Below are 56,538 nucleotides of genomic sequence, written 5' to 3'. Positions count from 1 at the left end.
TGGGGCGAAGCACATTATCGGACCACCGGCGGCAAGCTCGAGCTGACCACCATTCCCGAAGCAGAGTGGAAAACGGTCGAAGACGAAGCGATGAAGTTCTGGGACGAGATCGCTGAAAAGAGTCCGCGTAGCGCCAAGATCGTCGACATTCTGAAGAACTATCAGGACACGATGCGCAAGGCCGGGGCGCCTTACCGGTACTGAAGGATCGGTTGCCAGTGGCATCGGGCTCCGTCGAAAGGCGGGGCCCGATCGCGTTGCGTAACGTCGCGACATGCAGGGCAAAAGGCAGATGTTTTGACAGCTAGTAAATAAATTTTATCATCCAGCCTGTCATGCGACAGCTATTGGAATCGGGAGGCAGGACGGATGGCGGAGACGAAAGACGGCAAGACGGGACCGGCAGGTGTTGCTGATCTCGGTTTCGATCCTGCGGCCCTCAAGGCCAGATATCGCGCCGAGCGCGACAAGCGCCTGCGCGACGATGCCAACGAGCAATATGTCGAGATCAAGGGCAAGTTCGCACACTATCTCGAAGACCCCTATGTCGAACCGGGCTTCGCGCGCGAACCGCTAAGCGACGAAGTAGACGTCGTCGTGATCGGCGGTGGCTTTGGAGGCCTGCTTGCCGGCGCGCGGCTGCGCGAGGCCGGCATCGAAAACATTCGCATGATCGAAAAGGGCGGCGACTTCGGCGGTACATGGTATTGGAACCGCTATCCGGGTGCGGCCTGCGACATCGAATCGTACATCTATCTGCCGCTTCTCGAGGAGATCGGCTATATGCCGGTCGAGAAATATTCGAAGGCGGCCGAGATCCTCGCTCACAGTCAGGCCATTGGTCGCCATTTTGATCTTTACCGCGATGCGCTGTTTCAGACGGAAGTGACCGGCCTCCACTGGAACGACGAAATCTCGCGCTGGATCATCCGCACCAACCGTGACGACGCCATCAAGGCACGCTTCGTGGTGACAGCAAGTGGTCCGCTGCATCGGCCGAAGCTGCCCGGCATTCCCGGCATCGAAAGTTTCAAGGGACATACCTTCCATACCAGTCGCTGGGACTACGCTTATACCGGTGGGGACTGCAATGGCGGGCTGGATCGCCTCAGGGACAAACGCGTCGGCATCATCGGCACCGGCGCGACCGCCGTGCAATGCGTGCCGCATCTTGGTGCATGGGCGAAGGAACTCTTCGTCTTTCAGCGCACGCCTTCATCCATCGACGTGCGCAACAACCGCCCGACCGATCCGGAATGGGTCGCCAGTCTTGAAGCGGGCTGGCAACAGCACCGGATGGACAATTTCAACACGCTGGTTTCAGGTGGATTCCAGGAAGAAGACCTGGTCAATGACGGTTGGACCGACATCATCGGCAATCTTCTTGTGATGGCGCGCAAGGGGGCTATGGGCGGTTCGCCCGCCGAGATGGCGGAAGTCGTTCAACTTGCGGATTTTCAGAAGATGGAGTCGATCCGCAAACGCGTCGAGACCGTGGTCCGGGATCCGGCAAAGGCGGAAGCGCTCAAGCCCTGGTACAACCAGTTCTGCAAACGGCCCTGCTTCCATGATGAATATCTCGCAACCTTCAATCGCCCGAACGTCCATCTGGTCGACACGCAGGGCAGGGGCGTGGAGCAGATCGGCGAGCATTCGGTCTTTGCGAACGGTGAGGAGTTTGAAGTCGATTGCCTGATCTACGCCACGGGCTTCGAGGTCGGCACGGGCTACACGCGTCGCGCCGGTTTCGAGATTTACGGCCGCGACGGCATCACGCTGACCGATAAATGGAAAGACGGGATTTCGTCGCTCCATGGCATGCATACGCATGGTTTTCCGAACTGCTTCATTGTGAGCAATGCGCAGGCTGGCTTCACGGCAAACTTTCCGCACATGCTCAATGAGCAGTCCAGACACCTCGCCTATATCGTGAAGGAGTGCATAGATCGTCAGGCGCGTGTGGTCGAGGCAACAAGGCCGGCTGAAGAAGCCTGGGTGGAGGAGATCGTCAAGGCATCGGCCTTCAACCGCCGGTACCTGGAGGAGTGCACGCCGGGCTATTATAACAACGAGGGCAAGCCTTCGGAACTCGCGATCCGCAATGGCTTCTATGGAGGCGGTTCCATCGCCTTTATCAGAATACTTGAGGACTGGCGCGCAACCGGCGACCTGCCGGGGCTCAAAATGCATTAGGGGCCAAGGGGGCATCCGGACATCCGTACGGGCAGCGGTCTCGCCGCGGAACATGAGCCCTGTGGGGTCCGCTGCCCGGGAACGTCAGGGTGTTGACGGCCGCGGCAGCGGCGACTAGGTTTCGCCGCGCGCAGCCAAGTAGCGCCGTGCCCGTGCCATATCTTGGAAATGGCTGAATTTTGGGCCGAATCGGCGTCTTGGGGGATCGTCTAACGGTAGGACAGCGGACTCTGACTCCGCCAGTCTAGGTTCGAATCCTAGTCCCCCAGCCACCGTCCGCTCGCTTTACCCATCCTCCCAAGCTGCTAGACTGCTCTCAACTGAAAGAACAGGGAACCCGGTCGGAAGCGCGGTGCGCGAAAGCGATGCCTCGCCGCTTCCCGGGTCTGAGAACCGTGCGCCCAGAAGATGACGGCGGTTCCGGTGGTATCGATTTGGCCGCCGCCGCCGAAAAGGGCCTGAATGCGCCGAGCCAGTCCCCAGGGGCAGGCGTTGCGCAGGGCACAGATTCAACCGCCGCCGGTCCGGAGGCGACGCTGAGCCGTGCCACAAGCGACGGGAATTCGGGGCGCGAAAAGCGGCCGAAGCGCCGCCGCCGTGGTCGCGGGGCAAGACGTGGCGCACCTTCAGGACAATCCGCGAATTCGAACAACCCGCCCGTCGCGCGTACCGCAGCAGATGTTCTTTATGCTGCGCTCGACCTGGGCACAAACAATTGCCGCTTGCTGATTGCGCGTCGCAACAGCGACGGCTTCAAGGTTGTCGACGCCTATTCGCGCATCGTCCGGCTCGGCGAGGGGCTTGCCCGCACGGGCGCGCTGAGCGAGGCCGCAATGACGCGCGCCATCGACGCGCTGAAGATATGTGCCGACAAGATGGCACGACGCGGTGTCAGCCGGACGAGAACCATTGCGACCGCTGCCTGCCGGACGGCATCCAACAGCGGCCACTTTGTTGCACGCGTCAAGAAGGAAACCGGCCTGTCGCTCGAAATTGTCTCGACGGAGGACGAGGCGCGCCTGGCGGTTGCCGGCTGCGCGCCGCTGCTCGATCCATGCTGTTCATCGGCGCTGGTCTTCGATATCGGTGGCGGTTCGACCGAGCTGATATGGGTTCGAATGCCCGATGGCGACAAGAGGGGCCGGCCGGTCATCGGAGACTGGACTTCCCTGCCTTGCGGTGTGGTCACGCTGGCCGAACACCACGGTGGCGTCGATGTTTCCTCCGATCTCTATGATCGGATGGTCGCCGAAGTCAGCGAACGTCTTGCGCCTTTTATAGAGAGTGTTCGGGCGCTGGACGACGAGGCGTCTGGGGATTTTCACTTGCTCGGTACATCCGGCACCGTCACCACAATCGCAGGCGTTCATCTTGGTCTCGATCGATATGATCGAACACGCGTCGACGGCCTCTGGATTTCGCCTGAAGACGTCCAGCGAGTGACCCAATCGCTGCTGGGCATGAGCTACAACAAGCGCGCTGCACACCCCTGCGTCGGCGGGGAACGTGCCGACCTCGTGCTCGCGGGTTGCGCCATATTCGAGGCGATCGCGCGCGCATGGCCTGCCGAGCGATTGCGTGTTGCCGATCGTGGCCTGCGCGAAGGCATATTGATGTCGTTGATCGAGAATGATGCCCGGCGCGGCCGCCGTCGCCGCCGCCGCCGTCGTCGCAATGCCAGGCGGGCGAATGAAGTAGCGGCGCAGCCCGTAGAGGTGAATTGAAATGGCTGCAAGCGGCAAGAGTGGCGGCAAGGGTGGCAAGAGTGCCGGCAGCGGTGCGCGTTCGCTGAAGGTGCGTGTCAAGACGGCGCGCAAGCGCAGCAATTCATCGACGCGCTGGTTGCAGCGCCAGTTGAACGATCCTTACGTCCACGCGGCAAAGCGCGAAGGCTATCGCTCGCGGGCTGCATACAAGCTCACGGAGATCGACGACAAGTACCGTTTCCTGAAGCCTGGCGGCCGCGTTGTCGATCTCGGTTGCGCCCCCGGCGGCTGGACCCAGGTCGCGGTGGCGCGGGTCAATGCCCAGGGCACGGCCGGCAATCGTCAGGGCCGCGTGATCGGCCTCGATTACCTGGAGATGGATCCCGTACCGGGCGCAACAATCCTGCAACTCGATTTTCTGAGCGAGGGTGCAGATGCCCGCGTCAAGGATTTGCTGGCCGGCGAGGCCGATGTCGTCTTGTCCGACATGGCGGCGCCCACCACCGGGCACAAGCAGACCGACCATATGCGTATCATGGCGCTTTGCGATGTCGCCGCCCATTTTGCGACCGAGGTGCTGGCGCCGGGAGGGACGTTCCTCGCCAAGGTTCTGCGGGGCGGGACCGAGAACGAACTGCTGACCCTCCTGAAACGTCATTTTCAGACAGTGCGCCATGTGAAACCCAAGGCAAGCAGGGCCGATTCGGCCGAGATGTATGTTCTGGCGCAGGGATTTAAGGGGCGTTCCGAAAGCGATTCGGAAGAAGTCGGCTAAGGCCTCGGTCCCGCTGTCACAAGCACCTTTGCATTCGCGGATATAGATGTTAAAAGCCTGCGCCAACACACGATAGGGTGTGTCCCCGCATCGGGGCCAAGGTAAGGGTTGGCAGTATGATCCGTGAAGCGCTGACGTTTGATGACGTTCTTCTACTCCCTGCCGCTTCCACGGTTCTCCCCAGTCAGGCTGAAACCAGAACGCGACTGACGAGGTCGATTGCCCTCGGCATTCCCATCGTATCTGCTGCAATGGACACTGTCACCGAGGCGCGCCTGGCTATTGCCTTGGCGCAAGCGGGCGGCATCGGTGTGCTTCATCGCAACATGGATTCGGAAGCGCAGGCCGAGCATGTGCGTCAGGTCAAGAAGTTCGAAAGTGGCATGGTCGTCAACCCGGTGACGATCGGCCCGGACGCGACGTTGGCCGATGCCTTTGCGCTGATGAAGCGCCACGGCATCACCGGCATTCCCGTCGTCGAGGAATCGGGGAAGCTTGCCGGCATCCTGACCAACCGCGACGTGCGTTTCGCATCCAATATGCGCGAACCGGTGCGCAATCTGATGACGAAGGAAGACCTTGTCACGGTAACCGACGGGGTCAGTCAGGACGAGGCGAAGCGCCTGCTGCACAAGCATCGTATCGAGAAGCTTCTGGTTGTCGATGAGGCCTATCGCTGCATCGGCCTCATCACCGTCAACGACATCGAAAAGGCGCAGCTTCACCCGAATGCGGCCAAGGACGATCAGGGCCGTTTGCGCGTTGCGGCAGCGACAACGGTTGGCGATGAAGGTTTTGCCCGCTCCGAAGCCCTGATTGCGGCAGGTGCGGACGTGATAGTGGTCGATACGGCCCATGGCCATTCGGCGCGCGTCTCCGAAGCGGTCGAGCGTATCAAGAAGCTTTCGAACGCGACGCAGGTGATCGCCGGAAACGTGGCGACGGCCGACGCTGCCCGTGCGTTGATCGATGCTGGCGCTGATGCGGTCAAGGTCGGTATCGGGCCCGGCTCGATCTGCACCACGCGCATTGTAGCCGGTGTCGGTGTGCCGCAATTGACTGCGATCATGGATGTGGCGGAAGCGGCACAGAAGACCGGTACGCCTGTCATTGCAGATGGCGGCATCAAGTTTTCCGGCGACTTGGCCAAGGCGATCGCGGCCGGCGCCGATTGCGCCATGCTGGGTTCGCTCTTTGCGGGCACCGAGGAAAGCCCCGGCGAAGTCTTTCTGTTCCAGGGGCGCTCCTACAAGTCCTATCGCGGCATGGGCTCGGTCGGTGCCATGGCGATTGGGTCGGCCGACAGGTATTTCCAGCAGGACGTGAAGGATTCGCTGAAGCTGGTGCCCGAAGGGATCGAGGGACAGGTGCCCTACAAGGGGCCGGTCGGCAACGTTATCCATCAGCTTGTCGGCGGTCTGCGCGCGGCGATGGGTTACACTGGCAACGCCACGATTGCCGACTTTCAGAAGAACGCCGAATTTGTCCGCATTTCCTCCGCGAGCTTGCGCGAAAGCCATGTGCACGATGTAACGATTACGCGCGAGGCACCCAACTATCCGGGTGGTGTCAGCTGATCGGGCATGGCGATACCGGGAGCCTGAAATGACGCCCGGGGCACGTCTGCAGTCGGCCATCGAAATTCTGACGGGCATTTTCGAGACGCGGCAACCGGCCGATCGGGTGTTCGATGCTTGGGCACGCTCGAGCCGCTTTGCCGGTTCCAAGGACCGCGCTGCGGTGAGCGACCTCGTATTCACCGTGCTGCGCCACCGCGCGCAATTGGCCGCGGCGACGGGCGCGGATGCGCCACGACTGCTGGCTTTTGCCGCCTTGGCCCTCTTGAAGGGGGAAGGCGCGACCGCTGCCGTCGCGCTGGCCGACGGCACGGGTCATGCACCGGCGCCCCTGACGATTGAAGAAACGTCGGCGCTGCAGCAGGCCGATCTTCCACTTGCCGATGCGCCCTCATGGATCCGTCTCAACTATCCAGAGTGGCTACATCCCGAATTTGAACTGGCGATGGGATCGGCGCTTGAGCCTGAAATGGCGGCGCTGATGGAGCGGGCGCCGACCGATCTGCGTGTCAATGCGCTGAAGGATACGCGCGACCGCGTCATGGCGCTGCTTGCCGAGGAGAAAGTTGTTACCGAACCGACGCCGCTCTCGCCCTGGGGTCTGCGGCTGACTGGACGTGCCAACATCCTTGGACTTGCCAGCTTCCGCGACGGCCTGATCGAGTTGCAGGATGAAGGTTCGCAATTGGCCTGTCTCGCCACCGGCGTAAGACCCGGCGAACAGGTGGTCGACCTCTGTGCTGGCGGCGGCGGCAAGTCGCTGGCGCTGGCGGCAATGATGCGCAATCGCGGACAGATTCACGCCTGCGATACCGACGGCCGGCGCTTGGGGAAGCTGATGCCGCGGGCCCAGCGGGCCGGCATCCGGAACATCCAGACCGTCACGCTTGGTGCCTATGCGGCTGAAGGCCCCGACGCGGATCTGGGTGATCTCGAAGCCCGCATGGATTGCGTTCTGGTCGACGCACCCTGCAGCGGCACGGGGGCCTGGCGCCGCAATCCCGATGCCCGCTGGCGGCTGACGCCAGAAATGCTGGCCGGATACCGGGCGGCGCAAACAGAGGTCCTGGCGCGCGCGGCGCGGATGGTCCGGCCGGGCGGACGTCTCGTCTATGTGACCTGCTCGCTGTTGCCTTCCGAGAATGAACATCAGGTCGCGGCTTTTTTGACGTCGCATGGCAGCTTTGTCGAGGTGCCATGGCGTTCGGTCTGGCCTGACGATGTCGTGCAGCCGCCGGAGACCGGCACGGAGGCCTATCTGCGCCTGACACCGGTCAAAACGCAAACGGATGGCTTTTTTGTCGCGATTCTGAGGCGGGAGGCCGGATGATGCTGCGCCGCAGTAGGTGGCTTGACGGATTTCGGGAAGGATGGTCTATCGATCCATCCCCGCCCCGAAAGCCCGGAAATATGGCTGCCGCTCGAACCCAGAATCCTTTTCGCATGGTTGGCCTGCCGATACTGGCACTTCTGATGGTGCTGCAGTCAGGTGCAGCGCGTGCCGTCGACCAGAATTCGGCGCAGGCGTCGATCTCGCTTTACGAAAGAGGTATCGAGACGGCGGCGCGCGACGACCTCGACGGGGCCAGATGGCTGTTTGAAAGGGCGATTGCGTCGAACCCCGCCAATGCACGTGCCTATGCTCAACTGGGCGTCGTTCACCAAACGAAGGGCGATCCGCGCCTTGCGCGCAAATATTACGGTATTGCGCTTGAGATCGACCCGGCCGACCTGGACGCATTGAGCCGTATCGCGCAGCTTGATCTCGCAGAAGGAAACCGCGAAGCGGCGGCAGAACGGCTGCGCATTCTCCGTTTCCATTGCGAAACTTGTCAACAGACGCAGGAACTTGCCCGTGCGCTGGAATCCGGGCCCGTGGCCCCATGAACCGTGAAGATGGACGATGACCGAAGACCGCATCCTCATAATCGATTTCGGTAGCCAGGTGACGCAGCTGATCGCGCGACGTGTTCGCGAGAGCGGCGTCTACTCGGAGATCGTTCCGTTCAACAAGGCCGATGGACTCGACAAGCTCTTTGCACCGAAGGCCGTGATCCTGTCGGGCGGCCCGGCCAGTGTCACCGGCATCGGCACGCCGCGCGCCCCCGAATGGGTCTTCACCGCGGGCGTTCCTGTTCTCGGCATCTGCTATGGCGAACAGACGATGTGCGCCCAACTGGGTGGCAAGGTCGAGGGCTCCGATGAGCGCGAATTCGGTCGCGCCGTCATCGAGATTCTCGAGGACAGCCCGCTTTTCGAAGGGCTGTTGCAGGCTGGCGAGCAGGAGCCGGTCTGGATGAGTCATGGCGACCGGGTCGTCGAACTGCCGCCGGGATTCAAGACCATTGCGGTCAGCCGTAACGCGCCATTTGCCGCCATCGCCGACGAAAGTCGGAACTTCTATGGCGTGCAGTTCCATCCCGAAGTCGTACACACGCCGCGCGGTGCCGCGATGCTGAAGAACTTCACGCACAGGATCGCCGGCTGCAAGGGCGGCTGGACCATGGCGGCCTTCAAGGAAACCGAGATCGCCAAGGTCCGCGCCCAGGTCGGCAAGGGCAAGGTAATCTGCGGGCTTTCGGGTGGCGTCGATTCATCCGTGGTCGCAGTGCTACTGCACGAGGCGATCGGCGACCAGTTGCAATGCGTCTTCGTCGACACCGGCATGATGCGCGCCGGCGAGGCCGATCAGGTCGTCAATCTCTTCCGTCACCACTACAACATCCCGCTGGTCAACCGCGACGCGACGGACCTTTTCCTCGGCAAGCTCGAAGGCGTCTCCGACCCCGAGAAAAAGCGCAAGATCATCGGCGCGACCTTCATCGACGTCTTCGAAGAAGAGGCGAAAAAGATCGGCGGCGCCGACTTCCTGGCGCAAGGCACGCTCTATCCGGACGTGATCGAAAGCGTCTCCTTCGCCGGCGGTCCCTCCGTCACAATCAAGAGCCATCACAATGTCGGCGGCCTGCCCGAGCGCATGAACATGCAGCTCGTCGAGCCCCTGCGCGAACTCTTCAAGGACGAGGTGCGCATTCTCGGCCGCGAACTCGGCCTGCCGGAAGAATTTGTCGGCCGCCATCCGTTCCCGGGGCCCGGCCTCGCAATCCGCGTGCCCGGCGAGATCACCCGCGAAAAGCTCGACATCCTGCGCAAGGCCGACGTGATCTATCTTGATGAGATTCGCAGGGCTGGCCTCTACGACACGATCTGGCAGGCATTCGCGGTGCTGTTGCCGGTTCGCACCGTCGGCGTCATGGGCGATGAACGTACCTACGACTATGTCTGTGCGCTGCGGGCCGTCACATCCATCGACGGCATGACGGCCGATTATTATCCCTTCAGCCACGATTTCCTGGGCCATGTCTCGACCCGCATCATCAACGAAGTCCGCGGCATCAACCGCGTCGTCTACGACGTCACCTCGAAGCCGCCGGGAACGATCGAATGGGAGTGATCCCGCTCATCCCCTGACGAGAATCTCGCCGATCTGCACCGCGTTGAGTGCAGCGCCTTTCAGCAACTGGTCGCCGGCGACGAACATGGCGATCGAGTGCCCGCTCGGATCGGAAATGTCCTGTCTTATGCGGCCGACCAGAATGTCGTCCTGGCCGGATGCATCCTTCGGCATCGGGAAATAGTTTCCGGCCACGTCGTCGACGATCTTGATGCCCGGCGCGACGGAAAGAATCTCGCGCACCTGAGCCGGCGTGATCGGCTTCTCGCATTCGAAGTCGAGCGCTTCCGAATGCGCCCGCAGCACCGGCACGCGCACGCAGGTCGCCGTTACGCGAATGTCGTTGTCGTCGAAGATCTTCTTGGTCTCCTTCACCATCTTCATTTCTTCCTCGTTGTAGCCCGTCTCCGGGTCGACCTTCGAGTTATGGCTGAAGACGTTGAAAGGGTAGGGATGCGGAATGATCTTCTGCTCGAATGGCTCGCCCGCAAGGAAGGCGCGCGTCGCTTGTTCGAGTTCTTCCATCGCCGCGGCGCCGGCGCCCGATGCCGCCTGGTAGGTCGCAGCAACGATGCGCTTGACGCGATTGACCTTGTGGATCGGCCAGAGCGGAGTGATCGCGATGATCGTCGAGCAGTTCGGATTGGCGATGATGCCCTTGTGGACCAACGCTGCCGCCGGGTTGATCTCGGGGATCACCAGCGGCACATCGGGGTCCATGCGGAAGGCCGACGAATTGTCGATCATCACCGCGCCGGCATCCTTCACCGCCTTGGCAAACTGCTTCGAAATGCCACCGCCCGCCGAGAAGAAGGCGATGTCGACGCCCTTGAAGCTCGCCTCCGTCAATTCCTCGACGAGGATGTCCTTGCCCCGGAAGCGCATGGTTTTCCCGGCCGAGCGTGCCGAGGCGAGCAGCTTCAGCTCCTTGACCGGGAAGTTGCGTTCCTCGAGGCAGCGGATCATCTCGACGCCGACGGCGCCGGTCGCGCCCGCAATGGCGACGACGGGGTTCGAAATCATGAGTCTCGGGCTCCAGCTCGGGCCGAAAGCGGCCCGGAATTTGCGCCGTGCCTATAACAGCGGCGGCCGTCCCGGACAAGAGCCCGGCCGCGCCTCAGCGGAATCCGTCGACGATTTCCGAAACCCGGCGGAAGAAATGCAGGCCCTGGGCGATCTCCTCGTCCGACATGTGGTCGATAATCCGCTGCACATAGGCCTCACCGCCGGCGATCATCTTTTTCATGTGCGCTTCGCCTTTCGGCGTCAGGATCACGATCTTTTCGCGCCCCGATTTGGGGTCTTCGACCAGCCGCACCAGCTCCAGCGGCGGCTGGGCCATGACCCGGAGTGCCTTGGTGATGGCGGCGCCTGAAATCTCGAACCAGCTCTCCAGCGACCGTTCGATGGCCTTGCGGTTCATTTGCCGTCCGTCCTGACCCTCCGAATGGATCAGCCACAGCATCGCCACCTGATGGCGGCTGAGCTGCCCGGCCCGCAGGGCGTCCTCGACGCCGATTCCGGCCTTGTAGTGAATGGGGTAGTAGTATTCGAGAAACCGCAGGGCCGCCGCCGGAATGCCGCCCGCGCCCTTGCCTTTGCCCCCGCTCGTTCTTTTCGCCGTCACGCCGCCTCCTTCGGGGTGCGGTCGCCGGACCGCGATTCCCGCCGGGATTGTAGGGCGGCCGGCATGGCCCGCCACCGATTAAACGATTTACAAACGAAACAATTTATGAAAATAACAATATCGACGGATCACGATTGAAACCGGGGAGGGATGCGATGCCGGAAAATGGTCAGGCACGGACGGACGAGGATGTGGCGGGGCTGGTCGCGGCGCTGCCGACAGGCGACACGATTGCCGCGCCTTATGCGCTTTACGACAGGCTGCGCCCCCACGCGCCGGTCCATGGCTATCGCGACTACCCGCCGGGCACCGTGCCGGACGCCGACGAGGCGGTCACGGCCTGGGTGCTGCTCGACTACGACCATGTCTCGTCGGCCGCTCGCGACCACCGGGTGTTTTCCTCGCGGGACCCGCTTCAGGAACAATCCTCGGCGCCGACCCTGATGCTGGTCAATCACGACAACCCCGAACACGATCGCCTGCGCGGCATCGTCAATCTGGCCTTCTCGCGTCCCCGCGTCGAGGCGCTCGAACCCTGGGTCCGCGACATCGTCGATGGCATGGTCGCGAGGCTGGGCGAGGGCGACGTCGAGGTGATGGAAGCGCTCGGCGCACGCATCCCGGCACGCATCATGGTTGGCCTGCTGGGTCTCCCCGAAAGCGTCGTCGACCGCTTCCGTCACTGGGCGACTGCCTTCATGCTCTCGGCCGACCTTTCGCCGGCCGAACGCGAGGCGAGCAACGGCGAACTGGTTGAATATTTTGTCGGAATCGTCAGCGAACACGACCGTGCATTGAAGGCCGGCGAGCCCTTGCCCGACAGCCTGATCGTCGCGCTGCTGCAAGCCGAGGCCGGTGGCGAGAAATTGACGCTCGATGAGGTGATCCGCTTCTGCATCACGCTGGTCGTCGCCGGTTCCGAAACCACGACCTTCCTGCTCGGCAACCTGCTGCACAATCTGGCGACAATGCCGGACATCCGCGCCCGCCTCGCCGCCGACCGCCGCCTTGTCGGTGCCTTCATCGACGAAAGCCTGCGCCACGGCGGCCCGCCGCAACGTCTCTTCCGCATCGCGACCGAGGACACGGAAGTCGGCGGCCGGCGCATTGCGAAGGGCGACTGGGTGGCGCTCTTTTTCGCTGCCGCCAACCACGATCCGAAAATGTTCCCCGATCCCGCGCGTTTCGACATCGACCGGCCCAATCTCAACAAGCAGCTTACCTTCGGTGTTGGTATTCATCACTGTCTCGGTTCGGCGCTTGCCCGCATGGAAGGGCAAGCGCTGGTCGAGACGATGCTGGATCGCATGGCGGATATCCGCCTCGGCAACGAGGCGCCGGTGCCGCAGCGTGCCAGCCTCCTCAATCACGGCTTCGACCGACTGACACTTCGCTTCACCTCCGCCCGCAGGGAGGCTGCCGAATGATTGCCTTGACCGAACGCAATATAGCCGCGACGCAATCCCTGTTCGCCGCTTTCGGCGCAAAGGATATTCCGTCCATTCTCGAATTCCTCCATCCCGACATCGTGATCGAGTTCTACGGTCCGCCGGTGATCCCTTATGCAGGTACATATCGTGGTCTCGACGAATGCCGGCGCTTCTTCGAGACGGTCCTCTCCTCGGTCGATATCAACCAGTTCGACGCCGAGGAGTTCATCGCCGAGCGCGACAAGGTCATCGTGACCGGTCATCTCAATCTGACGGCGCGGTCGACCGGCCGAACGATCGATTCCGATTTCGCCCACATCATCACCCTGCGCGACGAAAAATGGGTGCGGTTCCGGGATTTCATGAATACGGCCGTCGCGGTCGCCGCTTTCTCCTGACCGCCGGACCGGATAGGCTCTCCTGGCGGTTTGGCCGAGAGGGACCTGAAATGACAAATGGACGAATTCTGTTGCTGGCGGCGATTGTCGGGGCCGCGGCACCGGTATCTGCTTGGGCGGACGCCATCGGCGACAGCAATCTCTGCTATGCGCAGTTTGCAACCGGCGACAACAAGGCAGCAATCGACTATTGCAGCCGGGCGATTTCGTCCGGTGAACTTGGCGATCCCGACCTGATCGCAGCCCTGATCAATCGTGGTGTGGCCTACAAGAATGTTGGCGATCTGAACGCCGCCATCGCCGACTACACGCAGGCCCTGCGGATCGCCCCGCGTGACGCGTTGCTCTACCAGAACCGTGCCAACGCCTTGCGCGAAAGGGGCGACTTCGACGCGGCGCGGACTGATGTCGAGCAGGCGCTGGCGCTCGACCCCGACAGCGCCGGCGCCTGGTATGTCCGCGGCGCGATCAACGAGGCCGAAGGCGACAGGGACGCCGCGCGCGAGGACTATCGCGCGGCCCTCAACCTCGATCCCGAAAACGAGGTCTACAAGGAAAAATTTCTCGGACTCAATCGATGACGCATGTGAAGCTCGACGTCCTTGCGACGGTCCGCGAGGCCTATGGTGGCGCCTGGAATCATGCCGGCGAAATGCTGCGGCTGATCTGGTTGCCGGGACTTCTCTACCTGTCCCTGTCCTTCATTGGACGTCCGCTCGTCCTGGCGCTGGGTCTGTGGGTGCTGCTCGCCGTCTATCTGGCAGCCCTGCTTCTCTGGTCGATCATTGCGGTGGCGTGGCATCGCTTCATCCTGACGGGCGACATGCCGCCTGGCCGCATTCATCTGCGGTTCGGTCGCCGGGAATCGCGCTTTGCGATAATCTCGATTTCGCTGGGCCTGCTCCTGCTGCCGGGGTTCCTGGTGCTGGCAACAGGCATCGCGGCGTATTATCTGGACCAGTTGAGTATGCAGCAAGTGTCGACATATTTGATCGTTGGCCTGGCATTGGTCTGTATAGGAACATTCTTCTTCGTGCGCCTGGCGCTGTTGTTGCCGGCATCGTCGGTCGATGATCCTGTCAACGCACGCCTGATGCTGGAACTGACGCGAGGAAACTTCTGGCGTCTTGCCGCCGCCCTGGCCTGTGTCTTCCTGCCGATCTCACTGTTCCAGCTTCTGATCGGATGGCTTGTCGACTGGGCGCCGTCGCTGGCCGTCCCGATGAATCTGGTGGGCACACTGATCAATATCTTCTTCGCGATCGTCAATGTTGCGATCCTTTCCGTCGCCTATCGCGAGCTGATCGGCCCGGCGGGAACGCAGGCGCCGGATGCGCAGTCTTGACCGCACGTCATTTCCCATAGCCTTGGCCTCATTCTCTCCTTAAGGTGAGACTGGGGTTTTCAGGGGGGATTTGCGAGATGAGGAAGCTGCCGGTTTTTCGGTCGGTCGGCGAAGTCTTTGCCGGCGTCACCAGACACTACTTCCAGCTGCTTTTCGTCGCGTGGCCGGCAGTTGTCCTGCTTCTGGCCGGCACAGCAGCTTTTTACTGGGTGCTCTATCAGGCCGGACTTTACGGCCTGACCGGCATGGAGCAGACGGCAGGGGCACCCGAGGATGTTCTCGAACGCTATCGCGAAGCTTTCGCAGCCTATTCCATCGTGGCGATCTTGGCCGTGGTTCTGGCAATGGTGCTTGCACAGGCCATCGCCGCGGTGCGCTGGCATCGTTTCGTGCTGCTGGGTGAGGGGGCGTCGGTCCCTTTCCGTCGCGAGGATGTTCAATATGTCTGGACGACGCTGAAGATTTTGTTTTTCTGGTTTCTCTTCCTGATTGTTCTGTCGGCCGTGGTTGGCGTCATCGCGGCAATCGTCATATTTGCAGGGGCGGTGCTCTTCGGCGACAACGCACCGTCTCTTGCGGTACTCGGGCCGGCAGGCATCGTCCTTTTGCCATTGGTCGTCGTGCTCCATGTATTCATGCTGGGAATTGTCATGCGATTGATGCTGGCATTGCCGGATGCAGCACTTGGTGGGGGCAAGGGTGTTCTGGGAACATTCGCGGCGACAAGCGGCAACACCTGGCGGATCAGCGGCTTTGCATTGCTGATCTATCTGCCGGTCTTCATTCTGTTTGCCGTGGTTGAGGGCGTCACCGCTCTGGCTTTGACCTCTGCCGCCGACCTGATCGGTTCAATCGCCGCCATGGCTTCGGCATTCATTTCGCTGGCGCTCTATCTCTACTTCATGATGACGCAAGTCACCATGCTCTCCGTCGCCTATCGCGAAATCGTCGGCCTGCCGGGAGATGCGCCGCCAGCGGTCGTGGTGGAGCCGGCTCCGGCGGCCTGATTGCGCCGCTGCGCGCTTTTTTGTAGGGTCCGCCCAGAAGGATCAGGAAAGGTGCCGGGAGGCATCTAGGGGCTTGTTCTGTAAGCCCTTTTCGCCGCGGCATCCGGCCGCCGTCGTAATTCCCCTCGGGCGGCCCTATGTAGGGGCAGGGTTCGAGGCCACGCGTAAAGGGATGATCCGAATGTCCGTCCAGTCCGCCATCAAGCGCATCACCGTGCCGGAAATCCGCGCCCGCAAGGGCGCCCAGCCGATCGTTTCGCTGACCGCCTATCACGCCCACACGGCGCGCTACATCGACCCCTATGTCGACTTCCTGCTGGTGGGCGACAGTCTCGGCATGGTCATGTACGGCATGGAGACGACGCTGGGCGTCACCCTCGACATGATGATCGCGCATGGCGCGGCCGTGGTGCGCGGCACCGAACGTGCGCTGGTTGTGGTCGACATGCCCTTCGGCTCCTATGAAGAGAGCCCCGAAATTGCCTTCCGCAATGCCTGCCGCGTCATCAAGGAAACGGGCTGCACCGCCGTGAAGGTCGAAGGCGGCACCCGCATCGCCGAAACGATCCGCTATCTCAGCCTGCGCGGCATTCCGGTGATGGCCCATATCGGCCTGACGCCGCAGAACATCCAGGTGATGGGCGGCTTCAAGACGCAGGGGCGCGAGGAGAGCGAGTGGGCCGCCATCGAGGCCGACGCCGCCGCTGTCGCCGAGGCCGGCGCCTTCGCGGTCGTGCTCGAAGGCATGGCCGAGCCGCTGGCCGCCCGCATCACCGATCAGATCGACATCCCCACCATCGGCATCGGCGCCTCGCCCCATTGCGACGGCCAGATCCTGGTGCTGGAGGACATGCTGGGCCTGTCGCCGAAGCCGCCCAAATTCGTCCGCGAGTTCGCCACGCTGGGCGCCCAGATCGCGGGCGCCGCCGAGGCCTATGCCCGCGCGGTCCGCGACCGCAGCTTCCCCGGCGTCGAGAACACCTACGGCATGAAAAAGGTAAAATAGCTCAATCTGTTGCGGGATTTGGCTGTCGCGCCGGATGGTTTGCCATTGGCGGTGTGCCGGGCTATTTTACGCCGCCTGCACGGGGCCGGGCACCGGGCGGGAAGCAGGGCTTTCCTGCCCGACTGATTTTCTCCGCGGAGTAATATTTTGACCGATCTCTTTCGCGAAGTCGAAGAAGACCTTCGCCGCGAACAATACAGCAGGCTTTGGGACAAATACGGCCTCTACATCGTCGGTGCGGCTGCGGGGATCGTGCTGATCGCTGCCGCCATCATCGGCTGGCGCGCCTGGTCGCATGCGCAGAAGGTCGACGCATCCGCACGTTTCGATGAGGTGGCGCGCCAGGCAGAGCGCACCCAGCCTGCCGAGGCGGCAGTCCTGTTCGGCGAATTGGCGGCAGAAGCACCCGGTGGCTATCAGACGCTGGCCCGTCTGCGTGAAGCGGCCGCATTGCTCGATGCTGGCGATCGTGCTGCGGCGCTTGCAGCCTATGAGGGCGTTGCGGCTCAATCCGGCGCACCCGAAATGATGCGCGGCATGGCGCGCATCAAGGCAGCCTTCATTCTGGTCGACGAGGCAAGCTACGACGACATGAAGCTGCGCCTCCAGCCGCTGGTCGCCTCGGCCTCGCCCTGGCGCGAGAATGCGCTGGAATTGCTGGCGCTCTCGGCGGCCCGGGCAGGCGCCTGGCAGGACGTGAACCGGAACGCTCAGGCGATCATCGACAATGCGGCAAGCCCGGCCGCCCTGCGCGATCGCGCGCATGTGTTGCAGGCGCTGGCGGCGCCGCATTTGTCGCGCGCCGCCGAACAGGCGGCATCCGCACCGGAACCGGCAGAAGCAGAAGAAGAATCGGTCGAACAGGGACCGGACGCTCAGGAAGAGACGGAGTAATCGCAGATGACGGCGGAATTGACGTTGGCCGGCTCGAAAGCACTCGCCCTCCGGGCCCAGCGTGGCAACACGCTTCGCCTCGCACTTCTGGGTCTCGCGATGACCGGGCTTGCGGGCTGCGACACGGTGACGGATGTCTTCACCTCTGACGACCAGACGGTCTTGCCGGGCGAGCGTCTCTCGGTGATGGAACTGGGCGCCGCGCTGGAAGTCGATGCGGCCGTTGCCGACACACCCGTGTTTCTGCCGTCCGCTCGTGCCAACACGGATTGGCCGCAGCCGGGCGGCGTGCCGGAAAATGCCCCCTATCATCTTGTGGCGCCGGGCACGCTCGAACGCGTCTGGTCGGTCAATGCCGGCTCTGGTTCCTCGGGCGCCGCGCGGCTTGTCGCGGTTCCGGTCATTGCCGCCGATCGGATTTTCGTGCTCGATGCCCGCGGCAGTGTCCGCGCCTTCGAGCGGCAGTCCGGCCGGTCGATCTGGGACGTTTCGCTGGTGCCCGACAATGAAAGCGCCGCCGAAGCGCGTGGCGGCGGCGTCGCCTGGGACAATGGCAAGCTTTTCGTGACCACCGGCTTCGGAACCGTGCATGCACTCGACCCCGCCAGCGGGGCCGAACTCTGGGTGCAGACGGTGGGTGATCCCTTCCGCGCCGCACCCACGGCGACGGGTGGCCGCGTTTTCGCCGTCACCGCCGACAATCAGATGATCTGCCTCTCTCAGGACACCGGCGAAGTCGTCTGGCGTCATCGGGGCATTGTCGAAAGTGCCGGCATTCTGACCTCCACCAGCCCCGCCGTGTCGGGCAGCGTCGTGATCGCGCCCTATTCCTCGGGTGAACTGGTCGCCTTGCGCATCGAGAACGGAACGCCGGTCTGGAGCGATTCCTTGACCCGGACCGGCAACGTGACCTCCCTGAGCGAACTCAACGACATTGCCGGCCGCCCTGTGATCGATCGCGACCGCGTCATTGCCGTCAGCCATTCGGGCCGCATGGTCTCGATCGATCTGCGCACCGGCGAGCGCGTCTGGACGCGCGATATCGGCAGCGTGCAGACGCCTTGGGTTGCTGGTGAATTCATCTTCCTCATCACCAATTCGCAGGAGCTGCTGGCGATCTCGCGCCGCGATGGGCGCATCCGCTGGATTTCGCCCTTGCCGCGCTACAAGAATCCCGACAAGCGCACCGGCAATATCGAATGGAGCGGCCCGATCCTGATCAGCGATCGCCTGTTCATGGTGTCGTCGGAAAAGGAAGCGCTGGTGGTGTCGCCCGCCACCGGCGAGATCGACAACCGAATTCCGCTGCCGTCCGGGACGCTGATCCCGCCGATCGTGGCCGATGGAACGGTGTATGTACTGACGAGCAACGCAACACTGGTCGCCTTGCGATAGCAAAGCGCGCGTTTGCGGATATGGCCCGGACATCTGGTCCGGCCATGAGAAAGGCTGATTGACGTGTCATTCACGGTCGCCATTGTCGGTCGGCCCAATGTCGGCAAGTCCACGCTGTTCAATCGGCTGGTGGGCAAGAAGCTCGCATTGGTGGACGATACGCCGGGCGTCACCCGAGACCGGCGCGAGGGCGAGGCGCATCTCGGCGATCTCACCTTCAAGATCGTCGACACCGCGGGTCTCGAAGAGGCAACCGGCGACAGCCTCGAGGCGCGTATGCGCCGTGGCACCGATCAGGCGATTGCCGAGGCCGATGTCTGCCTGCTGCTGATCGACGCGCGCGCCGGCGTCACCCCGCTCGACAAGCGTTTTGCGCAGATCCTGCGCAAGTCGCCGACTCCGGTCATTCTGGCCGCCAACAAATGCGAGGGCGGGGCGGGGCAGGCTGGCCGTATGGAGGCCTATGAGCTCGGCCTCGGCGCGCCGCTGCCGCTTTCGGCCGAGCATGGCGAGGGCCTGAGCGATCTCTATGACGCGCTGGCCGCCTTCGCCGACGGCTTTGCCGAAAACGACGAGGAGCAGGCGCTCGAAGATGCGCTGGCCGACGACGAGGCCGAAGGTTTCGATCCCGACGCCCCCTATGAGCCCGATCTCGAGGCGCCCCTGCGCATTGCGATGGTTGGCCGCCCCAATGTTGGCAAGTCGACGCTGGTCAACCAGCTGCTGGGCGAGGACCGTATGCTGACCGGCCCCGAGGCCGGCATCACCCGCGACTCGATCGGTATCGAATGGCTCTGGCGCGGACGTCGCGTCAAGCTCTGGGACACGGCCGGCATGCGCCGCCGCGCCCGCGTCGTCGCCAAGCTCGAAAAGCTGTCCGTCGCCGACACGCTGCGCGCCATCCGCTTCGCCGAAGTCGTTGTCGTCGTGCTCGACGCCAGCCAGCCCTTCGAGCGGCAGGACCTGCATATTGCCGATCTGGTTGAACAGGAAGGCCGCGGCCTGCTGATTGCCGTCAACAAGTGGGACACGGTGGCGGATACGCAAACGACACTCCGCATGCTGAAGGAAGAGCTGGAGCGCCTGCTGCCCCAGATTCGCGGCGTACCGATTGTCACGCTCTCGGCCCTGACCGGCCGTGGTACCGACCGGCTGATGCCGGCCATCGAACGCGTGCACATGCTCTGGAACGCGCGTGTCTCGACGGCGAAGCTCAACCGCTGGCTGGAACAGACCGTCGCCCGCCATCAGCCGCCGGCGGCCAAGGGCCGCCCGGTCAATCTGAAGTACATGTCGCAAGTGAAATCGCGTCCGCCCACTTTCGCTGTTTTCTCGAGCCGCGCCGACGAGGTGCCGACCTCCTATCGCCGCTACCTGGTCAACGCCCTGCGCGAAACCTTCGATCTTCCCGGTGTCCCGATCCGCCTCTTCATGCGAAAGGGCAAGAACCCTTACGCCAAGAAGAAGTAGCTGTCGTGTCGCGGCGTCAGCTCTTCGCCTTCTCGTAGCGCACGATCTCGCCGTTCTTCGCATAGTCCGGCATCGACATTTCGATGAACAGCGGCACGAGATCGGCGGGTTTCGTCAGCATGGTCGGATCCTCGCCGGGCATTGCCTTCTTGCGCATCGCGGTGCGCGTCGGGCCGGGTGAGAGCAGGTTGGCGCGCACGCTGGTCTTGGCCAGTTCCGCCGCCCAGGTCTTCACCATCGCATCGAGCGCGGCCTTGGTCACCGAATAGACGCCCCAATAGGGCTGGCACTTCTGGGCCGCACCGGAGGTCACGAAGACGGCGCGGCCGGCATCCGAACGCTTCAGCAGCGGTTCGAAGGAACGGATCATCCGGTAGTTGGCCGTCACGTTGATCGCCAGCGTCTTGTCCCAGTCCTTCGGTTCGAGATGGCTGAGCGGCGACAGCGTGCCCAGCGAACCGGCATTGCCCACCAGAATGTCGAGCTTTCCCCAGCGCTCGAAGATCGTCGCGCCCAGCCGGTCGATGCCGGCAAGATCGGTGAGATCGAGCGGCACAAGCGTCGCCTTGCCGCCCACTTTGCGGATTTCGTCGTCGACCTCCTCGAGCCCGCCAACCGTGCGCGCGACGAGAACGACATGCGCGCCTTCGGCCGCCATGCCCAGCGCCACCGCGCGTCCGATGCCGCGCGAGGCGCCGGTGATCACCGCCAGGCGGTCCTGCAAACGTCCACTCATGATTCTTGAATACTCAGGCTATTTCGGCGAGCAACGACAATTGCGTCGTCCGCTGCTCGCCGTCGCGGTCGAGAAGCGGTGTCGGATAGTCGCCGGTGAAACAATGATCCGTCAGCTGCGGGTGTTCCGGGTCGCGGCGGGCAAAGCCCATGGCGCGATAGAGCCCGTCGACGGAGATGAAGGCGAGGCTGTCGACCCCGATATAGGCGCGCATGCCTTCGAGATCGTAATTGGCGGCCAGAAGCTGCTGCCGCTCCGGCGTATCGATGCCGTAGAAATCCGGATGCGTGATCGGCGGGCTGGCGATGCGCATATGCACTTCGCGCGCGCCCGCCTCGTACATCATCTTGACGATCTTGACCGATGTCGTGCCGCGCACCACGCTGTCATCCACCAGCACGATGCGCTTGCCTTCGACGATCGCGCGGTTGGCATTGTGTTTCAGCTTCACGCCGAGCTGGCGGATATGTTGCGTCGGCTCGATGAAGGTTCGCCCCACATAGTGGTTTCGGATGATGCCGAGTTCGAAGGGAATGCCCGACTCCGCCGCATAGCCGATTGCCGCCGGCACGCCTGAATCCGGCACCGGGATCACGACATCGGCCTCGATGCGCGATTCGCGCGCCAGTTCCTGGCCGAGCCGCTTGCGCACATTGTAGACGCTCTTGCCGCCGACAATGCTGTCGGGGCGTGCGAAGTAGATATACTCGAAGACGCAGGGCCGCACCTGCTGCGGTGGAAAGGGGCGGATCGACTCGATGCCGTCCTTGGTCGCGATGACGATTTCGCCGGGCTCGATCTCGCGCACGAACTCGGCGCCGATGATGTCGAGCGCCACCGTCTCCGAACAGAGGATCGGCGCACCCGCCAGCTTTCCCAGAATGATCGGCCGGATGCCGAGCGGATCGCGTGCCCCGATCAGCTTCTTGTTGGTCAGCGCCACCAGCGCGTAGGCGCCCTGAATCTGGCCGAGCGCATCGACGAAGCGTTCCATCAGACGCGGCTTCCGGCTCTGCGCCACCAGCTGCAGAATGGTCTCGCTATCCGATGTCGACTGGAAGATGGCGCCGCCGCGCACCAGCTCGTTGCGCAGCGTGATGGCGTTGGTCAGGTTGCCGTTATGCGCCACCGCGAAGCCGCCGCCGTAAAGATCGGCGAACAGCGGCTGCACATTCCTGAGCACCGTCTCGCCCGTCGTCGAATAACGCGTATGACCGATTGCCATATCGCCTTTGAGGCGCCCGACCACCTTGGCGGAAGAGAAATGGTCGCCGACAAGGCCGATACGCCGTTCCGAATGAAAATGCTCGCCATCATAGGCGACGATGCCGGCCGCCTCCTGGCCGCGATGCTGCAGCGCATGGAGGCCGAGTGCGGTCAGTGCTGCGGCGTCGGGATGGCCGAACACGCCGAACACGCCGCATTCCTCGCGCGGCCGGTCCTCCATCAACGCGTCATCGGTGAGGAAGGGGACCGCGGGCGCCGCGGATTGGGGGGCAAGGAACGAAAAGGGGAGCTGCATCTGCTCGGGCATCGACGGGACTCCGCGCTGGCCTCCGGAAGAACAGGGCGCACCGAAAGAGATCGGATCGCCCGCTGGGTCGGCTCTCACTCCCCGGTCGTGCTCTCGAAAAGTCGGTCGAGCCCCCTCCGTTCGGACGGGTTATACCCCGGCCCATTGGCCCTGTCAGCGTCTGAATTGACCGGTTCGTCGCGCGGCGCCGGCTGGACCTGCGGCGCCGGGGCGGGGACCGGCGCGGGCGCCGTCGCGGCCGGCCGCTCATTGGTCGGCGCCAGCGCGAACAACAGGCCGGCGGTGCTTTCGATGGTCGGCCGGAATTGTGCCTCGCGGATCCAGTCGGGATGATCCTTCGGATCGGGCACCAGCCAGACGAAAAACAGATAGGCGATGGTGACGATCAGCAGGCCCCGGGCCAGCCCGAACAGGAAACCCAGCGTCCGGTCCAGCAGCGAGGCCCGGTCGTGAATATCCATCAGCGCCCCCGACCAGCGCGCGGTCAGCGCCGCGACCAGCAGATAGCCGGCCAGGAAGATCGTCAGTGCGGCCGCCACGGCCGCCAGCCAGGGCGAGGTGATGACCTTGGCGAAAAACGGCGCGACATAGGGGAACAGCCAGAGCGCCGCCAGCGCGCCGGCCACCCAGGCGACGATCGACAGCATCTCGTTGGTGAAACCGCGCAACAGCGCCAGCACACTCGAAACCAGCAGAATACCGATGACGATCAGGTCGAACAGCGTCAAATCACTCTCCCGTTTTGGGACACAAGCCTATCACATTTCGCCGCCGCGCCGTTTGGCGCCCGATGCGGTCGCCAGATGGGCGATTAGACCCTGAAGGTCCGAAATTTCGGTGAAGGCGAGGCCGGCGCCGGGCCGGCTGCGGGCCGCCATTGCGGGCAGGATGGCGCGCGAAAAACCGAGCTTTTCGGCCTCTTTCAGCCGCGCTTCCATCTGATTGACCGGGCGCACCGCCCCCGACAGGCTGATTTCGCCGAAAATCACGCAATCGGGCGGCAGCGGCTGCCCGGTCACCGAGGAGATCAGCGCCGCCGCCACGGCCAGATCGGCCGCCGGCTCGTTGATCCTGAGACCGCCGGCGACGTTGAGATAGACGTCCTGGCCGGCCAGGGAGAGCCCGCAACGCGCCTCCAGCACCGCCAGCACCATCGACAGCCGCCCGCCATCCCAGCCCACCACGGCCCGGCGCGGCGTCCCCAGCGCGCTCTTGGCGACCAGCGCCTGGATCTCGACCAGCACCGGCCGCGTCCCCTCGATCCCGGCAAACACCGCCGAGCCGCTGGTCTCGCCGTCGCGCTCGCCGAGAAACAGGGCCGACGGGTTGGGCACTTCGGCCAGCCCCTTTTCGCCCATCTCGAAGACGCCGATCTCGTTGGCCGGGCCGAAGCGGTTTTTCACCGCCCGGAGAATGCGGAACTGATGCCCGCGTTCGCCCTCGAAATAGATCACCGCATCGACCATGTGCTCGACGACGCGCGGCCCGGCGATCTGGCCTTCCTTGGTCACATGCCCGACGAGAATGACGGCCGTCCCGTGCCGCTTGGCGAAGCGCACCAGCTCCTGCGCCGAGGCGCGCACCTGGGCGACCGTGCCCGGCGCCGAATCGAGCGCCTCGGTCCACATGGTCTGGATCGAGTCGATGACGACGACATCGGGCGCCGTCCCGCTTTCCAGCGTGCCGAGAATGTCCTTGAGATTGGTCTCGGCACCGAGCTGCACCGGCGCCTCGCCGAGCCCGAGCCGCCGCGCCCGCATCCGGACCTGCGCGATCGCCTCTTCGCCCGAGATATAGACGGCCGCGCCGCCCTTCAGCGCCAGCGCTGCCATCGCCTGCAAGAGCAGCGTCGACTTGCCGATCCCCGGATCGCCGCCGATCAGCACCGCAGAGCCGGGCACCAGGCCGCCACCGGTCACCCGGTCGAACTCGGCCATGCCGGTGACATGACGCGGCGGATCGGCGGTCTCGCCGCTCATCGCCACCAGTTCGATCCGCCGGCCCTTGGCGCGCCCGCCGGCCTTGGCCGGCCCCGCGCCGATCCCGCCCGTCGCGCCGGCCTCCTCGACGATGGTGTTCCATTCGCCGCAGGCCTCGCAGCGTCCCGACCAGCGCGGCGACGCCGCGCCGCAGGACTGGCAGACGAAATTGCGCGATGCCTTGGCCATGCGATTGTCTCCACCTCCCCCTTGCGGGGAGGTCGAACGGCGAAGCCGTTCGGGTGGGGGTTGGAGCGTTTTCAGCAAAAGTGGCGACCGGTTTTGCGGTTCGAAAACGCAACACAATAATAACCTGAAGTCGCTCGTCGTTTCCGTGAAACGGCGAGCGACTCTAGGGCTTCATCACATCCATGCCGATCGGCCCTTCGGCGCGGCCGTGAATGAACTGGTCGACATATTCGTTGCCGCTCTTGTCGATCTCGGCGCAAGGCCCGTCCCAGATGATCTTGCCCTTGTAGATCATCGCCACCCGGTCGGCGATCTTCCGGACGCTCGCCATGTCATGCGTGATCGAAAGTGTCGTCGCGCCCAGTTCCTTGACCCGGTCGACGATCAGCTGGTTGATGACGTCGGCGGTGATCGGATCGAGCCCGGTCGTCGGCTCGTCGAAGAAGATGATCTCCGGATCGACGGCGATGGCGCGCGCCAGCCCGACGCGCTTCTGCATGCCGCCCGACAGCTCGGCCGGATAGAGCTCGCCGACCGCCGCGTCGAGCCCCACCTTGGCCAGCTTCTCGATGGCGATGTCGCGGGCTTCCTTGCGCTTCATCCGCCGCCCCTGGATCAGGCCGAAGGCGACATTCTCCCAGACGCTGAGACTGTCGAACAGCGCCCCGCCCTGGAACAGCATGCCGAACTTCCGCAGCACCTGCTCGCGCGCGCTCTGGTCCATCTTCAGCACGTTCTTGCCGTCGACGAAGATCTCGCCGCGGTCGGGCCGGATGATCCCGAGCACGCATTTGATCATCACCGACTTGCCCGTGCCCGAGCCGCCGATCACGACCATCGACTGGCCTTTCGGCACCGTCAGATTGATGCCGTCCAGCACCACCTTCGAGCCGAAGCGCTTGTGGACGTTCCTGAGTTCGATCTTGGCGTTGCTCATCTCCGGCCCCTCAATTCGCGAACAGCAGCGACGTCATCACGTAGTTCGCCGCCAGAATGAGGATCGAGGCGCTGACCACCGCATTGGTCGTCGCCCGGCCGACGCCCTGCGCGCCGCCCTTCGAATGGAAGCCGTGGAAACAGCCCATCGCCGCGATGATGAAGCCGAACACGCCGGCCTTGATCAGGCCCGACATCACGTCGTCGAACTTCAGGAAGTCGGCCGTGTTCTTGATATAGACGCCGGCATTGAAGTCGAGCGACTGCGTGCCGACCACGAAGCCGCCCATGATGCCGATGATGTCGGCCACGAAGACCAGGATCGGCAGCGTGACGACGGCGGCGACGACGCGCGGCACCACCAGATATTTGTAGGGGTTTGTCGACAGCGTGGTCAGCGCGTCGATCTGTTCGGTGACCCGCATCGTGCCGAGTTCGGCCGCGATCGCCGCCGACACCCGGCCCGCCACCATCAGCCCGCCCAGCACCGGCCCGAGTTCCCGCGTGATGCCGAGCGCGACGATGGTCGCGACGATCGATTCCGAATTGAATTCGTTGCCGCCGTAATAGATCTGCAAGGCCAGCGCGCCGCCGGTGAAGAAGGCGGTCAGCGCCACCACCGGCAGCGAGAAATAGCCGATCCGCATCATCTGCTGCGCGGTCAGCCGCCAGAAGAAGGGCGGCCGCACGACATGGCTGACGGCCTGCCAGACGAACAGCGCCAGCCGGCCGATTTCGCCGAGCAGCGCCAGCACCACGCGGCCGATAATCGCAAGGAAATTCAAACCTGCCCCCCGGGCTCTTGGCTCGCGCCTCCGGCGTCGGATACATAGCGCCGCATGTATCGCCGCCCGAGGCTGGTGAGAATCTCGTAGCCGATGGTCTGCGCCCTGCGGCCGACCTCGTCCACGCTGATATTGGGACCGATCAGTTCGGCCATGTCGCCGCGCCGGATCGCGCCTTCGGGGACCGTGCTGACATCGAGTGCCAGCATGTCCATCGAGACTCGCCCCGCGACCGGCACAGTGTACCCCGCAATATGCGCCTGTCCGCCCTTTTCTTGCGGCATCCCGCCCTTTTCGGGCGCCGATGCCCGTCCCAGCGCCCGCGGATAGCCGTCGGCATAGCCGGCCGCCAGCACCGCGATGCGGGCCGGGCCCTGCGCGGTCCATGTCGCGCCATAGCCGACCGTGTCGCCGGCTGCCAGTTGCCGCAGCGCGATCACCCGCGCCTCGACCGTGACCGCGGCACAAAACGGGCTGGCCCGGCCCGACAGCGGATTGCCGCCATAGAGGCCGATGCCGGGCCGCACCAGGTTGAAATGGTAGTCGGGTCCGAGAAACACCCCCGGCGAATTGGCGAGGCTGACCCGCGCGGCCGGAAAGCGCGCCCGCAGCGGGCCGAGCAGGGCACGGAACCGGGCAAGCTGCTGGCCGTTATGCGGATCGGCGGCATCGTCGGCACAGGCCAGATGGCTGATGATCAGCCGCACATCGAGGCCTTCGGCCGCCGCGTCGTCCGCCGCCAGCGCCGCCGCCTCGGCCGCGCCGAGGCCGAGCCGGTTCATGCCGGTATCGAAATGCAGCACCGCCGGCAGCCGCTGGCCGGCGCGTGCCGCCTCGGCGCGCCATTCGGCAAGCTCGGCCGTCGCCGCGAGGCAGGGCACCAGCCCGGCCGCGCGGTAAAGCCCCGCCGTGCCGGGAAAGAGCCCGTTGAGCACATAGATGGTCGCGCCGGGCAATGCGGCCCGCAGCGCCTCTCCCTCCCGTGCATCGGCGACGAAGAAGCTGCCGCAGCCTTCGGCCGCCAGCCGCCGCGCCACCGGCAGCATGCCGAGCCCATAGGCGTCGGCCTTGACCACGGCCGCGGCTTCGGCGCCCGGCGCCGCCGCCCTGACGGTGCGGTAATTGGCCGCCACCGCGCCAAGATCGACCGTCAGCACGCCGCCCGCCGCCGCCAGCAGGGCCGCGTCGGTCGGGTTCGGAACAGGGGAACATGATGAGGGCAGGGCGCGCCCCTCCCGGTCGCGGGTGATCGAAAGGCCGCGATCATAGGAGGAAGCGGCGCCGCGCGAAACCCGGTCTCGCGCGGCGCGGTTAACGCATCATTCGTAGACGAATTCGGGCCCGTCGAGATCGATCTTGGGCAGCTCGTCCTTCTCGCGCCAGTAATCCTGCGTGTGCTCCCATTCGGGCTTGTCGCCGCGCTTGGGCATCAGGTGCATCGAGCGCATCAGGTAACCCGGATTGAAATTCTCCGGATCGATCCAGGGCTTGAGTTCCATGTCCTTGTCTTCCGGCCGCAGCTGCACGGTGACGCGCTTGGCCTGCCGCTTGCCCATGTGATTGAGTAGCCGGCAGACGAAATCGCCGAGCAGATCGACCCGCAGCGTCCAGCTGGCGCGGAAGTAACCGAACACCCAGACCATGTTGGGCACGCCGGTGAACATCATGCCGCGATAGGTGACGGTGTCGGCGAAGTCGAGCTTCTTGCCGTCGACCTCGAAATCGATATCGCCCAGCACCGACAGGTTGAAGCCGGTCGCGGTGATGATGATGTCGCCCTCAAGCTCCTTGCCCGACTTCAGCAGGATGCCCTTTTCGGTGAAGCGTTCGATCTCGTCGGTGACGACGCTGGCTTTGCCCGACGCGATGCCCTGGAAGATGTCGCCATCGGGCACGAAGGCGATGCGCTGGCGCCACGGCCGGTAGCGCGGCGTGAAATGTTCCTTCACCGTCTCTTCCGGCAGGAACATCTTGACCGCAGCCAGCAGCTCCTCGCGCACGGCTTCGGGCTCCTCGAACGAGCGCCGCGTGAACTCGGCCTGATCGAACAGGATCTGCCGCCGCGTGATCTCGTGGATCCAGGCCTCGTCGATGCCGAGCGCGCGCAGCTGGTCGGCCAGCACGTTCTCGTTGCGCCCGGGGATGAAATAGGTCGGCGAGCGCTGCAGCAGCGTCACATGTTCGCAATCGCCGGCGATCGCCGGCACCAGCGTCGCCGCGGTCGCGCCCGAGCCGATCACGATCACCTTCTTGCCCTTGAGATCGATGTCTTCGGGCCAGGTCTGCGGATGGACGATGCGGCCCTTGTACGTGTCCATGCCGGGCCATTCCGGCGTGTAGCCCTCGGCATGGCGGTAATAGCCCTGGCACATCCAGAGGAAATTGGCGGTGAAGCGTTTTGTCTTGCCGCTCTCGGTCTCGACCGCCTCGACGGTCCAGAGATTGTCCGTGTTCGACCATTTGGCCGAGGTGATGCGGTGCTTGTAGCGGATATGGCGGTTGAGATCGTTCTCCTCGATCACCTCGCCCATATATTTGAGGATTTCATCGGCGGTCGCGATCGGCGTCCCGGTCCACGGCTTGAAGCGGTAGCCGAAAGTATAGAGGTCGCTGTCCGAGCGGATACCCGGATAGCGGTGCATGTGCCAGGTGCCGCCGAAACTGTCGAGCCCTTCGAGAATGACGAAGCTCTTGTCGGGGGCTTGTTCCTTGAGGTGATAGGCCGCGCCGATGCCCGAAATGCCGGCACCCGCGATCAGCACGTCGAAATGCTCGGCATCCTTTGCGGCGTCTGCCGGCTGCGGCCTTGTCAGTGTGTCCGTTCCAGTCATTTCCCCGTCTCGCTTTCTTGGCGGCGCTTCTGATCTGTCGCCGAATGTCCATACCCCCATCTTGGGGCCGGGAATCCTAGGGTCAATACCCTAATCCGGTCCGGGGCCGATCAAATTGCCGCATGCGCGCCCGGGTCGCAGCCGGAATGCCCGCTGCAGAATGCGGAGTCCGATGCGCCGGACAGCACCGGCGCCGGCCTCGGGGCGCCATCTGCTCGACGTGCTGAGCGACATCATGGATGTCGCCCGCGTCGAGGCCGGCCGCATCGACCTCGATCGCGAGCCGGTCCCGGTGCGTCAGCTGGTCGAGACCTGCGAGGCGATCGTCGGCGGCCGCATCCGCGAAAAGCAGCAGAAATTTTCAGTGACCATCCGCAAGGGCGCCGAAATCCTCCATGCCGATCTGCGGCTGGTGCGCCAGGTGCTGCTGAACCTGCTCTCGAATGCGACCAAGTTCACGCCCGATGGCGGCCGCATCGAATTTGTGGCGCGGCGCACCCGCGCCGGCGGCATCGCGCTCTCGGTCGCCGACACCGGCATCGGCATCGCCCCGGCCGACATTTCCCGCGTCGTCGAACCCTTCGTCCGTGTCGAAGGCGCACTGTCGCGCGTCTATGAAGGCACCGGCCTCGGCCTGGCGCTGACCCGCTCCTTCATGGACCTGCATGGCGGCCGCCTCGAGATCGAAAGCACGCTTGGCGAACGCACCACCGTCACCGCGATCTTCCCGCCCGCCGCAGCCGCTGCGGCGGCCGGCGCCGAATCCGAACCCGCCACGGCCGCCAGCGCCTGAGGCGCGCGGCGCGGGCAGGGCGGTTGATGGCAGGGTCCGCAAAGTCACCCCGGTGCCGGCGATAACGCTCTGCATCCCCCAAAAATACAGGTGTCATCGCGGGATTTATTCCCGCGACCCACTCGCAATTCGACGCGGTTTGCCGTGGATGTCTTCATCCGTGCGCGCAGCAGGCGAGGGCGCAAGCACAGGCAATCCTCCATCTGCGGATAGGCCAATGGTTCCCGGCAACAAGTGCCAGGGTGACACCGAGGGGGAGGAGGGGCAAACCCCGGAACCGATCGAGGCACAGGCCCATCGCCATGCGACGCCCCCTCTGCGTCTCTGCGCCTCTGCGTGAGTCCTTCCTTCGCGTCTTCGCGCCTTCGCGTGCGAAACCCTTCTCTTCTCCGCGTCTCCGCGTGAAAACCCTTCCTTCACCCTGCACCAGAATGCCGCCGCAAACCTGGCACCGCGCAATTGCCTGCACGCGTCTTTTCCTTAAACTGCGCCGCTCACAAACGGGAAAGGGCAGGGCGGATGGCAGACGGCGGAAAGACGGGACAGGGCGCGACCGGCGAGCAAGGCAAGGGCGGCCTGCCGCTTTGGGCGAAGATACTCGCCGTGCCCGCCCTTCTGGTGCTGCTCTACGGCGCGATCGTCGCGACCGATGCAATCCCCGCGCTTCATCCCGAAGCGCTCTTTCCGAGCGGCCCCGTCGTCGACGCAACGTCGCCCGAGGCCCTCGAACGCTCCATCCATGAAATCTTCGCCGCGCTGCCCGAGGAGGAGCGGGAGGAATTCCAGGACATCTTCTACTACCTGAGCTGGAAGGGCGTCGATCATGCGAAGGGCGAGAAGCCCGACTACATGGTTCAGTTCGCGCCCTGGCACGGCTATACCGGCCCGCGCCTTGTCGCGCGCCACCGCGCCGCCCGTCAGGCCGAAATCGCGGCGATCGAGGCCGCCAGTGCGCGCGATGCCGAAGCGGCGCGCCTCGCCAATGTCGAGCGCGGCCGGGGCGAAGTGCGCCGCCTCGAGGCCGAGATCGCCCGCGAGCCGGAAATCCGCGCCATGCTCGGCAAGGTCGACATCGACGTGACCCGTTTCAGCGCGCATCGCGAGCGGACAGGCAAGCCGCTTCCCGCCAACATGGCCCAGTTCATGAAGTCCTATGTCGACGCCGAAATCGTGCTGACCAACCGGACCGGACTGAACCTCGGTCTGGTGGAGGTCGTGTTCGAGTCCTTCGACCGCGATGACGTGTCGCGCCAGTCGCGGGAGCGTTGGCATTTCGATTTCAACGACCTGATGGATGACGAGGATTTCGAGTTTCTGCGGATCGCCATCGGCGGCAGGGGCGGGTTTTCCAGCGGCCAGGCGCGGCCCTTCAACTTGCGGGAGCTCTTCTACGAGACGGGCCATTATTACGGCGCGCCGCCGAGCTCGGCCCAGTTGACCAACGGCATGCGACTGAACGCCCGCGTTGTGACGCTGAAAGACACCAGCGGCCGGACGATCTACAGCCAGGACTCGGTCGACAAGGCCCGCCGCGAACTGGAAGAGTGGCAAACCTATCTCGACAGGGGCTACTGAAGCGGCCGCGCGCGGGCGGGGCGTCTCGCTTCGCAACGACTGGCTTGACGTCCCTCTCCCCGTTGGGGAGAGGGAGGGAGACGCCGCAGGCGTCGGAAGGGTGAGGGGGTGTGGTGTGTTTCGCGGAACGCGAACGAAAAGGTCCGGTGGACCTTTTCGAGCACCGAACGCCCGGAGCGCAAACGAAGGGCCGGCCGGCGATCACCCTCAGCGCCTCCTAAAATAAAAGTGTCATCGCGGGATTTGCCTGTCCCGGCGAAGGCCGGGATCACCGCGACCCACTCGCATTTCGGCACGGTTTGCCGTTGAGGTCTTCGTCCGTGCGCGCGGCGGGCGATGGAGCAAGCACCGCGAATGCACCATCTGTGGATGTGCCAATGGTTCCCGGCAACAAGTGCCGGGATGACGCCGAGGGGGAGGCGGGGCAGGAGGCAAACCCCAAATCGTCATTGCGAGCCGAAGGCGGAAGCAACCCGGAACCGATTGAGGCACATGACAATCGTCATGCGACGCCCCCTCTGCGCCTCTGCGTGCAAACTTCCCGTCTTTGCGTCTTCGCGTGATCAACCATCCGGCGCTGGATAAGCAACGGGGGGGCGGTACACGCTATTTTCTGCGGAGACGAGCTTTTCAGAGTCCGCGACACGCCGGCCCGCACAGGTGACCGGTCTATTGAGTGTCAGAGATCGACATCGCGACGTGAACAATATGACTGACGCACTCGGCGGGGCACATGACAACGATCCCAAGCGCCTCCTTTAGTTGACTGCTCTTGCGCAGAATACCTCCATCGTCTGTAACGAAGACGTCTCTTGAGTTCCGCAAGTGGCCAAACAGATGATCGACGTCATTCATCTTGTTTGCGCGCCGCTTGTCGTCAATCGAGAGGTTTGGAAAAAGAATGCCCTGGATTTGTGCTGTCTGCCTAATCTGTGCGTCGCCAACATAGAAATCTCCACCGCCCCATGTGGAAACCCCCCATCTCCCTAATGTGCCGACCTCCTGAAACTGACTGGCATGGCTAAGCATCTCTGCTCTTCTTGTGACGTCGGCATCTCTTTGTAGGTCGACTTTCACTCTCGTAGTGACGGCAATCTCAACTATTCCGTCACGCGCGAGCTGAAGAAGTTTTCTGAGGTCGTCTAATGATGTGGCAGTAGCGCTGGTGTCATCGAATGAATTGATCAGGCAGTTCGTATCGAGCGTTACTCGGAGCGGCGTTCTTCTCATTTTGGATACCAAATCAGCTAGTATACACCCCTCACTCAAACCCCTCCGTATGCACCTGATCGAGGTCCGAAAACCTCGTCACATCGGCCTGGAACTGCAGCTTCACCGTCCCCGTCGGCCCGTGGCGCTGCTTGCCGATGATGCATTCGGCCAGCCCGTGCACGCGGCCCATTTCCTCCTGCCACTGAAGATGTTCGGGCGTGCCCTCGGTCGGCTCGCGCCGCGAGGTGTAATATTCCTCGCGGAACACGAACATCACCACGTCGGCGTCCTGCTCGATCGAGCCCGACTCGCGCAGGTCCGACAACTGCGGCCGCTTGTCCTCGCGCGCCTCGACCTGGCGCGACAGCTGCGACAGCGCCATGATCGGCACGTCGAGTTCCTTGGCCAGCGCCTTGAGGCCGGTGGTGATCTGCGTCACCTCCTGCACGCGGTTGTCGCCGGCCTTGCCCGAGCCCGCCAGCAATTGCAGATAGTCGACGACCAGAAGCCCGAGGCCGCGCTGCCGCTTCAGCCGCCGCGCCCGCGCCGCCAGCGTCGAGATGGTCAGGCCGCCGGTGTCGTCGATATAGAGCGGAATGCTCTGCAGCTCGCGCGCCGCGTCGACCAGCTGGTGGAACTCGTCCTCATGGATGTTGCCGCGGCGGATGCGTTCCGACGGCACGCCCGATTGTTCGGCCAGCAAGCGCGTCGCCAGCTGTTCGGCCGACATTTCCAGCGAGAAGAAACCGACGATCGCGCCGTCCGTCGCCGTCACCGTGCCGTCCGGGTGATGTTCGGCCTTGTAGGCCTTGGCCGCATGAAAGGCGATGTTGGTCGCGAGCGCCGTCTTGCCCATCGAGGGCCGGCCGGCCAGGATGACGAGGTCCGAGCGCTGCAGCCCGCCCAGCCGGTTGTCGAGATCGCGCAGGCCCGTCGAGATGCCGGACAAGCCGCCATCGCGCTTGAAGGCTTCGGCCGCCATCTCGATCGCGATGTTGAGCGACTCGTGGAAGCTCTGGAAGCCGCCTTCGTATTTGCCGCGTTCGGCCAGCTGGTAGAGCGATTGCTCGGCATCGAGAATCTGCTGCGCCGGCGTGTCGTCCACCGGCGCGTCATAGGCGCGGGAATGCATCTCGATGCTGACCTGGATCAGCTCGCGGCGGATCGCGAGGTCGTAGATCGTGCGGCCATATTCTTCGGCGTTGATGATCGTCGTCGCCGCGCCGGCCAGCCGCGCCAGATATTGAGGCCCGCCGATTTCGGCCAGCGCCGCGTCGCGCTCGAAGAAATTCTTCAGCGTCACCGGCGAGGCGAGATGCCCCTGCGTGATCAGCTTGGCCGCCGCCTCGTAGATGCGTCCATGCAGCGCGTCGAAGAAATGCGTCGGCTCGAGAAAGCTCGCCACGCGGTCGTAGGATTCATTGTTGACCAGGATCGCGCCCAAGAGCGCCTGCTCCGCATCGATGTTGTGCGGCTGCACGCGATAGGCGGCGTCGTCGGTTTCGGCGGTCGGCGAAAAGGCGGCTTGCGAATTTTCCATGGCACTCGTTCTAGTCGAAACAGGCTTGCCGATGGTACGCGAATGACGGGTGATTCGCCGTCGTCCCCAACTTCGTTATACAGGGGTGGGGATAAGTGGAGAGATCATTCACAAACGCCTGCCATGCCTCGAAAATTTTCCATCGGACCCTGTGGAATAGTCGCGAACCGGGGATAAGTGGCACTTGTCCCCGGGGGATAAGTCGGCCCAGGCAGCATTTGTGACAGTTTCGTGACAGTTGCGTGACAGAGGGGGGGTCCGCTGTCGTTTTCGCTGTCGCCGCCGCTGTCATTCCCCCGCTTTATCCCCGCCCCGCATGCGCCTAGGCTCGTTCCACGCAACCAGTGGGGGAGGACTTCCATGAACGCCGCCAACGACTACGCGACCCTTGTGGGCCGCATCTTTCTGTCCGCGCTTTTCATCCTTGCAGGGATCAACAAGGCGATGGGCGCCGCAGGCACCATCGCCTTCATCGAATCCAAGGGCCTGCCGCTGCCGCAGATCGTCTATGCGGCCACGGTCGCGCTCGAACTTGGCGGCGGCATCCTGCTGCTGATCGGCTATCAGGCGCGGCTGGTCGGCCTGGCCTTCGCGATCTTCTGTGTACTGACGGCCGTGATCTTCCACCCGGGTCTGGAAGACCCGGCCTTCCTCAAGAACTTCGCCATTGCGGGCGGCATGCTCTATGTCTTCGCCTGCGGTGCCGGCCGTCTGAGCCTCGACGGCCGCCGCGGCGCCTGACATTCAAGAAACACCTGCGGCGCAAGCATCCGTTGCGCCGCAGGTCCTTTCCTATTCGCCGGCGAGCAGCCGCCGCGGCTGTTGCGGCGCGTTGAACGTGCGTTCCTCGTCCTGCATGTAGTCGCGCGTCAGCGGCAGCGTTTCGATCTTGCGCGCCAGCTGCATCTGGAACACGCACATGCCCTCGTTGCGGAACGAGGTCTCCGAACCGGCCAGATAGAATTCCCACATCCGGCAGAACTTCTCGTCATAGATGCGCGCCGCGGTTTCGCGCTTTTCGATGAAGCGCCGCCGCCATTCGCGCAGCGTCTCGGCATAGTGGAGCCGCAGCACCTCGACATCGGTCATCCAGACGCCGCTGCGTTCGGCCGCGCCGGCGACCTCGCTCAAGGCCGGAATATAGCCGCCGGGAAAGATGTATTTGGCGATCCACGGGTTGGTCGAGCCGGGCCCGTCGAGCCGCCCGATCGTATGGATCAGCGCCACGCCGTCATCCGTCAGCAATTCGCGCACGCGGTTGAAATACTCGCGATGATGGCCGACGCCGACATGTTCGAACATGCCGACCGAAACCACGCGGTCAAAATTTTCCGTCAGTGTACGGTAGTCCTGCAGCCGGAAATCGACGCGTCCGGCCAGCCCGCGCTCTTCGGCGCGGCGGCGCGCGACCTTGTGCTGTTCATGGCTCAGCGTCACGCCGACCACCTCGGCGCCGGCTTCCTCCGCCAGCGTCAGCGCCATGCCGCCCCAGCCGCAGCCGATATCGAGCACGCGCATGCCGGGTTCGATCCGCAGCTTGGCCGCGATGTGGCGCTTCTTGGCCGTCTGCGCCTCTTCCAGCGTCATGTCCGGCCGCGCGAAATAGGCGCAGGAATACTGCTTGTCGGCATCGAGAAAGAGATCGTAGATGCCGCCGTCGAGATCGTAGTGATGGGCGACGTTCTTCTGCGCCTTGCCGATCGGGTTGTGCTGGTCGAAGCGCCGCTTGGCGCGCCGCAAGGCGCCATAGATCTCGAACACCGGTCCGGCGAAGCGCGTGCCGAGATTGGCGGTCAGCAGATCGAGAAATTCGTAGATCGTCGCCGGCGGATCGATTGTCAGCCGGCCGTCCACATAGGCCTCGCCGAGCTTGAGATAGGGATTGAGCGCCATCTCGGTCGCGACCGACTTGTCGTGCAGCCGCACCGTCACGCGCCGGCCCTTTCCGTCGCCGAATTCGCGCGTCCGGCCGTCCGCGCTTACGACGGTCAACGCACCATGCTTGATGATTGTCTTGAGAAGCGAACTGAACAGCATCGAATCCTCCCGCACCGAGGCTCGCCTGAACGTCAGGTCTTCGGTCTGCCACCCAGCCCGACCGATTTCTCTCCGAATATCTAAGGTTAATCGCGCAGCCGATGCAAGCGTGCCAGACAGAAAAGGGCGCCCCGCGGGGCGCCCTTCCGAAACTCCGGTCCCGTTCGGGGACGGAGCCTATTCCTTGTTTTCTTCGGCTTCCGCCGCGCCTTCGGCAGCTTCCTCCGCGTCATGCGGCGCCAGTTCCTCGGATTCGAAGAATTCGGCCGCTTCCACGGCTTCGTCCCGCTCGTCCTGGCGCTGCGTCAGGTCTTCGCCTGCCGCCTGCCGCTGGGCCTCTTCCTCGGTGCGCGCGACATTGGCCGTGATCGTCACCGACACTTCGGGGTGCAGCGTGATGCGGATCGGGTGCAGGCCGATCGTCTTGATCGGCTTGTCGAGCACCACCTGGTTGCGCGCGGTCGTGAAACCGCCCGTCGTCATGACGTCCGAGATGTCGCGCGTGCTGACCGAACCATAGAGCACGCCGGTCTCGCCGGCCTGACGCAGGATGATGAAGGACTGACCCTCGATCTTCGGCAGAAGCTGTTCGGCTTCCTTCTTCAGTTCAAGGTTGCGGGCCTCGAGCTGCGCGCGCTGGCTTTCGAAGCGGGCAATGTTTTCCTTGGTGGCGCGCAGGGCCTTCTTGCGCGGCAGCAGGAAGTTGCGTGCGAAGCCGTCTTTGACTTTGACGACATCGCCCATCTGACCGAGCTTTTCGATCCGTTCCAGAAGTACGACTTGCATCGTTGTCTCTCCTTTTCCCGGACCTAGCTGATCACATAGGGAAGCAGGGCGAGAAAGCGCGCGCGCTTGATGGCGCGGGCGAGTTCACGCTGCTTTTTGGCCGACACGGCCGTAATGCGCGAAGGAACGATCTTGCCACGCTCCGAGATGTAGCGCTGCAGGAGCTTGACGTCCTTGTAGTCGATCTTCGGGGCGTTGGCGCCGGAGAACGGGCAGGTCTTGCGGCGGCGGAAGAACGGCCGGCGCGCGGGCTGTGACGTGCTCATGATGCATCGCCTCCTTCGGATTCTTCACGGTCGCGGCGGGGGGCGCGTTCGCGGTCGCCGCCGAAGCGGCTGCCGCCACGGTCGCCGCCGAAACGGTCGCTGCGTTCACGATCGCCGAAACGGCCGCCGCGATCGCCACGGTCGCCGCGATCGCCGCGATTCTGCATCACGGCCGACGGTTCGGTTTCATGTTCCTCGACGCGCACGGTGAGGAAGCGCAGGACATCCTCGTTGATGCCCATCTGACGTTCCATCTCGGCGACCGCTGCATGCGGCGCGTCGATGTTCATCAGCGTGTAGTGGCCCTTGCGGTTCTTGCGCACCTTGTAGGTGAGGTTGCGCAGGCCCCAATACTCGGTCTTGCCGATCTGGCCGCCATTTTCCTTGATGATGGTCGAGAACTGCTCGGTGAGCCCCTCGACCTGTTGCTGCGACACGTCCTGCCGCGCAATGAAGACATGCTCGTATAGAGCCATGAGCCTTTTCCTGTTTTATCCGGCCCCGGCGCAAAGCCCCCTTTGAGCCCCTGAAAAGGCTCGAAAGGACCACCAAAGAAGCGGAGACACCGGAACCCGGGCTTTTCAGCCCTGCCGTGCCCTCAAGGCACGGTGTTCCGTTCAGCCTCCAACCAAGGCCTTCAGAAGCCGCGCAATATACGGAAAAGGCGAGGCAAGGCAAGGATCAAATGGCCGCCGCCGCGGCTTGACTCAGGGTCGCCGGCCGGTATCTCTTGGCGCTCCGGTCCGGCGCCCGCCGGATACGGGAAAAGGCCCGCAATTCAGCCAGATATCGGGCCGTGCGGCAGGAGCGGGGAGCGTCGATGACCAGGGCATTCATCTTTCCGGGGCAGGGGTCCCAGACCGTCGGCATGGGCCGCGAACTGGGCGAGGCTTTCGCCAGCGCCCGCGAAGTCTTCGACGAGGTCAACGAGGCGCTCGGCCAGAATCTGACCAGACTGATGTGGGAAGGCCCGCAGGAAGACCTGACCCTGACCGAGAATGCCCAGCCCGCGATCATGGCCGTCAGCCTGGCCGTGATGCGGGTGCTGGAGAGCGAAGGCGGTGTCAGGCTGGCCGACAAGGCTGCATTCGTCGCCGGCCACTCGCTGGGCGAATACTCGGCGCTGGCGGCCGCCGGCGCGTTCGCCCTGTCCGATGCCGCGCGCCTGCTGAAGATCCGCGGTCAGGCCATGCAGCGCGCAGTGCCGGTCGGCGCCGGTGCGATGGCCGCGCTTCTGGGCCTCGACTACGATGCGGCCGCGGAAGTCGCCGCCGAGGCGGCACAAGGCGAAGTATGCACGGCGGCCAACGACAATGGCGGCGGCCAGGTTGTTGTCTCCGGTGCCAGGGCCGCCGTCGAGCGCGCCATCGAGATCGCGAAGACAAAGGGGGCCAAGCGCAGCATGCTTTTGCCCGTCAGCGCGCCTTTTCATTGCGCGCTGATGCAGCCGGCCGCCGACGAGATGGCCGAAGCTCTGGCCTCGGTGGAACTGAAGACGCCCGTCGTCCCGCTGGTGGCCAATGTGACGGCCTCCCGCGTCGCCGATCCTGCCACCATCCGCCAGCTGCTGGTCGAACAGGTCACGGGCATGGTGCGCTGGCGCGAAAGTGTGCTTTACATGGAAGCGCAGGGCGTCACGCGCTTTGTCGAAATCGGTGCGGGCAAGGCGCTGAGCGGCATGGTCAAACGTATCGCCAAGGAGCCCGAAATCCTCGCGGTCGGCACGCCGGCCGATGTCGAGGCAATTCTCAAGACCCTTTAAGGAGCCCATGATGTTCGATCTCAGCGGCAAAAGCGCCCTTGTCACAGGTGCCTCCGGCGGCATCGGCTCCAGCATCGCGCGAGCCCTTCACCGACAGGGGGCGATGGTCGGGCTTTCCGGCACCCGCAAGGAAGCGCTCGACGCGCTGGCATCCGAACTCGGCGAACGCTGCCATGTCCTGCCTTGCAACCTCTCAGATGGCGCTGCCGTCGATGCGCTGGCCAAACAGGCCGAGGAGGCGATGGGCAGCCTCGACATCCTGGTCAACAACGCCGGCCTGACCCGCGACAATCTTTTCATGCGCATGAAGGATGAGGAATGGGATGAGGTCATCCGCGTCAATCTGACCGCCGCCTTCCGTCTCTCGCGCGGCGTCCTGCGCGGTATGATGAAGCGCCGCTGGGGCCGCATCATCGGCATCACCTCGGTTGTCGGTGTGATGGGCAATCCCGGCCAGGGCAATTACGCCGCCTCGAAGGCCGGCATGATCGGCATGACGAAATCGCTGGCGCAGGAAGTCGCGAGCCGCAATATCACGGCCAATTGCATCGCTCCCGGTTTCATTCGCAGCGCTATGACCGATGCGCTGAATGAGGATCAGCAATCCCGCATCATGGGGACCATCCCGGCGGGCCGTCTCGGCGAGGCCGACGAGATCGCCGCCGCCGCGGTCTATCTGGCCAGTGAAGAGGCCGCCTATGTCACCGGACAGACCGTCCACGTCAATGGCGGCATGGCGATGATCTGACGGCGCGCATGGGCGTGCCCTGGAAATGCAAGTGATTTCAGTGATCTAGAGCCCGGCCTGCGGCGCTGTCGTCCGCTGGTGCAGGGCGGAAAAGTGTGTTACCTAAGCGCTCGATTTGGCTTGCGGTCCTGCCTTGAAATGGGCCAGAAGAGGGGCATCCTTTCCGCCGAAATCGACAACATCCGGTCCTCGACACATGAAGCGAGCAACAGGATGCAAGAGGCCGGCCGAAACCAAAAGATCTGAGGATTTAAAATGAGTGATATCGCGGAACGCTTGAAGAAGATCGTGGTCGAGCACCTGGGCGCCGATCCGGACAAGGTCACCGAGAATGCGAGCTTCATCGATGACCTCGGCGCCGACAGCCTCGACAATGTCGAGCTGGTCATGGCGTTCGAAGAGGAATTCGGCGTGGAAATCCCGGACGATGCGGCGGAAAAGATTCTGACCGTCAAGGACGCGATCGAATTCGTCAAGGCGAACGCCAAGTCCTGATCGGGCAAGTTGGGTGCGAGGGCCGGGCGCGCAAATCGCACCCGGCCTCGCATCGTTAGAGCCCGGTGCGGCTTTGGACTCTGATATGGAGTTGGGATCGATATGAGACGTGTCGTCGTTACGGGATTGGGCATGGTCTCGCCGCTGGGCTGCGGCGTCGAAACGACATGGAACCGCCTGCTCAAGGGTGAATCCGCCGCCCGCAAGATCGAGAAGTTCGACACCTCCGATCTCCCCTGCAAGATCGCCATGCCCGTACCGCGCGAGGGCGAAGGCGCCTTCATCCAGGACGACTGGATGGATGCGAAGGAATCCAAGCGTGTCGACGATTTCATCGTCTTCGCGGTTTCCGCGGCAACACAGGCGCTCGATGATGCCGGCTGGCATCCGTCGACCGAAGAAGAAAAGTGCCGCACCGGAACGATGATCGGTTCGGGCATTGGCGGCCTTGAAGGCATTGCCGAAACGGCGATCATACTCAATGAAAAGGGGCCTCGTCGCGTCAGTCCCTTCTTCATTACCGGGCGCTTGATCAATCTCGCCTCGGGTTACGTCTCGATCCAGCATGGCTTGAAAGGTCCGAACCATTCCGTTGTCACGGCGTGCTCGACCGGCGCGCATGCGATCGGCGATGCGGCGCGCCTGATCGCGCTCGACGATGCAGACGTGATGGTCGCCGGTGGCGCGGAATCGGCTATCTGCCGTATCGGCATCGCGGGCTTTGCGGCCTGCCGGGCACTTTCAACCGCCTTCAACGACACGCCCGAACGCGCTTCGCGCCCCTACGACAAGGACCGCGATGGTTTCGTGATGGGCGAGGGCGCCGGTGTCGTCGTGCTTGAAGAATACGAACACGCCAAGGCGCGCGGCGCGAAGATCTACGCCGAGATCGCCGGTTACGGCCTTTCGGGCGATGCCTATCACATCACGGCGCCGCCGGAAGACGGCGACGGCGGCTTCCGCTCGATGCAGGCTGCATTGAAGCGCGCCGGCATTTCGCCGTCCGACCTCGACTACATCAATGCGCACGGCACTTCGACAATGGCAGACACGATCGAACTCGGTGCCGTCACGCGCATGCTTGGCAATGCCGTCAACACGGTGTCGATGTCGTCGACCAAGTCCTCGATCGGACACCTTCTCGGCGCCGCCGGCGCAGTCGAAGCGATCTTCTGCATGCTGGCCATTCGCGACGGCATCGTTCCGCCGACGCTCAATCTCGAAAATCCATCCGTCGAGTCCGAGATCGATCTTGTGCCGCTTCAGACGCGCAAGAAGGAGGTCAATTATGCACTCAGCAACTCCTTCGGTTTCGGCGGCACCAATGCATCGCTGGTGGTGAAAAAGGTCGCGGGTTGACGGACGGCGAAGACACACCGAAGGCGCCTGCGGCATCTGTTGACGTGCCGGGCCGCCCGCGGCGCCTGGCCCGCTATCTGCTGATCGCCCTTGTTGTCCTGCCCTCGTTGGCCGGACTGATCGCGGGTGGAATCTTCCTTTACGGCAAATACCGGTTCGAGGCGGCGGGTCCCCATGCGACGCCGCAGATTGTCATGCTGTCGCCAGGCATGGGCGTGCGGGCCATTGCCACCCGGCTCGAACAAGCCGGGGTCATCTCGGACCGGCGGATCTTTCTGGCAGGCATTCGCCTCAGCAAGGCCGATGCCTCGCTGAAGGCCGGCGAGTACGAGATCCCAGCCCATGCCAGCATGGCTTCGATCATGGGTATCCTGCGGGAGGGTCGTTCGATTCTTCATCGCATCACGATCCCCGAGGGCCGCACCAGCGAACAGGCCATGCTGATCGTTGCCGCCGATCCGGTGCTGGTCGGCGACATGCCGCCGACACCGCCGGAAGGCACGCTGCTGCCCGAGACCTACAGCTTTACCCGCGGCACGACCCGTACCGAAATCGTCGCGCTGATGCGGAAGGCGGCAAGCGACCTGATGGCGGAGCTCTGGCCGGCCCGCGCCGACAACCTGCCGGTCAAAACGCCCGAGGAGGCGATCATCCTGGCCTCCATCGTCGAGAAGGAAACAGGTGTTGCCTCCGAGCGGCCACGCGTTGCGGCGGTCTTCGTCAATCGTTTGCGCAAGCCGATGCGGCTGCAGTCAGACCCGACCATCATTTATGGACTCGTCGGCGGACAGGGCGCTCTGGGCCGCCCGATTCGTCGTAGCGAAATCGACAGACCCACGCCTTACAACACCTATCAGATCGACGGTTTGCCGCCGACGCCCATTGCCAATCCAGGCCGGGCCTCGATCGAGGCCGTGCTGAACCCTCCCGAAACAGACGAATACTACTTTGTGGCCGACGGTACGGGTGGCCACGCTTTCTCAAGGACCTTGGCCGAACACCAGCGCCGGGTGCTTGAATGGCGCCGGATCGAACGTGAAAAGATCCGGGACGCCGCCGAAAAAGAAACAGGCCGTTGAACGGTCGAACGCCGGTTTACGGGCGCCGCCTGCTATAGTCGGGGGCGCCAGAAACATGATTCCTGCCAAGGAGGCCCGATGTCGCTCACCAGCATGACAGGCTTTGCCCGCGTTGACGGCGAAGCGGGCCTTGCGCGCTGGCACTGGGAGCTGCGGAGCGTCAACGGCAAGGGGCTCGACGTGCGCTTTCGCCTGCCCAACGGCCTCGATGCGGTAGAACCGCGATTGAAGGCCGAACTGGCAAGACATCTGAAGCGCGGCAACTGCCAGGCCAGCCTGACCGTCGACCGGTCCGCGGCGCCGGCGCCGCTGCGCGTCAACCGGGAAGCGCTGCGCGTTGTGCTGGACGCAATTGTCGAGTTGCGCCGCGATATAGAAATGAAGCCGCCGCAACCCGAGGGTATTCTCGCCCTGCGCGGCGTGCTCGAAACTGCTGACGCCGCCGATGAGAGCGATGAGGTGCGCCAGGCCTTCGAAGAAGCCATTGTCCGCTCCTTTGGCGAGGCGGCGGCGATGCTGGCGCGGGCCCGGGGCGAAGAGGGCGCAAAACTGGAAACCATGCTGCGCGCTCATGTCGACGAGATCGAACGCCTGACAAGGGCGGCCGCGGCCTCGCCGGCCGCAACGCCCGAAGCCATGCGAGCCCGACTTGCCGCCCAGATCGGCGAACTGCTCGGGGCTTCGTCTTCTCTGTCCGAAGAACGGCTGGCGCAGGAGGCGGCATTGCTCGCCACCAAGGCGGATGTCCGCGAGGAGATCGATCGTCTCGACGCACATATCGCGCAGGCGCGTGAAATCTTTGCCGGCACCGAGCCGGCCGGGCGCCGCCTCGACTTCCTGACCCAGGAGTTCAATCGCGAGGCCAACACGCTGTGCTCCAAGGCGGCCGATATAGGCCTGACGCGTATCGGTCTCGAATTGAAGACGGTCATCGACCAGCTTCGCGAACAGGTTCAGAACGTGGAATGATGGGCCTGCCATGACCGACACCGACATTCATCGCCGCGGCCTGATGCTGGTCCTCTCCTCGCCATCCGGCGCCGGCAAGACGACGCTGTCGCGCCGGCTGCTCGATGCCGACCGGGAAATCGACATGTCCGTGTCGGCAACCACGCGCAAGCCGCGCCCGGGCGAGGTGGATGGAAAGGACTATTTTTTCCTGAGTACCGAAGATTTCGGCATCATGCGCAACAAGGGCGAGTTCCTCGAGAGCGCGAAGGTCTTCGGCAATTATTACGGCACGCCGAGAAAGCCGGTCGAAGAGGCGTTGTCCCACGGACGCGATATTCTGTTCGACATCGACTGGCAGGGAACCCAGCAGCTGGACGAGAGCGCGCCGGAAGATCTGGTCAAGGTCTTCATCCTGCCCCCGTCGGCGCAGGAGCTCGAAAAGCGACTTGAGCGCCGGGCGCAGGATCCGGCCGATGTCGTGGCTGCGCGCATGGAAAAAGCGTCGGACGAGATAAGTCATTATCAGGAATATGAGTACATCATCGTCAATGACGATGCGGACCGGGCCTTTGCCGCCTTGCTGGCGATCCTGCGGGCCGAGCGGCTGAAGCGCCGCCGCCTGACCGGCCTGTCCAATTTCGTGAAGCAGCTTCGCGAGGCGCTGTGAGCGGCGGCGGGGGGAGAGAATGACCAAGGTTGTGATACTGGCGGGCGGTCTCGGCACGCGCATCTCGGAAGAGAGCCAGTTGCGTCCGAAGCCGATGATTGAAATCGGCGGGCGGCCGATCCTCTGGCACATCATGAAAATCTACACCCATTTCGGGTTCACCGATTTCGTGATCTGCGTCGGCTATCGCGGCTACATGATCAAGGAATACTTTGCCAACTATGTCCTGCATTCATCCGATGTCACGATCGATGCGGCAACAGGCGCGATCGAATTCCATCAGAAAGCGCGCGAACCCTGGCGCGTGACGCTGGTCGATACCGGCGCCGACACGATGACGGGCGGTCGCGTCAAACGCGTGCGGAGCTATCTCGATCCCGGTGAGACCTTTTTCATGACCTATGGCGACGGTGTCGCCAATGTCGACATTGGAGCTTTGCTTGCCTTTCACAAATCCCATGGCAAGGCGGCCACGCTGACCAGCGTCGTGCCGCCGGGCCGCTATGGCGCGCTGGAACTCGAAGGCGATATCGTCCGGCGCTTCATCGAGAAGCCACCAGGCGACAATGCATGGATTAATGGCGGCTTTTTTGCGCTTGAACCGTCGGTTCTCGACCGCATTGCGGCCGACGAGACGCCATTCGAGGGTGAGCCCCTGACGGGCCTTGCGCGCGACGGCGAATTGATGAGCTTCCGGCATGGCGGGTTCTGGCAGCCCATGGATACGCTGCGTGAGAAAAACCATCTGGAAGAACTCTGGGCAACCGGCCATGCACCCTGGAAGGTCTGGAGGGACTAGATTTGCCGATCGATGGTCTCGACAGGACATTCTGGCGCGGCAAGCGGGTGCTACTGACAGGGCACAGCGGCTTCAAGGGATCGTGGGCAGCACTCTGGTTGTCGCGTCTCGGTGCCGATGTGACCGGCATTTCGCTGGCCCCTGAAACCGATCCCAATCTCTTCACCCTGGCTCGTGTCGAAGAACATCTTGTTTCACGCATCGTCGATCTCCGCGACGCCGATACGCTGCGCAAGGCGATTCACGAGGCCGATCCGCAGATCGTCATTCACATGGCGGCGCAGCCGCTAGTCCGGAGATCCTACGCGGAACCGGTCGAGACATTTGCCGCCAATGTGATGGGGACCGTCCATCTCCTTGACGCGCTGCGTGACGTGGAGGCGTTGCGGACCGTGCTGGTGGTAACGACCGACAAGGTCTACGAAAACGCCGAACAGGGGATCGCCTTTGTTGAGGATGCCCCGCTGGGCGGATACGACCCCTATTCGGCATCCAAGGCGGCAACCGAGATTGTTGTGTCGAGTTATGCCCGCTCGTTCATGGCGGAGAGAGGCGTTCGCGTGGCGACGGCCCGCGGCGGCAATGTGATCGGCGGTGGCGACTTTTCGGAGGACCGGCTCGTGCCCGACATCTGGCGCGCCTTGCAGGCCGGCAAGCCGCTGGTATTGCGCAATCCGGCCGCGGCGCGGCCCTGGCAGCACGTGCTCGACTGCCTGAGCGGCTATTTTGCCTTTGTGCGCGGCATGTCCGACGATATGCCGCTTCCGGCCGCGTTGAACTTCGGCCCGGCGCCCGACGCACAGGCGGTCACGGTGGCCGCGCTGGCCGAAGCCGTTCAGGCTGCGCTGGGCGCGGATACGCACTGGAAGCCCGCCAACATGACTGGCCCGCATGAAATGACGATGCTCGAGATCGACTCGAGCCGCGCCCGGACCGTGCTCGGGTGGCATGATCGCCTGCCCGGGCTGACAGGTGTCGAATGGCTGGCCGACTGGTACCGTGCGCTCAACCGCGACGACGACATGCAGGCGTTCACGCTGGCCCAGATCGCTGCGTATGAGAAACGATACAGCGGTGAGGGGGTGCAATGACAGATCGGTTTGTCGTTTCCCCGACGGCGTTGGCCGGAGTCCACTGCATCCGGCGAAAGCGCGTGGGCGACCAGCGTGGCTGGCTCGAACGTCTTTTCTGCAGCGATGAACTGGCGACTGCGGGCTGGTCATGGAACATCGCCCAGATCAACCGGACACTGACACGTCGCAAGGGCACCGTGCGCGGCATGCATTTTCAGCACGCACCCCACGAAGAGGCAAAACTTGTGACCTGTCTCCGGGGAGAGGTCTTCGATGTTGCCGTCGATCTGCGCCCGGACTCATCGACTTATGGTCGCTGGCACGGCGAAGTCCTGTCGGAAGCAAACGACACCAGCCTGCTGATCCCGCCGGGTTGCGCGCATGGATTTCAGGCCCTGTCCGATGATGTCGAGATGTTGTATTTCCACTCCGCGCCCTATGTAGCGGCGGCCGAAGGCGGAGTCCGTCCGGACGATCCTGCACTGTCGATCATCTGGCCGATGGAAATCACCGAAATGTCGGATCGGGATCGTAGCCATCCGCTTCTGAATGACCGGGAGGGCAAACGGTGAAATGTCGTCATTGCGGAGTGCCGCTCGCCTTGCCCTTCATTGATCTTGGGGCGGCGCCACCATCCAACGCCTATCTGACCCGTGAGGCTCTGAACGGACCTGAAATCTGGTATCCGCTGCGCGTTCTGGTTTGCAGCAGCTGCTGGCTGGTTCAGACAGAGGATCACGCGGGCCGCGAGGAGTTGTTCTCGGCGGAGTATGCCTATTTCAGCTCGACGTCGACAAGCTGGCTGGCACATGCGAGGGCCTATGTCGAAGCGATGGTCGCCCGCTTCCATCTGACCGCCGGCAGCATGGTCGTCGAGGTCGCGGCGAATGACGGCTATCTGCTTCAATACGTGAAGGCGCTTGGCATCCCCTGCTATGGCGTCGAGCCGACGGCAAGCACGGCAGCGGCGGCGCGCGAAAAGGGGATCGAAATCGACGAGCGTTTCTTCGGAGTCGATCTGGCGCGGGAATTGGCGGCCGCAGGCCGCGGCGCCGATCTGACGGCCGCCAACAACGTGCTGGCGCATGTCCCCGATATCAACGATTTCGTGGCCGGGTTTGCGATCCTGCTCAATCCGTCCGGTGTGGCGACCTTCGAATTTCCGCATCTGCTGCGGTTGGTACAGGAAAACCAGTTCGACACGATCTATCATGAGCACTATTCGTATCTTTCGCTGACTGCCGTATCCCGCATTTTCGAGGCGAACGGCCTTCGCTGTTTCGATGTCGAAGAGATTTCGACGCATGGCGGCAGCTTGCGCGTCTATGCGCAACGGGCCGACACCGGCAAGCATGCGGCATCGCCACGCGTCCCGGCGCTCATGGCGCGCGAGGCTGAAGCCGGAATGACGGGAATTGCTTTCTACAGCGATTTCCAGCGTCACGCCGAAAAGGTCAAGGACGATCTGGTCGAATTTCTGATCGACGCCAGGCGCAAGGGCCTGAAAGTCGGCGCCTATGGCGCGGCGGCAAAAGGCAACACGCTGATGAATTTCGCCGGCATTCGCCCCGACCTCGTTCCTTATGTCGTCGACAGGGCTGCGGCCAAGCAAGGCAAATTCATGCCCGGCAGCCGCATTCCGATCGTCGATGAAGCGCATCTGAAGGCGGATCGACCGGACATCGTGTTGATCCTGCCATGGAATATCAAGGCCGAGGTCGTGGCCCAGCTCGCCTATGTCCGCGACTGGAATGCGAAGTTCGTGACCGCCGTTCCCCAATTGAGAATTGACTGACGCCTAGTTCTTTTTCGCGCGATCAAGAACCGCTGCCGCGGCAAGACTTGCCTCATAGACGTTTTCGATCGGGAGTTGCGGCGAGCCGATGGTGCGCCGGTTGATGCGGCGCTCGAAATTTCGCGGTGCATCGAGAATTTTCTGTTCAATACGCCGAAGTGTCGCCCTGAACCTGATCCGCGAATAGTCGAGACCATGCATCCGGGCAAAGCTCGCCGCCCACTGTTCGATTTCCGTATCGCCGCGCGGCGACGTCGCCAGGGCGAGTTCGATCTGCCGCGCAAAAGGCTCTGTGCAGCCCTCGGGCCGCAAATGCGCCGTCTGCAAATAGGACTCGAAAACGACCGCCTGCAGGGATTTGGGAAGCCCACCATCGGTCGCCATCGGGATGTCCTTGTGAAAGGCGATGTTTTCCTCAAGCTGGAACTTCTGCGATGGCGATTCGGCGGCTTTCTTGCCGCCCGCGAACTGGTCGATGCCGATGCTGTGGCGCGAAATTCCGCCGATGGCGAAGGGCGTATGGGAATAGACATAACTGGGAACAAGGCTTGCGGTCGCAAATGCCGAATAGACGTCGGGAATTCGCGATCCGTAGAAGGCGCCCGATTTCTGTTTGATCTCGTTGAGTACTGACATGCTCGTGAACCCGCCGGTATAGAGCATCGGCAGTTCGGCATAGGAGGCGCGAGCCCGCAGGACCTTCGACATCCAGCTCCTGCTGTCGCGCGTTTCATGGCCCGTTTTCATCGGGATCCGGATACGCCCATATCGTCGACCCTTGTTCCCGGGCCATCGATAGCGGCACGTGGCGGACTGCAGCGCAAGCGTGCCCGTCGAGCGGATGAGCGCCGCCACTTTCTGAAGCGACCCCGGCAGCAATCCGTCGTCGTCGCCGACAATCGTCACCCATCCGTCCGCGATGTGTGACAAGGCAAATTCCCAGTTGTGCGACATGCTGAGCCGTCGGCCGGTGTTGAGATAGCGGACGCGGGAGTCCCCCGTGCTTTGGGCGATCTCCGCCGTCGCATCGCCACTGAAATTGTCGCTTACGAGAATGTCGAGATTGCCGTAGTCCTGAACGGTGACGGTCTTGAGCGCGCTCGCAAAGACGTCGGCGCGCTCGCGCGTGGGGATGACCACCGTTATTCTGGGGCCGTCGGCGCCTGTCCTGTCGTTTGCCAATTCGTTTCCTTGCCTGAGAACGGCATCATGGGCCGCGCGCCGAAAGCAGCCGCATATTATCCAGTTGGGCCGGGAACGGCAATTCTGATAGAAGAATGAAACCAATGCCATATGAAGATCGGTTAATGTAACGAGCGAGAAACATGCGAATTCTCCTGACCGGTGCGTCGGGCTTTGTCGGCAGCCAGGCGCTCGCCTCGCTCGTGGCTGCGCAAGCCGATGCTCATGCCGTCTCCCGCCAGCGGCCACCCGTCGATGGTGCCTTTGAATGGCACCAGGCAGACCTGCTTGCACCCGGCGCGGCGCAAGGGCTGGTCAGCGAGATTCGTCCCGATTGCATTCTTCATCTGGCCTGGTGCGTCGAACACGGAAAATTCTGGACGGATCCGGCCAATCTCGACTGGGTGGCCGCGACATTGGCGTTGGCGCGTGCTGCGGCCGACACGGGTGTCCGCCGCTTCGTCGGCACCGGCACTTGTTATGAGTATGACTGGCCGGCGGAAGGGCCCTGTGACGAGTATGCGACCCCGCTAGCGCCGCACATGCTCTACGATGTGTCGAAGGACAGTTGCCGGCGCGTGCTGGCTGCATTTTTCGAAGGTCGCCAAGTCGCCTTTTCATGGGCGCGACTCTTTTTTCTTTATGGGCCGGGCGAGGCCCAAGGCCGGCTGGTTTCATCGATCGCACGGGCCTTGCTGGCCGGCGAGCCGGCGCTCTGCTCGGCCGGTCTTGCGGAACGCGATTTCATGGATGTAAGAGACGCTGGAGCGGCGCTGGCCGCACTTGCCATGTCGGAGGTTCAGGGGATCGTCAATATCGGTACCGGCGCCGCGTCGCGTGTCGCAGATATCGCCCAGCAGCTGGGGAGACTTGCAGGCAGGCCGGAGCTGGTGAAACTTGGGGCCCTTCCGGATCGTCCGGGCGAACCACTGCGGATCGTCGCGCGCACCGAGAGGCTTCATGGCGAAGTCGGATTCATCGGCGGACGCTCACTCGAGCAGGGTCTTGATGAGGCGCTGTCGTTCTGGCGCACGGCGGCAAGAGATGGCGTGAAGAAATGAGAGATCGATGCCCCGTCTGCGACCAACCGGCGCCTGCCGAGCTCGCGCGTTCGCTCGAAATGCCGATCCTGATGAACAGGATCTATTCGACGCCCGAAGCAGGGCGGTCGGCAGCGCGGGCGCCACTGGAGTTTGTCGCCTGCCGCAGCTGCGGATTTGCATGGAACCGCGCCTTCGATGCTTCGCTGATCGTCTATGACGAGGAGTACGAGAACGATCAGACTTTTTCACCCGCTTTCCGCGCCCATATGGAGGCGCGCGCCAGGGATGTCGTTGCATCGGTTCCCGCAGGCGAGCCGATCTGCTATCTCGAGGTCGGCTGTGGCCAGGGGCGTTTCATCGAAGAGATCGTGAAGGCTGCGGACGGTCGCCTGCGTGCGGCAGAAGGCTTCGACCCCGCCTGGCGCGGGCGCGAAGGCGAGGGCCCGGCCGGAAGCCGCATCTATCGCGCTTATTTCGGCGTCGAGACAGCATCCCGGCTGCTGCAGGCGCCGAATGTCGTGGTAACGCGCCACACGATCGAGCATGTGCCCGATCCGCTCGAATTTCTTGTCGCCATTCGCGAGGCGCTGGGTCCGGATTCGCCCGCCCGCCTCTGGATAGAGACGCCCTGTGTGGACTGGATCGTTCGCCATCGTGCAATGCAGGATTTCTTTTACGAGCACTGTTCGCTTTTCACGGCATCGTCGCTGGCCCTGGTCCTGCGGCGAGCGGGATTTGAATCGCCGCGGGTCGAACACGTCTTTGGCGGTCAGTACCTCTGGGCCGAGGCCATGGCTGGCCATCCTGCGGATGAGGCTGTTGCGGAGATTCCGGCCGACCACGAATATCTGGACCGCGTCCGGGACGATTTCGTCCGGCATTGGCGCCAATCACTTGTGCGGGCCTCTGCGCAGGGGCCGGTGGCGCTATGGGGAGCGGGAGCCAAGGGGGTCAGTTTTTCGATCCTGATCGACCCGGACCACGATACGATCAATCATGTGGTGGACGTCAACCCGGCCAAGCAGGGTCATTTCCTGCCGGGTTCCGGCTTGCCCGTGGTTTCGCCCGAGGAGTCCGCCCTGCGAAACCCCGGCACGATATTCGTGATGAATGTAAACTATCTCGATGAAATTGCGGTGACAGCACGTGAAGTCGGTCTGACCGCGCGTCTTGTGCCTATCGACGACGGAGAGTCCGATGAAGATCAACATTGATACCAAGGCGCAGACACTGGACGCGGACGGCAAGAAGGTCGGCCTCTACACCGATGAAGCCTTCAAGCTGCTCTCGGACCTGTGGGTGAAGGTGGGGTGGAACCAGAAGTATTCCTATAGCTTTTCGTGGCTTGGCGTGCCGATCATCCAGCTGCCGGAGGACATGATCCGGTATCAGGAGGTCGTTTCGGCGCTGAAGCCCGACGTGATCGTCGAAACGGGTGTTGCCCATGGCGGTTCGGCGATTTTCTCCGCAAGCCTCTGCCGCCTGCTCGGCAAGGGGCGCGTGATTGCTGTCGACATTGAAATTCGGCCTCACAATCGAAAACGGATCGAGGAACATCCATTGTCCGATCTCATCACGTTGATTGAGGGCTCTTCGACGGCACCGGAAATCATCGGCCAGGTGCGGGCGGCAATCGGACCGAATGAAACGGTTCTGGTTGTTCTCGATTCCGATCATTCCTACCAGCACGTCCTGGACGAGTTGAACGCCTACGCGCCGCTGGTGACAGAAGGTTCATGGATCGTTGCGACGGACGGTCTGATGCGCGACCTGACGGATGTGCCGCGGGGCACGGCGAGTTGGGACAAGGACAATCCAGCCAACGCGGCGAGGGACTTTGTGGCAGGTCATCCGGATTTCGTCCTCGGTGAGCCGGCCTGGCCGTTCAACGAGTCGACGCTCACCGGCAACATCACGCATTGGCCCGATGCCTGGCTGCAGCGGGTTGCGCCATCATCGCGAACCGCGTGATCGGCCCATGCGCCGGCAGGCATTCGCATCGAGAGTATACGCGAGGGTGAGGAAGTCCCTGCGCCGCTTGCGGTATCGGATGTTGGTAATTTTCGAAGGTTGGATCAAAGGAAAGCGGCGTCCGCGCGTCGTGTTCATTCACACGCCCAAGACCGGAGGAAACTCGATCAACTCATACTTCAAGGAGTATGTGGGCTCGAAGAAGAGCGGTCGAACGGTACGGTATGACGATTTCATCGGCATGAACATGAACGCTTTTGTCGAGAAGGCAAAGGCCGCCGACTACGTGATGGGACACATGCCGTGGTCGGCCTTCGAACTATGTCGCGACGAGCGGACCTATGCCTTCACCATTCTTCGCGATCCCTATGATCGCCTGAGATCTCTTTATCATTTCATCGTCAATCTGCCGCCGGACTATCCGCGCGAAGACGCCGTCAATGAAATGCAGCACCTGTCACTGCATGAGTTTCTGTCCTCCCGGGACCCGCGCGTCAGGACACATACCGATAACTTCCTGACCCGGCAGTTTGCCGGGGCGCTCGATGTTCTGCCGAAGACGCAGGTAGAGCGTTTTCGTCTCGCCGAGGTCGCAATTCGCAACCTTTCGACGCTCGACCTGATCGGTTTCAACGACGATCTCGATGCGGCCTTCGCGAAAGTGGCGCATGTTGCCGGACTTCCGCCGCCGCCGCGCGGTCGGCGAGTGAACGTGACTGCGGACCTTGTCGTCGATGGGCAGGATCGCACGGCGGCTTCGCGCGCCCTTGATGACGAGGCGCGTGAATTGGCCCGGCCGCTGGTCGAGGCCGATCTCGTGGTCTACGAGCACTTCAGGAAATTGCAGGGTTAATCCGTTCCGATTGGCGGGATGTCGATATCGGAATGCACGCTGCCTTGCCTTTGAATGATCGCCTTGTTCGGTTCCGGAAAGTTGCGGCCGCACCTCGGCCTTGCTGGAACTCGTCTCAAGGCTTCAATACTACACGCCCCATTACGCTACCCTTGCGCAAATCGTCGAGCGCCTGAGAGCCTTGTCCGAGCGGACGTTCGCTGACCGGGATCGGGTCGATCTTGCCGGCTTTCACCAGATCCATCATCTCATGCGTCTCGCCGAGTGAGCCGACATAGGAGCCGCCGATCGTCAGTGCACGCATCGGGAACATCGGAATCGGCATCGAGAACCCACCTCCGAACAAGCCGACGATGACGACATGGCCACCCTTACGCACGATGCTGGTCGCGAATTTGAGCGAAGCTTCCGAGCCGACGAAATCGACCGCAGCCGGCACACCGCCATTGGTGTCTGCCAGCACTTTCTTGATCGCCTCGGGGTCCTTGGGATTGTAAACCTCATGGGCACCGGCGCCCTTGGCGGCCTGGAGCTTGCTGTCGTCGACATCGGCGCCGAGCGGTGCGGCGGGAAACATCGCCTTGGCGAATTGCAGGCCCATCATCCCGACGCCGCCAAGTCCGACGACCATCACGCGTTCCTCGGCGCTGATTTCGCCAAGCTTCTTCATTGCGCCGTAGGCGGTCAGACCCGAGCACATATAGGTTGCGGCGAGCCCGTCCGCGACGCCTGTATAGTCGATCAGGTAGCGCGGATGCGGCACGATCACATGGGTGGCATAGCCGCCGGCAACATGAATGCCGAGATTGCGGGGCTTGTTGCACAGATGCTCATCGCCGCGCTTGCAGGTCGGGCATTCGCCGCAGCCAATCCATGGATAGGCGACGCGTCGCGTTCCGATTTCGACGCCTTTGGCATCGGGCCCGACGCCGATCACCTCGCCCTCGATCTCATGGCCCAGCGTGAACGGCAATTGCCGACCGCCGCGAACATCAAGCTTGTTGCCACCGCCCATGTCAAAATAGCCATCGTGAATATGCACGTCCGAATGACAGACGCCGCAATGTGTCACCTTCAGCAGCACTTCCGTCCCTGTCGGCTTCGGTGTTTCGCTTTCGACGATCTTGAGCGCTTGGCCGTATTCGACAATGGCTTCCGACTTCATTGGGGCGGTCTCCTCGATTTCCTGACGCGAAGCAATCCTGCCATCGCGCTTCTGAGCAACAATGTGGCACGAGGTCGCGAGCCTGCCAACCTTGGTGGCAGATGTTCAGATGCCTCGCTCATAGGCCCGGGCCAGGGCACAGAATTGTTCAACGGTCAGCTCTTCGGCACGTTGTGTCGGCTGGGCGCCTGCTGCCGCGATCATCGCCAGAGGATCGCGCCCCAACGATTTCAGACTGGCGCGCAGCATCTTGCGACGTTGGCCGAAAGCGGCGGCTACCACCTTTTCAAGCGCCTGCGGGGCGGCCGTGGCCAGTGGCGCTTGTCGCGGCAAAAGCTCGACAATGGACGAAGTCACGGATGGTGGCGGCGTGAAGGCGCGCCGATCGACATCGAACAGAATCCGCGATCTTGTCCGCCACTGCGCCAGCACGCCGAGCCGGCCATAGGCCTTGCTTCCCGGCAAGGCAACAATCCGCTCTGCCACTTCCCGCTGGAACATTAGCGTCAGGCTTGAAAACCAGGGGGGCCAGGGTTCGGTTTGCAGCCAGCCCACAAGCAGCGGCGTCGCAATGTTGTAGGGCAGGTTGGCAACAATGCGGGCAGGGCGGTCGACCAGTGCGGCCATGTCCGTTTCAAGTGCGTCACCCTCGACAAGTGTCAGGCGGCCCGGATAAGCGGCAGCGACCTCTTCGAGTGCCGCAATACAGCGTTTGTCGCGTTCGATGGCGATGACGCGCCGGGCGCCGTTGTCGAGCAACGCACGTGTCAGGCCGCCCGGTCCCGGTCCCACTTCGATGACATCGTGCCCCTCAAGCGGCCCGGCCACCCGTGCGATGCGGCCGGTCAGGTTGAGGTCGAGAAGGAAGTTCTGTCCCAGCGCCTTGCGAGCGGCGAGCCCGTGTCGGGCGATCACCTCGCGCAGCGGCGGCAGCATTGCGCCGGTCATGCCGCGGCCCGACGGCGTGCCATTTCGCCGGCGGCTTGCAGGGCGGCCACGAGGCTGCCTGGATGGGCGATACCCCGACCGGCGATGTCGAGCGCCGTGCCGTGGTCGGGCGAGGTACGGATGATCGGCAAGCCAAGCGTTGTATTGACCCCGTGTTCGAAATCGATCGTCTTGAGCGGGATCAGCGCCTGGTCGTGATACATGCAAAGAACTGCGTCATACCGCGCGCGCGCATCGGCATGAAAAAGCGTATCTGCCGGCGACGGGCCCCATATCTCGGCAAAGGGTTCGCTCGCCCGTATGGCGGCGATGGCCGGCGCGATAATGTCGATTTCCTCGCGGCCCAGATGCCCATCCTCGCCGGCATGCGGATTGAGCGCCGCCACGGCGATACGCGGCCGTGCAATGCCGAAACTGTCGCGAAGGGCTCTCGCGAGGACACGCCCTTGTTCGGTAACGGAGGCCACGCTCAGCGCCGCTGCCACATCCTTGAGCGCCATATGGACAGTGGCCGGTACGACGCGCAGGTCCGGACAGGAAAGCATCATGGCGACATGTGTGGTGCCGGTGCGTGCTGCCAGATACTCCGTGTGGCCAGGCAGTTGCAGCCCGGCTTCGTAGAGTGTTCCCTTGTGAATGGGATTTGTGACCAGACCGTCTGCCATTCCGTTCATTGCGAGGTCGCAGGCAAGATCAATGGCGGCAAGCACGGCACGGGCATTGGCCGGAATGAGCCGGCCCGGTTTTGCCCGCTCGGCGAGCGGAACCGGCAGAACGGGCAGGGCACGGGGAAATGCTGCGGTCGCTTCGGCGGGCCGTCCGATCACATGCACGGGTACGCCAAGTTGCTGATAGAGCGCAGGATCGCCGGTCACGAAAAAGCAGGGCAGCGATGCCGCCTCGCGAGCGGACCATGCCTTGATCGTGATCTCGGGCCCGATACCGGCGGGCTCGCCCATGGTCAGGGCCAGCGGCAGGCCGCCGCCGGAGGCCGCAACACGCGTCATGGTCGTTGCACCCATTCGGGCCTCGGCAGGCGGAATGATATACGCCGGCCTCAGCGGTAAACAACGACGGCGTCACGCCGCAGATCGCGCAGGTGACGGCGTCCCATCATCGACAATTGCTGCTCGTAAAGCGTGTCGTCGATCTGCGCCCGCGTCGGCATCTCG

56 protein-coding genes and 1 tRNA gene (2 of these 57 running past the window's edge) are annotated in these 56,538 nt (G+C 63.4%); 36 read left to right on the top strand and 21 right to left on the bottom strand.

Features of this window, described 5'->3' with window-relative positions:
* The 9 genes from AAC071_RS02205 to guaA all read left to right on the top strand — a co-directional run.
* A protein-coding gene (locus AAC071_RS02205; protein ID WP_339829501.1) for a TRAP transporter substrate-binding protein crosses the window boundary here: on the top strand, positions 1 to 204 show its 3' end. Its footprint begins 855 nt before the window's first position; 204 of the gene's 1,059 nt are visible here — the last part of the coding sequence; the start codon falls outside the window, past its left edge; its stop codon occupies positions 202 to 204.
* 165 nt (positions 205 to 369) lie between these two features.
* Positions 370 to 2,193, top strand: a complete 1,824-nt coding sequence (locus AAC071_RS02200) for an NAD(P)/FAD-dependent oxidoreductase (RefSeq protein WP_339829499.1) — start codon at positions 370 to 372, stop codon at positions 2,191 to 2,193.
* A 198-nt stretch (positions 2,194 to 2,391) separates the two neighbouring features.
* Positions 2,392 to 2,465 (top strand) — tRNA-Gln (locus AAC071_RS02195).
* Between the two features lie 450 nt (positions 2,466 to 2,915).
* Positions 2,916 to 3,917: a Ppx/GppA phosphatase family protein gene (locus AAC071_RS02190; RefSeq protein WP_339829497.1), complete on the top strand. Its 1,002-nt coding sequence runs from the start codon at positions 2,916 to 2,918 to the stop codon at positions 3,915 to 3,917.
* Position 3,918: 1 nt separating this feature from the next.
* Positions 3,919 to 4,674 (top strand): RlmE family RNA methyltransferase, encoded by a 756-nt coding sequence (locus AAC071_RS02185; protein WP_339829495.1) that lies wholly within the window; start codon positions 3,919 to 3,921, stop codon positions 4,672 to 4,674.
* Between the two features lie 116 nt (positions 4,675 to 4,790).
* A complete protein-coding gene (guaB, locus tag AAC071_RS02180; RefSeq protein ID WP_339829493.1) occupies positions 4,791 to 6,251 on the top strand; it encodes an IMP dehydrogenase in 1,461 nt (486 codons plus the stop codon).
* Between the two features lie 28 nt (positions 6,252 to 6,279).
* Positions 6,280 to 7,581, top strand: a complete 1,302-nt coding sequence (locus AAC071_RS02175; protein ID WP_339829490.1) for an RsmB/NOP family class I SAM-dependent RNA methyltransferase — start codon at positions 6,280 to 6,282, stop codon at positions 7,579 to 7,581.
* A gap of 113 nt (positions 7,582 to 7,694) precedes the next feature.
* Positions 7,695 to 8,138, top strand: a complete 444-nt coding sequence (locus tag AAC071_RS02170; RefSeq protein ID WP_339829488.1) for a tetratricopeptide repeat protein — start codon at positions 7,695 to 7,697, stop codon at positions 8,136 to 8,138.
* A gap of 16 nt (positions 8,139 to 8,154) precedes the next feature.
* Positions 8,155 to 9,705 (top strand): glutamine-hydrolyzing GMP synthase, encoded by a 1,551-nt coding sequence (gene guaA, locus AAC071_RS02165; RefSeq protein WP_339829486.1) that lies wholly within the window; start codon positions 8,155 to 8,157, stop codon positions 9,703 to 9,705.
* 6 nt (positions 9,706 to 9,711) lie between these two features.
* On the opposite strand, the gene AAC071_RS02160 is transcribed toward guaA, so the two are convergent.
* Together AAC071_RS02160 and AAC071_RS02155 are read right to left on the bottom strand one after the other, a co-directional pair.
* Positions 9,712 to 10,728: an aspartate-semialdehyde dehydrogenase gene (locus AAC071_RS02160; protein ID WP_339829484.1), complete on the bottom strand. Its 1,017-nt coding sequence runs from the start codon at positions 10,726 to 10,728 to the stop codon at positions 9,712 to 9,714.
* A 94-nt stretch (positions 10,729 to 10,822) separates the two neighbouring features.
* On the bottom strand, positions 10,823 to 11,332 hold the full coding sequence (locus AAC071_RS02155) for a winged helix DNA-binding protein (protein WP_339829481.1): 510 nt from the start codon (positions 11,330 to 11,332) through the stop codon (positions 10,823 to 10,825).
* Between the two features lie 155 nt (positions 11,333 to 11,487).
* On the opposite strand from AAC071_RS02155, the gene AAC071_RS02150 reads away from it, so the two are divergent.
* The 9 genes from AAC071_RS02150 (at position 11,488) to der (ending at position 20,277) form a co-directional block, all read left to right on the top strand.
* Positions 11,488 to 12,759 (top strand): cytochrome P450, encoded by a 1,272-nt coding sequence (locus AAC071_RS02150; protein WP_339829479.1) that lies wholly within the window; start codon positions 11,488 to 11,490, stop codon positions 12,757 to 12,759.
* On the top strand, positions 12,756 to 13,160 hold the full coding sequence (locus AAC071_RS02145) for a nuclear transport factor 2 family protein (RefSeq protein WP_339829477.1): 405 nt from the start codon (positions 12,756 to 12,758) through the stop codon (positions 13,158 to 13,160). Before AAC071_RS02150 ends, AAC071_RS02145 begins: the two co-directional genes overlap by 4 nt.
* A 50-nt stretch (positions 13,161 to 13,210) precedes the next feature.
* Entirely contained in the window at positions 13,211 to 13,741 is a 531-nt protein-coding gene (locus AAC071_RS02140; RefSeq protein ID WP_339829475.1) for a tetratricopeptide repeat protein, read from the top strand.
* Positions 13,738 to 14,505: a hypothetical protein gene (locus AAC071_RS02135; protein WP_339829474.1), complete on the top strand. Its 768-nt coding sequence runs from the start codon at positions 13,738 to 13,740 to the stop codon at positions 14,503 to 14,505. The genes AAC071_RS02140 and AAC071_RS02135 overlap by 4 nt, the downstream gene beginning before the upstream one ends.
* A 77-nt stretch (positions 14,506 to 14,582) precedes the next feature.
* Positions 14,583 to 15,512 (top strand): hypothetical protein, encoded by a 930-nt coding sequence (locus AAC071_RS02130; protein WP_339829471.1) that lies wholly within the window; start codon positions 14,583 to 14,585, stop codon positions 15,510 to 15,512.
* A 181-nt stretch (positions 15,513 to 15,693) separates the two neighbouring features.
* Entirely contained in the window at positions 15,694 to 16,518 is an 825-nt protein-coding gene (gene panB / locus AAC071_RS02125; RefSeq protein ID WP_339829469.1) for a 3-methyl-2-oxobutanoate hydroxymethyltransferase, read from the top strand.
* A 147-nt stretch (positions 16,519 to 16,665) separates the two neighbouring features.
* Complete coding sequence (locus AAC071_RS02120; RefSeq protein ID WP_339829467.1) at positions 16,666 to 17,412, top strand: tetratricopeptide repeat protein; 747 nt, start codon at positions 16,666 to 16,668, stop codon at positions 17,410 to 17,412.
* 6 nt (positions 17,413 to 17,418) lie between these two features.
* On the top strand, positions 17,419 to 18,807 hold the full coding sequence (locus tag AAC071_RS02115) for a PQQ-binding-like beta-propeller repeat protein (protein ID WP_339829465.1): 1,389 nt from the start codon (positions 17,419 to 17,421) through the stop codon (positions 18,805 to 18,807).
* 63 nt (positions 18,808 to 18,870) lie between these two features.
* Positions 18,871 to 20,277, top strand: coding sequence for a ribosome biogenesis GTPase Der (gene der, locus AAC071_RS02110; protein ID WP_339829462.1), 1,407 nt, complete (start codon positions 18,871 to 18,873; stop codon positions 20,275 to 20,277).
* A 16-nt stretch (positions 20,278 to 20,293) separates the two neighbouring features.
* Here der and AAC071_RS02105 read toward each other — a convergent pair whose 3' ends face one another.
* From AAC071_RS02105 to AAC071_RS02070, 8 genes are all read right to left on the bottom strand, one after another.
* A complete protein-coding gene (locus AAC071_RS02105) occupies positions 20,294 to 21,013 on the bottom strand; it encodes an SDR family NAD(P)-dependent oxidoreductase (RefSeq protein WP_339829459.1) in 720 nt (239 codons plus the stop codon).
* A 13-nt stretch (positions 21,014 to 21,026) separates the two neighbouring features.
* Positions 21,027 to 22,460, bottom strand: a complete 1,434-nt coding sequence (gene purF / locus AAC071_RS02100) for an amidophosphoribosyltransferase (protein WP_339829843.1) — start codon at positions 22,458 to 22,460, stop codon at positions 21,027 to 21,029.
* Positions 22,461 to 22,621: 161 nt separating this feature from the next.
* Complete coding sequence (locus tag AAC071_RS02095) at positions 22,622 to 23,275, bottom strand: CvpA family protein (RefSeq protein WP_339829456.1); 654 nt, start codon at positions 23,273 to 23,275, stop codon at positions 22,622 to 22,624.
* Positions 23,276 to 23,305: 30 nt separating this feature from the next.
* Entirely contained in the window at positions 23,306 to 24,715 is a 1,410-nt protein-coding gene (gene radA, locus AAC071_RS02090) for a DNA repair protein RadA (protein ID WP_339829453.1), read from the bottom strand.
* Between the two features lie 163 nt (positions 24,716 to 24,878).
* A complete protein-coding gene (locus AAC071_RS02085) occupies positions 24,879 to 25,652 on the bottom strand; it encodes an ABC transporter ATP-binding protein (protein ID WP_339829450.1) in 774 nt (257 codons plus the stop codon).
* 10 nt (positions 25,653 to 25,662) lie between these two features.
* Positions 25,663 to 26,436 (bottom strand): ABC transporter permease, encoded by a 774-nt coding sequence (locus AAC071_RS02080; RefSeq protein ID WP_339829447.1) that lies wholly within the window; start codon positions 26,434 to 26,436, stop codon positions 25,663 to 25,665.
* Positions 26,433 to 27,593: an alanine racemase gene (gene alr, locus AAC071_RS02075; RefSeq protein ID WP_339829444.1), complete on the bottom strand. Its 1,161-nt coding sequence runs from the start codon at positions 27,591 to 27,593 to the stop codon at positions 26,433 to 26,435. The genes AAC071_RS02080 and alr overlap by 4 nt, the downstream gene beginning before the upstream one ends.
* Positions 27,594 to 27,755: 162 nt before the next feature.
* Entirely contained in the window at positions 27,756 to 29,267 is a 1,512-nt protein-coding gene (locus AAC071_RS02070) for an NAD(P)/FAD-dependent oxidoreductase (RefSeq protein WP_339829442.1), read from the bottom strand.
* Between the two features lie 172 nt (positions 29,268 to 29,439).
* On the opposite strand from AAC071_RS02070, the gene AAC071_RS02065 reads away from it, so the two are divergent.
* Together AAC071_RS02065 and AAC071_RS02060 are read left to right on the top strand one after the other, a co-directional pair.
* Positions 29,440 to 30,060 carry an ATP-binding protein gene (locus AAC071_RS02065; protein WP_339829439.1) on the top strand — a complete coding sequence of 207 codons (621 nt, stop codon included), beginning with the start codon at positions 29,440 to 29,442 and terminating at the stop codon, positions 30,058 to 30,060.
* A 519-nt stretch (positions 30,061 to 30,579) separates the two neighbouring features.
* On the top strand, positions 30,580 to 31,635 hold the full coding sequence (locus tag AAC071_RS02060) for a DUF6694 family lipoprotein (protein WP_339829436.1): 1,056 nt from the start codon (positions 30,580 to 30,582) through the stop codon (positions 31,633 to 31,635).
* A gap of 669 nt (positions 31,636 to 32,304) precedes the next feature.
* On the opposite strand, the gene AAC071_RS02055 is transcribed toward AAC071_RS02060, so the two are convergent.
* Together AAC071_RS02055 and AAC071_RS02050 are read right to left on the bottom strand one after the other, a co-directional pair.
* The gene (locus tag AAC071_RS02055; protein WP_339829433.1) at positions 32,305 to 32,865 is read right to left on the bottom strand and encodes a hypothetical protein; all 561 of its coding nucleotides are present in this window, start codon (positions 32,863 to 32,865) and stop codon (positions 32,305 to 32,307) included.
* A gap of 31 nt (positions 32,866 to 32,896) precedes the next feature.
* On the bottom strand, positions 32,897 to 34,387 hold the full coding sequence (locus AAC071_RS02050) for a replicative DNA helicase (RefSeq protein ID WP_339829431.1): 1,491 nt from the start codon (positions 34,385 to 34,387) through the stop codon (positions 32,897 to 32,899).
* A 360-nt stretch (positions 34,388 to 34,747) separates the two neighbouring features.
* On the opposite strand from AAC071_RS02050, the gene AAC071_RS02045 reads away from it, so the two are divergent.
* A complete protein-coding gene (locus tag AAC071_RS02045; RefSeq protein WP_339829428.1) occupies positions 34,748 to 35,128 on the top strand; it encodes a DoxX family protein in 381 nt (126 codons plus the stop codon).
* A 51-nt stretch (positions 35,129 to 35,179) separates the two neighbouring features.
* Here the strand turns inward: AAC071_RS02045 and AAC071_RS02040 are convergent, their stop codons facing one another.
* The 4 genes from AAC071_RS02040 to rpsF all read right to left on the bottom strand — a co-directional run bounded on the left by AAC071_RS02040 (position 35,180) and on the right by rpsF (position 37,952).
* Positions 35,180 to 36,424, bottom strand: coding sequence for a cyclopropane-fatty-acyl-phospholipid synthase family protein (locus AAC071_RS02040; RefSeq protein ID WP_339829426.1), 1,245 nt, complete (start codon positions 36,422 to 36,424; stop codon positions 35,180 to 35,182).
* A gap of 177 nt (positions 36,425 to 36,601) precedes the next feature.
* Positions 36,602 to 37,210 (bottom strand): 50S ribosomal protein L9, encoded by a 609-nt coding sequence (rplI, locus tag AAC071_RS02035; RefSeq protein WP_339829423.1) that lies wholly within the window; start codon positions 37,208 to 37,210, stop codon positions 36,602 to 36,604.
* Positions 37,211 to 37,233: 23 nt separating this feature from the next.
* Positions 37,234 to 37,476 carry a 30S ribosomal protein S18 gene (gene rpsR, locus AAC071_RS02030; protein WP_339829421.1) on the bottom strand — a complete coding sequence of 81 codons (243 nt, stop codon included), beginning with the start codon at positions 37,474 to 37,476 and terminating at the stop codon, positions 37,234 to 37,236.
* Entirely contained in the window at positions 37,473 to 37,952 is a 480-nt protein-coding gene (gene rpsF, locus AAC071_RS02025) for a 30S ribosomal protein S6 (RefSeq protein WP_339829419.1), read from the bottom strand. Before rpsF ends, rpsR begins: the two co-directional genes overlap by 4 nt.
* 344 nt (positions 37,953 to 38,296) lie before the next feature.
* On the opposite strand from rpsF, the gene fabD reads away from it, so the two are divergent.
* From fabD to AAC071_RS01970, 11 genes are all read left to right on the top strand, one after another.
* Positions 38,297 to 39,238, top strand: coding sequence for an ACP S-malonyltransferase (gene fabD, locus AAC071_RS02020; protein ID WP_339829416.1), 942 nt, complete (start codon positions 38,297 to 38,299; stop codon positions 39,236 to 39,238).
* Between the two features lie 10 nt (positions 39,239 to 39,248).
* Complete coding sequence (gene fabG / locus AAC071_RS02015; protein ID WP_339829414.1) at positions 39,249 to 39,986, top strand: 3-oxoacyl-[acyl-carrier-protein] reductase; 738 nt, start codon at positions 39,249 to 39,251, stop codon at positions 39,984 to 39,986.
* Between the two features lie 255 nt (positions 39,987 to 40,241).
* Positions 40,242 to 40,481 (top strand): acyl carrier protein, encoded by a 240-nt coding sequence (locus tag AAC071_RS02010; protein ID WP_293510305.1) that lies wholly within the window; start codon positions 40,242 to 40,244, stop codon positions 40,479 to 40,481.
* A 102-nt stretch (positions 40,482 to 40,583) separates the two neighbouring features.
* On the top strand, positions 40,584 to 41,840 hold the full coding sequence (gene fabF / locus AAC071_RS02005; RefSeq protein ID WP_339829409.1) for a beta-ketoacyl-ACP synthase II: 1,257 nt from the start codon (positions 40,584 to 40,586) through the stop codon (positions 41,838 to 41,840).
* The gene (gene mltG / locus AAC071_RS02000) at positions 41,837 to 42,919 is read left to right on the top strand and encodes an endolytic transglycosylase MltG (protein WP_339829407.1); all 1,083 of its coding nucleotides are present in this window, start codon (positions 41,837 to 41,839) and stop codon (positions 42,917 to 42,919) included. Before fabF ends, mltG begins: the two co-directional genes overlap by 4 nt.
* 78 nt (positions 42,920 to 42,997) lie before the next feature.
* The gene (locus AAC071_RS01995; protein ID WP_339829406.1) at positions 42,998 to 43,888 is read left to right on the top strand and encodes a YicC/YloC family endoribonuclease; all 891 of its coding nucleotides are present in this window, start codon (positions 42,998 to 43,000) and stop codon (positions 43,886 to 43,888) included.
* 10 nt (positions 43,889 to 43,898) lie between these two features.
* Positions 43,899 to 44,537, top strand: a complete 639-nt coding sequence (gene gmk, locus AAC071_RS01990) for a guanylate kinase (protein ID WP_339829404.1) — start codon at positions 43,899 to 43,901, stop codon at positions 44,535 to 44,537.
* A 19-nt stretch (positions 44,538 to 44,556) separates the two neighbouring features.
* Entirely contained in the window at positions 44,557 to 45,336 is a 780-nt protein-coding gene (gene rfbF, locus AAC071_RS01985) for a glucose-1-phosphate cytidylyltransferase (RefSeq protein ID WP_339829402.1), read from the top strand.
* Positions 45,337 to 45,338: 2 nt separating this feature from the next.
* A complete protein-coding gene (gene rfbG, locus AAC071_RS01980) occupies positions 45,339 to 46,427 on the top strand; it encodes a CDP-glucose 4,6-dehydratase (protein ID WP_339829400.1) in 1,089 nt (362 codons plus the stop codon).
* The gene (locus tag AAC071_RS01975) at positions 46,424 to 46,981 is read left to right on the top strand and encodes a dTDP-4-dehydrorhamnose 3,5-epimerase family protein (RefSeq protein WP_339829398.1); all 558 of its coding nucleotides are present in this window, start codon (positions 46,424 to 46,426) and stop codon (positions 46,979 to 46,981) included. The genes rfbG and AAC071_RS01975 overlap by 4 nt, the downstream gene beginning before the upstream one ends.
* Complete coding sequence (locus tag AAC071_RS01970) at positions 46,978 to 48,204, top strand: class I SAM-dependent methyltransferase (RefSeq protein ID WP_339829396.1); 1,227 nt, start codon at positions 46,978 to 46,980, stop codon at positions 48,202 to 48,204. The genes AAC071_RS01975 and AAC071_RS01970 overlap by 4 nt, the downstream gene beginning before the upstream one ends.
* Before the next feature lie 3 nt (positions 48,205 to 48,207).
* Here the strand turns inward: AAC071_RS01970 and AAC071_RS01965 are convergent, their stop codons facing one another.
* A complete protein-coding gene (locus AAC071_RS01965) occupies positions 48,208 to 49,386 on the bottom strand; it encodes a glycosyltransferase family 2 protein (RefSeq protein WP_339829393.1) in 1,179 nt (392 codons plus the stop codon).
* 143 nt (positions 49,387 to 49,529) lie between these two features.
* Between AAC071_RS01965 and AAC071_RS01960 the strand changes: the two genes are divergently transcribed.
* Genes AAC071_RS01960 through AAC071_RS01945 form a run of 4 tightly spaced genes read left to right on the top strand, consistent with a single transcriptional unit; the run spans position 49,530 to position 53,253 of the window.
* Positions 49,530 to 50,447 (top strand): NAD(P)-dependent oxidoreductase, encoded by a 918-nt coding sequence (locus AAC071_RS01960; RefSeq protein ID WP_339829390.1) that lies wholly within the window; start codon positions 49,530 to 49,532, stop codon positions 50,445 to 50,447.
* Positions 50,444 to 51,643, top strand: coding sequence for a class I SAM-dependent methyltransferase (locus AAC071_RS01955; RefSeq protein WP_339829388.1), 1,200 nt, complete (start codon positions 50,444 to 50,446; stop codon positions 51,641 to 51,643). The genes AAC071_RS01960 and AAC071_RS01955 overlap by 4 nt, the downstream gene beginning before the upstream one ends.
* Complete coding sequence (locus AAC071_RS01950) at positions 51,627 to 52,400, top strand: cephalosporin hydroxylase family protein (RefSeq protein WP_339829386.1); 774 nt, start codon at positions 51,627 to 51,629, stop codon at positions 52,398 to 52,400. The genes AAC071_RS01955 and AAC071_RS01950 overlap by 17 nt, the downstream gene beginning before the upstream one ends.
* A complete protein-coding gene (locus AAC071_RS01945; protein ID WP_339829384.1) occupies positions 52,375 to 53,253 on the top strand; it encodes a hypothetical protein in 879 nt (292 codons plus the stop codon). The genes AAC071_RS01950 and AAC071_RS01945 overlap by 26 nt, the downstream gene beginning before the upstream one ends.
* Positions 53,254 to 53,368: 115 nt before the next feature.
* Here AAC071_RS01945 and AAC071_RS01940 read toward each other — a convergent pair whose 3' ends face one another.
* From AAC071_RS01940 to AAC071_RS01925, 4 genes are all read right to left on the bottom strand, one after another.
* Entirely contained in the window at positions 53,369 to 54,418 is a 1,050-nt protein-coding gene (locus AAC071_RS01940; protein WP_339829381.1) for an alcohol dehydrogenase, read from the bottom strand.
* Between the two features lie 105 nt (positions 54,419 to 54,523).
* The gene (gene rsmA / locus AAC071_RS01935) at positions 54,524 to 55,366 is read right to left on the bottom strand and encodes a 16S rRNA (adenine(1518)-N(6)/adenine(1519)-N(6))-dimethyltransferase RsmA (RefSeq protein WP_339829379.1); all 843 of its coding nucleotides are present in this window, start codon (positions 55,364 to 55,366) and stop codon (positions 54,524 to 54,526) included.
* Positions 55,363 to 56,388, bottom strand: a complete 1,026-nt coding sequence (gene pdxA, locus AAC071_RS01930; protein WP_339829376.1) for a 4-hydroxythreonine-4-phosphate dehydrogenase PdxA — start codon at positions 56,386 to 56,388, stop codon at positions 55,363 to 55,365. The genes rsmA and pdxA overlap by 4 nt, the downstream gene beginning before the upstream one ends.
* Positions 56,389 to 56,423: 35 nt before the next feature.
* Positions 56,424 to 56,538: the 3' end of a peptidylprolyl isomerase gene (locus AAC071_RS01925; protein ID WP_339829374.1), read on the bottom strand. It continues 1,220 nt past the right edge of the window; the window shows 115 of its 1,335 coding nt (coding positions 1,221–1,335); its start codon lies off the right edge, out of view — the gene reads right to left on this strand; its stop codon occupies positions 56,424 to 56,426.

This window comes from uncultured Parvibaculum sp., from assembly GCF_963975745.1.
Classification (GTDB): domain Bacteria; phylum Pseudomonadota; class Alphaproteobacteria; order Parvibaculales; family Parvibaculaceae; genus Parvibaculum.
This window is presented reverse-complemented; position numbering and strand designations above follow the sequence as displayed.

Bases quoted from the DNA above. Each gene is read 5' to 3' on its own strand.
- rfbF (WP_339829402.1), top strand. From the start codon at position 44,557: ATGACCAAGGTTGTGATACTGGCGGGCGGTCTCGGCACGCGCATCTCG.
- rpsR (WP_339829421.1), bottom strand. From the start codon at position 37,476: ATGAGCACGTCACAGCCCGCGCGCCGGCCGTTCTTCCGCCGCCGCAAG.
- AAC071_RS02185 (WP_339829495.1), top strand. From the start codon at position 3,919: ATGGCTGCAAGCGGCAAGAGTGGCGGCAAGGGTGGCAAGAGTGCCGGC.
- AAC071_RS02150 (WP_339829479.1), top strand. From the start codon at position 11,488: ATGCCGGAAAATGGTCAGGCACGGACGGACGAGGATGTGGCGGGGCTG.
- AAC071_RS02085 (WP_339829450.1), bottom strand. From the start codon at position 25,652: ATGAGCAACGCCAAGATCGAACTCAGGAACGTCCACAAGCGCTTCGGC.
- AAC071_RS02115 (WP_339829465.1), top strand. From the start codon at position 17,419: ATGACGGCGGAATTGACGTTGGCCGGCTCGAAAGCACTCGCCCTCCGG.
- panB (WP_339829469.1), top strand. From the start codon at position 15,694: ATGTCCGTCCAGTCCGCCATCAAGCGCATCACCGTGCCGGAAATCCGC.
- AAC071_RS02105 (WP_339829459.1), bottom strand. From the start codon at position 21,013: ATGAGTGGACGTTTGCAGGACCGCCTGGCGGTGATCACCGGCGCCTCG.
- AAC071_RS02135 (WP_339829474.1), top strand. From the start codon at position 13,738: ATGACGCATGTGAAGCTCGACGTCCTTGCGACGGTCCGCGAGGCCTAT.
- AAC071_RS02050 (WP_339829431.1), bottom strand. From the start codon at position 34,387: ATGGAAAATTCGCAAGCCGCCTTTTCGCCGACCGCCGAAACCGACGAC.
- rsmA (WP_339829379.1), bottom strand. From the start codon at position 55,366: ATGACCGGCGCAATGCTGCCGCCGCTGCGCGAGGTGATCGCCCGACAC.
- AAC071_RS01960 (WP_339829390.1), top strand. From the start codon at position 49,530: ATGCGAATTCTCCTGACCGGTGCGTCGGGCTTTGTCGGCAGCCAGGCG.
- fabG (WP_339829414.1), top strand. From the start codon at position 39,249: ATGTTCGATCTCAGCGGCAAAAGCGCCCTTGTCACAGGTGCCTCCGGC.
- pdxA (WP_339829376.1), bottom strand. From the start codon at position 56,388: ATGGGTGCAACGACCATGACGCGTGTTGCGGCCTCCGGCGGCGGCCTG.
- fabD (WP_339829416.1), top strand. From the start codon at position 38,297: ATGACCAGGGCATTCATCTTTCCGGGGCAGGGGTCCCAGACCGTCGGC.
- AAC071_RS01955 (WP_339829388.1), top strand. From the start codon at position 50,444: ATGAGAGATCGATGCCCCGTCTGCGACCAACCGGCGCCTGCCGAGCTC.
- guaB (WP_339829493.1), top strand. From the start codon at position 4,791: ATGATCCGTGAAGCGCTGACGTTTGATGACGTTCTTCTACTCCCTGCC.
- AAC071_RS02045 (WP_339829428.1), top strand. From the start codon at position 34,748: ATGAACGCCGCCAACGACTACGCGACCCTTGTGGGCCGCATCTTTCTG.
- AAC071_RS02055 (WP_339829433.1), bottom strand. From the start codon at position 32,865: ATGAGAAGAACGCCGCTCCGAGTAACGCTCGATACGAACTGCCTGATC.
- AAC071_RS02130 (WP_339829471.1), top strand. From the start codon at position 14,583: ATGAGGAAGCTGCCGGTTTTTCGGTCGGTCGGCGAAGTCTTTGCCGGC.
- AAC071_RS02140 (WP_339829475.1), top strand. From the start codon at position 13,211: ATGACAAATGGACGAATTCTGTTGCTGGCGGCGATTGTCGGGGCCGCG.
- AAC071_RS01975 (WP_339829398.1), top strand. From the start codon at position 46,424: ATGACAGATCGGTTTGTCGTTTCCCCGACGGCGTTGGCCGGAGTCCAC.
- AAC071_RS02065 (WP_339829439.1), top strand. From the start codon at position 29,440: ATGCGCCGGACAGCACCGGCGCCGGCCTCGGGGCGCCATCTGCTCGAC.
- AAC071_RS02170 (WP_339829488.1), top strand. From the start codon at position 7,695: ATGGTTGGCCTGCCGATACTGGCACTTCTGATGGTGCTGCAGTCAGGT.
- radA (WP_339829453.1), bottom strand. From the start codon at position 24,715: ATGGCCAAGGCATCGCGCAATTTCGTCTGCCAGTCCTGCGGCGCGGCG.
- AAC071_RS02040 (WP_339829426.1), bottom strand. From the start codon at position 36,424: ATGCTGTTCAGTTCGCTTCTCAAGACAATCATCAAGCATGGTGCGTTG.
- rplI (WP_339829423.1), bottom strand. From the start codon at position 37,210: ATGCAAGTCGTACTTCTGGAACGGATCGAAAAGCTCGGTCAGATGGGC.
- AAC071_RS02160 (WP_339829484.1), bottom strand. From the start codon at position 10,728: ATGATTTCGAACCCCGTCGTCGCCATTGCGGGCGCGACCGGCGCCGTC.
- AAC071_RS01995 (WP_339829406.1), top strand. From the start codon at position 42,998: ATGTCGCTCACCAGCATGACAGGCTTTGCCCGCGTTGACGGCGAAGCG.
- rpsF (WP_339829419.1), bottom strand. From the start codon at position 37,952: ATGGCTCTATACGAGCATGTCTTCATTGCGCGGCAGGACGTGTCGCAG.
- AAC071_RS02145 (WP_339829477.1), top strand. From the start codon at position 12,756: ATGATTGCCTTGACCGAACGCAATATAGCCGCGACGCAATCCCTGTTC.
- AAC071_RS01950 (WP_339829386.1), top strand. From the start codon at position 51,627: ATGAAGATCAACATTGATACCAAGGCGCAGACACTGGACGCGGACGGC.
- AAC071_RS01940 (WP_339829381.1), bottom strand. From the start codon at position 54,418: ATGAAGTCGGAAGCCATTGTCGAATACGGCCAAGCGCTCAAGATCGTC.
- AAC071_RS02060 (WP_339829436.1), top strand. From the start codon at position 30,580: ATGGCAGACGGCGGAAAGACGGGACAGGGCGCGACCGGCGAGCAAGGC.
- AAC071_RS02200 (WP_339829499.1), top strand. From the start codon at position 370: ATGGCGGAGACGAAAGACGGCAAGACGGGACCGGCAGGTGTTGCTGAT.
- AAC071_RS02010 (WP_293510305.1), top strand. From the start codon at position 40,242: ATGAGTGATATCGCGGAACGCTTGAAGAAGATCGTGGTCGAGCACCTG.
- guaA (WP_339829486.1), top strand. From the start codon at position 8,155: ATGACCGAAGACCGCATCCTCATAATCGATTTCGGTAGCCAGGTGACG.
- gmk (WP_339829404.1), top strand. From the start codon at position 43,899: ATGACCGACACCGACATTCATCGCCGCGGCCTGATGCTGGTCCTCTCC.
- AAC071_RS02070 (WP_339829442.1), bottom strand. From the start codon at position 29,267: ATGACTGGAACGGACACACTGACAAGGCCGCAGCCGGCAGACGCCGCA.
- AAC071_RS02175 (WP_339829490.1), top strand. From the start codon at position 6,280: ATGACGCCCGGGGCACGTCTGCAGTCGGCCATCGAAATTCTGACGGGC.
- purF (WP_339829843.1), bottom strand. From the start codon at position 22,460: ATGGAGGACCGGCCGCGCGAGGAATGCGGCGTGTTCGGCGTGTTCGGC.
- fabF (WP_339829409.1), top strand. From the start codon at position 40,584: ATGAGACGTGTCGTCGTTACGGGATTGGGCATGGTCTCGCCGCTGGGC.